At 53.8% G+C, this 57,671-nt stretch carries 53 protein-coding genes (2 of these 53 running past the window's edge); 39 read left to right on the top strand and 14 right to left on the bottom strand.

Annotated elements, in window-relative coordinates:
- The 3 genes from MMC1_RS01080 to MMC1_RS01070 form a co-directional block, all read left to right on the top strand.
- Positions 1–622: the final stretch of an intermembrane phospholipid transport YdbH family protein gene (locus MMC1_RS01080; protein WP_041640564.1), read on the top strand. The gene continues 2,690 nt to the left of window position 1, outside the view; only the last 622 of its 3,312 coding nucleotides appear in the window; its start codon lies beyond the left edge, outside the window; it ends in the stop codon at positions 620–622.
- A 165-nt stretch (positions 623–787) separates the two neighbouring features.
- Complete coding sequence (locus MMC1_RS01075) at positions 788–976, top strand: YnbE family lipoprotein (protein ID WP_011711908.1); 189 nt, start codon at positions 788–790, stop codon at positions 974–976.
- Positions 977–1,004: 28 nt separating this feature from the next.
- Entirely contained in the window at positions 1,005–1,346 is a 342-nt protein-coding gene (locus tag MMC1_RS01070) for a YdbL family probable chaperone protein (protein ID WP_011711907.1), read from the top strand.
- Positions 1,347–1,469: 123 nt separating this feature from the next.
- Here MMC1_RS01070 and MMC1_RS19400 read toward each other — a convergent pair whose 3' ends face one another.
- From MMC1_RS19400 to MMC1_RS01050, 4 genes are all read right to left on the bottom strand, one after another.
- Complete coding sequence (locus MMC1_RS19400) at positions 1,470–3,785, bottom strand: ATP-binding protein (protein WP_011711906.1); 2,316 nt, start codon at positions 3,783–3,785, stop codon at positions 1,470–1,472.
- Positions 3,766–4,794 (bottom strand): amino acid ABC transporter substrate-binding protein, encoded by a 1,029-nt coding sequence (locus MMC1_RS01060; protein WP_011711905.1) that lies wholly within the window; start codon positions 4,792–4,794, stop codon positions 3,766–3,768. Before MMC1_RS01060 ends, MMC1_RS19400 begins: the two co-directional genes overlap by 20 nt.
- 238 nt (positions 4,795–5,032) lie before the next feature.
- Complete coding sequence (locus tag MMC1_RS19395; RefSeq protein ID WP_011711904.1) at positions 5,033–6,067, bottom strand: tetratricopeptide repeat protein; 1,035 nt, start codon at positions 6,065–6,067, stop codon at positions 5,033–5,035.
- A gap of 135 nt (positions 6,068–6,202) precedes the next feature.
- Positions 6,203–7,255 carry an SEL1-like repeat protein gene (locus MMC1_RS01050; RefSeq protein WP_160162642.1) on the bottom strand — a complete coding sequence of 351 codons (1,053 nt, stop codon included), beginning with the start codon at positions 7,253–7,255 and terminating at the stop codon, positions 6,203–6,205.
- Here MMC1_RS01050 and MMC1_RS21800 point away from each other — a divergent pair.
- Positions 7,254–7,487, top strand: coding sequence for a hypothetical protein (locus tag MMC1_RS21800; protein WP_160162641.1), 234 nt, complete (start codon positions 7,254–7,256; stop codon positions 7,485–7,487). The two genes, MMC1_RS01050 and MMC1_RS21800, sit on opposite strands and share 2 nt — an antisense overlap.
- On the opposite strand, the gene MMC1_RS01045 is transcribed toward MMC1_RS21800, so the two are convergent.
- The gene (locus MMC1_RS01045) at positions 7,484–7,933 is read right to left on the bottom strand and encodes a hypothetical protein (RefSeq protein ID WP_011711902.1); all 450 of its coding nucleotides are present in this window, start codon (positions 7,931–7,933) and stop codon (positions 7,484–7,486) included. The genes MMC1_RS21800 and MMC1_RS01045 overlap by 4 nt on opposite strands.
- A gap of 164 nt (positions 7,934–8,097) precedes the next feature.
- Positions 8,098–8,397 (bottom strand): DUF29 family protein, encoded by a 300-nt coding sequence (locus MMC1_RS01040; protein ID WP_041640560.1) that lies wholly within the window; start codon positions 8,395–8,397, stop codon positions 8,098–8,100.
- Positions 8,398–9,108: 711 nt separating this feature from the next.
- On the opposite strand from MMC1_RS01040, the gene MMC1_RS01035 reads away from it, so the two are divergent.
- Positions 9,109–9,444, top strand: a complete 336-nt coding sequence (locus MMC1_RS01035) for a hypothetical protein (protein ID WP_143711321.1) — start codon at positions 9,109–9,111, stop codon at positions 9,442–9,444.
- 293 nt (positions 9,445–9,737) lie between these two features.
- Complete coding sequence (locus MMC1_RS01030) at positions 9,738–11,207, top strand: HD-GYP domain-containing protein (RefSeq protein ID WP_041640558.1); 1,470 nt, start codon at positions 9,738–9,740, stop codon at positions 11,205–11,207.
- A 28-nt stretch (positions 11,208–11,235) separates the two neighbouring features.
- On the opposite strand, the gene MMC1_RS01025 is transcribed toward MMC1_RS01030, so the two are convergent.
- Positions 11,236–12,777 carry a sigma-54-dependent Fis family transcriptional regulator gene (locus MMC1_RS01025; protein ID WP_011711898.1) on the bottom strand — a complete coding sequence of 514 codons (1,542 nt, stop codon included), beginning with the start codon at positions 12,775–12,777 and terminating at the stop codon, positions 11,236–11,238.
- A 176-nt stretch (positions 12,778–12,953) separates the two neighbouring features.
- Between MMC1_RS01025 and MMC1_RS01020 the strand changes: the two genes are divergently transcribed.
- Complete coding sequence (locus MMC1_RS01020) at positions 12,954–14,120, top strand: hypothetical protein (RefSeq protein ID WP_041640556.1); 1,167 nt, start codon at positions 12,954–12,956, stop codon at positions 14,118–14,120.
- Between the two features lie 177 nt (positions 14,121–14,297).
- Positions 14,298–14,645, top strand: coding sequence for an STAS domain-containing protein (locus tag MMC1_RS01015; RefSeq protein ID WP_011711896.1), 348 nt, complete (start codon positions 14,298–14,300; stop codon positions 14,643–14,645).
- Positions 14,646–14,739: 94 nt separating this feature from the next.
- Here MMC1_RS01015 and MMC1_RS01010 read toward each other — a convergent pair whose 3' ends face one another.
- Positions 14,740–14,925: a hypothetical protein gene (locus MMC1_RS01010; RefSeq protein ID WP_041640553.1), complete on the bottom strand. Its 186-nt coding sequence runs from the start codon at positions 14,923–14,925 to the stop codon at positions 14,740–14,742.
- A gap of 195 nt (positions 14,926–15,120) precedes the next feature.
- Here MMC1_RS01010 and MMC1_RS01005 point away from each other — a divergent pair, with 195 nt between their 5' ends.
- Positions 15,121–15,462 carry a hypothetical protein gene (locus MMC1_RS01005; RefSeq protein ID WP_011711895.1) on the top strand — a complete coding sequence of 114 codons (342 nt, stop codon included), beginning with the start codon at positions 15,121–15,123 and terminating at the stop codon, positions 15,460–15,462.
- A 175-nt stretch (positions 15,463–15,637) separates the two neighbouring features.
- Here the strand turns inward: MMC1_RS01005 and MMC1_RS01000 are convergent, their stop codons facing one another.
- From MMC1_RS01000 to MMC1_RS00990, 3 genes are all read right to left on the bottom strand, one after another.
- The gene (locus tag MMC1_RS01000; RefSeq protein WP_011711894.1) at positions 15,638–18,736 is read right to left on the bottom strand and encodes a bacteriohemerythrin; all 3,099 of its coding nucleotides are present in this window, start codon (positions 18,734–18,736) and stop codon (positions 15,638–15,640) included.
- Positions 18,737–19,109: 373 nt separating this feature from the next.
- On the bottom strand, positions 19,110–21,884 hold the full coding sequence (locus tag MMC1_RS19390; protein WP_011711893.1) for a PAS domain S-box protein: 2,775 nt from the start codon (positions 21,882–21,884) through the stop codon (positions 19,110–19,112).
- Between the two features lies 1 nt (position 21,885).
- Positions 21,886–23,121 carry an ABC transporter substrate-binding protein gene (locus tag MMC1_RS00990; RefSeq protein WP_011711892.1) on the bottom strand — a complete coding sequence of 412 codons (1,236 nt, stop codon included), beginning with the start codon at positions 23,119–23,121 and terminating at the stop codon, positions 21,886–21,888.
- Between the two features lie 311 nt (positions 23,122–23,432).
- Here MMC1_RS00990 and MMC1_RS00985 point away from each other — a divergent pair, with 311 nt between their 5' ends.
- From MMC1_RS00985 to MMC1_RS00920, 13 genes are all read left to right on the top strand, one after another.
- A complete protein-coding gene (locus MMC1_RS00985) occupies positions 23,433–23,849 on the top strand; it encodes a hypothetical protein (protein ID WP_011711891.1) in 417 nt (138 codons plus the stop codon).
- Positions 23,846–24,136: a hypothetical protein gene (locus tag MMC1_RS00980; RefSeq protein ID WP_011711890.1), complete on the top strand. Its 291-nt coding sequence runs from the start codon at positions 23,846–23,848 to the stop codon at positions 24,134–24,136. Before MMC1_RS00985 ends, MMC1_RS00980 begins: the two co-directional genes overlap by 4 nt.
- A gap of 33 nt (positions 24,137–24,169) precedes the next feature.
- On the top strand, positions 24,170–24,982 hold the full coding sequence (locus tag MMC1_RS19385) for a transglycosylase SLT domain-containing protein (protein ID WP_011711889.1): 813 nt from the start codon (positions 24,170–24,172) through the stop codon (positions 24,980–24,982).
- Positions 24,983–25,784: 802 nt separating this feature from the next.
- Positions 25,785–26,282 carry a lytic transglycosylase domain-containing protein gene (locus MMC1_RS19380; protein ID WP_011711887.1) on the top strand — a complete coding sequence of 166 codons (498 nt, stop codon included), beginning with the start codon at positions 25,785–25,787 and terminating at the stop codon, positions 26,280–26,282.
- Positions 26,279–27,910 (top strand): hypothetical protein, encoded by a 1,632-nt coding sequence (locus MMC1_RS00960; protein WP_011711886.1) that lies wholly within the window; start codon positions 26,279–26,281, stop codon positions 27,908–27,910. Before MMC1_RS19380 ends, MMC1_RS00960 begins: the two co-directional genes overlap by 4 nt.
- Positions 27,907–28,422 carry a hypothetical protein gene (locus MMC1_RS00955; RefSeq protein ID WP_011711885.1) on the top strand — a complete coding sequence of 172 codons (516 nt, stop codon included), beginning with the start codon at positions 27,907–27,909 and terminating at the stop codon, positions 28,420–28,422. Before MMC1_RS00960 ends, MMC1_RS00955 begins: the two co-directional genes overlap by 4 nt.
- A complete protein-coding gene (locus MMC1_RS00950; RefSeq protein ID WP_011711884.1) occupies positions 28,419–29,864 on the top strand; it encodes a hypothetical protein in 1,446 nt (481 codons plus the stop codon). The genes MMC1_RS00955 and MMC1_RS00950 overlap by 4 nt, the downstream gene beginning before the upstream one ends.
- Positions 29,865–30,243: 379 nt before the next feature.
- Complete coding sequence (locus MMC1_RS00945; protein WP_011711883.1) at positions 30,244–30,822, top strand: hypothetical protein; 579 nt, start codon at positions 30,244–30,246, stop codon at positions 30,820–30,822.
- Positions 30,822–31,718: a hypothetical protein gene (locus MMC1_RS00940; protein ID WP_011711882.1), complete on the top strand. Its 897-nt coding sequence runs from the start codon at positions 30,822–30,824 to the stop codon at positions 31,716–31,718. Before MMC1_RS00945 ends, MMC1_RS00940 begins: the two co-directional genes overlap by 1 nt.
- 12 nt (positions 31,719–31,730) lie before the next feature.
- Positions 31,731–32,111, top strand: coding sequence for a hypothetical protein (locus MMC1_RS00935; RefSeq protein ID WP_011711881.1), 381 nt, complete (start codon positions 31,731–31,733; stop codon positions 32,109–32,111).
- A gap of 2 nt (positions 32,112–32,113) precedes the next feature.
- The gene (locus tag MMC1_RS00930) at positions 32,114–32,704 is read left to right on the top strand and encodes a hypothetical protein (protein ID WP_011711880.1); all 591 of its coding nucleotides are present in this window, start codon (positions 32,114–32,116) and stop codon (positions 32,702–32,704) included.
- Positions 32,685–33,347, top strand: coding sequence for a hypothetical protein (locus MMC1_RS00925; protein ID WP_011711879.1), 663 nt, complete (start codon positions 32,685–32,687; stop codon positions 33,345–33,347). The genes MMC1_RS00930 and MMC1_RS00925 overlap by 20 nt, the downstream gene beginning before the upstream one ends.
- 24 nt (positions 33,348–33,371) lie before the next feature.
- Complete coding sequence (locus MMC1_RS00920) at positions 33,372–34,454, top strand: hypothetical protein (protein ID WP_011711878.1); 1,083 nt, start codon at positions 33,372–33,374, stop codon at positions 34,452–34,454.
- A 68-nt stretch (positions 34,455–34,522) separates the two neighbouring features.
- Here the strand turns inward: MMC1_RS00920 and MMC1_RS00915 are convergent, their stop codons facing one another.
- On the bottom strand, positions 34,523–35,833 hold the full coding sequence (locus MMC1_RS00915) for an ammonium transporter (RefSeq protein WP_011711877.1): 1,311 nt from the start codon (positions 35,831–35,833) through the stop codon (positions 34,523–34,525).
- Between the two features lie 341 nt (positions 35,834–36,174).
- On the opposite strand from MMC1_RS00915, the gene pheA reads away from it, so the two are divergent.
- The 5 genes from pheA (at position 36,175) to rpsA (ending at position 43,791) form a co-directional block, all read left to right on the top strand.
- Positions 36,175–37,281 carry a prephenate dehydratase gene (pheA, locus tag MMC1_RS00910; protein WP_011711876.1) on the top strand — a complete coding sequence of 369 codons (1,107 nt, stop codon included), beginning with the start codon at positions 36,175–36,177 and terminating at the stop codon, positions 37,279–37,281.
- A gap of 9 nt (positions 37,282–37,290) precedes the next feature.
- On the top strand, positions 37,291–38,184 hold the full coding sequence (locus MMC1_RS00905) for a prephenate dehydrogenase (protein WP_011711875.1): 894 nt from the start codon (positions 37,291–37,293) through the stop codon (positions 38,182–38,184).
- Positions 38,185–39,707: 1,523 nt separating this feature from the next.
- A complete protein-coding gene (aroA, locus tag MMC1_RS00895) occupies positions 39,708–41,045 on the top strand; it encodes a 3-phosphoshikimate 1-carboxyvinyltransferase (protein WP_011711874.1) in 1,338 nt (445 codons plus the stop codon).
- The gene (gene cmk, locus MMC1_RS00890; RefSeq protein ID WP_011711873.1) at positions 41,038–41,715 is read left to right on the top strand and encodes a (d)CMP kinase; all 678 of its coding nucleotides are present in this window, start codon (positions 41,038–41,040) and stop codon (positions 41,713–41,715) included. The genes aroA and cmk overlap by 8 nt, the downstream gene beginning before the upstream one ends.
- A gap of 363 nt (positions 41,716–42,078) precedes the next feature.
- Positions 42,079–43,791: a 30S ribosomal protein S1 gene (rpsA, locus tag MMC1_RS00885; RefSeq protein WP_011711872.1), complete on the top strand. Its 1,713-nt coding sequence runs from the start codon at positions 42,079–42,081 to the stop codon at positions 43,789–43,791.
- A gap of 223 nt (positions 43,792–44,014) precedes the next feature.
- Here the strand turns inward: rpsA and MMC1_RS00880 are convergent, their stop codons facing one another.
- The gene (locus MMC1_RS00880) at positions 44,015–45,184 is read right to left on the bottom strand and encodes a glycosyltransferase (protein WP_011711871.1); all 1,170 of its coding nucleotides are present in this window, start codon (positions 45,182–45,184) and stop codon (positions 44,015–44,017) included.
- 307 nt (positions 45,185–45,491) lie between these two features.
- Between MMC1_RS00880 and rpiB the strand changes: the two genes are divergently transcribed.
- The 9 genes from rpiB (at position 45,492) to larB (ending at position 54,824) form a co-directional block, all read left to right on the top strand.
- Positions 45,492–45,938, top strand: coding sequence for a ribose 5-phosphate isomerase B (gene rpiB, locus MMC1_RS00875; protein WP_011711870.1), 447 nt, complete (start codon positions 45,492–45,494; stop codon positions 45,936–45,938).
- Positions 45,939–46,005: 67 nt separating this feature from the next.
- Positions 46,006–47,274 carry a serine hydroxymethyltransferase gene (gene glyA, locus MMC1_RS00870; RefSeq protein ID WP_011711869.1) on the top strand — a complete coding sequence of 423 codons (1,269 nt, stop codon included), beginning with the start codon at positions 46,006–46,008 and terminating at the stop codon, positions 47,272–47,274.
- Positions 47,275–47,452: 178 nt separating this feature from the next.
- A complete protein-coding gene (gene ribD, locus MMC1_RS00865; RefSeq protein ID WP_011711868.1) occupies positions 47,453–48,583 on the top strand; it encodes a bifunctional diaminohydroxyphosphoribosylaminopyrimidine deaminase/5-amino-6-(5-phosphoribosylamino)uracil reductase RibD in 1,131 nt (376 codons plus the stop codon).
- 207 nt (positions 48,584–48,790) lie between these two features.
- Complete coding sequence (locus MMC1_RS00860) at positions 48,791–49,462, top strand: riboflavin synthase (protein ID WP_011711867.1); 672 nt, start codon at positions 48,791–48,793, stop codon at positions 49,460–49,462.
- Positions 49,463–49,472: 10 nt separating this feature from the next.
- On the top strand, positions 49,473–50,699 hold the full coding sequence (locus tag MMC1_RS00855) for a bifunctional 3,4-dihydroxy-2-butanone-4-phosphate synthase/GTP cyclohydrolase II (protein WP_011711866.1): 1,227 nt from the start codon (positions 49,473–49,475) through the stop codon (positions 50,697–50,699).
- Between the two features lie 18 nt (positions 50,700–50,717).
- Complete coding sequence (gene ribH / locus MMC1_RS00850; protein ID WP_011711865.1) at positions 50,718–51,188, top strand: 6,7-dimethyl-8-ribityllumazine synthase; 471 nt, start codon at positions 50,718–50,720, stop codon at positions 51,186–51,188.
- A 9-nt stretch (positions 51,189–51,197) separates the two neighbouring features.
- Entirely contained in the window at positions 51,198–51,695 is a 498-nt protein-coding gene (gene nusB, locus MMC1_RS00845; protein ID WP_011711864.1) for a transcription antitermination factor NusB, read from the top strand.
- 2 nt (positions 51,696–51,697) lie between these two features.
- A complete protein-coding gene (gene thiL / locus MMC1_RS00840) occupies positions 51,698–52,714 on the top strand; it encodes a thiamine-phosphate kinase (protein WP_011711863.1) in 1,017 nt (338 codons plus the stop codon).
- A 1,339-nt stretch (positions 52,715–54,053) separates the two neighbouring features.
- Positions 54,054–54,824 (top strand): nickel pincer cofactor biosynthesis protein LarB, encoded by a 771-nt coding sequence (gene larB, locus MMC1_RS00835; protein WP_011711862.1) that lies wholly within the window; start codon positions 54,054–54,056, stop codon positions 54,822–54,824.
- Here the strand turns inward: larB and MMC1_RS19375 are convergent.
- Positions 54,802–55,161, bottom strand: coding sequence for a hypothetical protein (locus MMC1_RS19375; protein WP_049757530.1), 360 nt, complete (start codon positions 55,159–55,161; stop codon positions 54,802–54,804). The two genes, larB and MMC1_RS19375, sit on opposite strands and share 23 nt — an antisense overlap.
- Here MMC1_RS19375 and MMC1_RS19370 point away from each other — a divergent pair.
- The 3 genes from MMC1_RS19370 to MMC1_RS00815 all read left to right on the top strand — a co-directional run.
- A complete protein-coding gene (locus tag MMC1_RS19370) occupies positions 55,160–56,092 on the top strand; it encodes a hypothetical protein (RefSeq protein ID WP_049757527.1) in 933 nt (310 codons plus the stop codon). The two genes, MMC1_RS19375 and MMC1_RS19370, sit on opposite strands and share 2 nt — an antisense overlap.
- A gap of 82 nt (positions 56,093–56,174) precedes the next feature.
- Positions 56,175–57,107 carry an NAD-dependent epimerase/dehydratase family protein gene (locus tag MMC1_RS00820; protein ID WP_011711860.1) on the top strand — a complete coding sequence of 311 codons (933 nt, stop codon included), beginning with the start codon at positions 56,175–56,177 and terminating at the stop codon, positions 57,105–57,107.
- A 28-nt stretch (positions 57,108–57,135) separates the two neighbouring features.
- A protein-coding gene (locus MMC1_RS00815) for an AsmA family protein (protein ID WP_011711859.1) crosses the window boundary here: on the top strand, positions 57,136–57,671 show its start. Its footprint extends 1,849 nt past the window's final position; the window shows 536 of its 2,385 coding nt (coding positions 1–536); the start codon lies at positions 57,136–57,138; its stop codon lies off the right edge, out of view.

The raw sequence follows: 57,671 nt of genomic DNA, 5'->3' as shown, positions 1-57,671 counted from the left end.
TGACCTGTTGGATGTTGGCCTGCCCGTGCGCAACATCGAGGCTGAATTGCTGTTGCGACCCGATGGCGTATTGGTTATCTCATGGTTAAAAATTCCCTTTGCCAACGGTTGGATCAAAGCCAACCATGCCACCTTTAACCTTAAAGATGCCCACCATGAACTGCTGCTTGAGGTGGAAAATGTGGATCTGGCTGAGATGGCCAAATTGGTCAAACTGCCGGGCTTTACCGCCACAGGTCAACTTTATGGCCGCATGCCGGTTAAAATGGTGGGGGGACGTCTTTTACTCGATCATGCCACGCTGTTTACCCATGGCGGGGGCATTATTGCCAATCAAACCCTTAGTGCAGAGGCCCTTAAAGCAGGGGGGGAGCAGCCAAGTATTGTTGCTAAAGCCATGGAAAATTTACATTACAAGCAACTAACCGTGACCATGGATGGCGATCTGGCTGGTGCCCTACAGGTCAAGGTAGCCGCCGAGGGCAAAAATCCCGATCTTTACCAGGGGCACGCGCTTATCTTAAATCTTTCCGTAGAAGGGGCTTTGGGCGATCTCTTTAACCGCGAAATGGAGGGGTTTGATATCCCAGCCATGCTCAAACGTGAAGGTATTTTACAGTAGGGCCAGCCCAATTTCTGCGCTTGCCTCTGCTGGGCAACCCACCGTCACCAGGGTATTTGTACCTAAAGGCCGTAAGCGGGCTTGAAACACGCGCAACAAGCGGTCAAACTTGTGGCACCCATGAGAGACACGATGGATCTTTAAGCGCTGGAAAAGGAGTTCACCATGCGATCCCCCCTTCTGCTTACCCTACTCCCTGTCGCCCTGCTGTTGGGCTGTTCACCGCGCGTATCGGTGGAAGCACCAGATAAACCCATTACCATTAATTTAAATGTCAAAATAGAACATGAAGTGCGCATCAAAGTGGAAAAGGATGTGGACAAATTGCTGGATCAAAGCAACGACCTATTCTAATCCTCTTCGCATAATAGGAGCTATGCACATGAAATTGACAGTCTTTCTTCGCCGTTTTGTCCCCTTTATGCTCGCGATGCTGCTCACCACTGCCCTACAGGCCAGCCCTTTGGATGAGGCCAAACAAGCAGGCTATCTTGGCGAACAGGGGGATGGCTATGTGGGTCTTGTCACCCCTTCGGCCCCCAGCAGCGCCAAACAGTTGATGCAAGAGATCAACCTGAAAAGACGCGATAAATACCGTGAAATTGCCAGTAAAAATAACATCTCCCTCCGTTCTGTAGAGGGGGTCGCAGGGCAAAAATTGATTGAGCGTGCCGATCCTGGTACCTATGTATTGTCACCCTCTGGGGGTTGGCTGCGTCGCTAAGCTTCGCGGAATATTTTTCCCCGCAATGCCACCACACCTGTTGGTGGTGTTGCGCAAGCTATGCCGGTAGCGATCGTTACCCTGCATGGCGCACAGAGCAAGGGTGGACCCCTCGCGGCGCGTTCAGGGCCGCTCTTGGGGCGGGGATAAATGCTGGGGCTGCACACGCTCCAACATATAGCGCAAATGTTGTAAATGGATGGGCTTGGTCAACACCTCGTCCATACCCGCTGTGCGACAGGCTTGCAAGCTATCTTTTAACACATCGGCGGTTAAGGCAAAGATCGGCGTTGCATGGTTAAGGCCGGTATGCGCCGCGCGGATTTTAGTGGTGGCCTGTAGGCCGTCCATAATCGGCATGCGTAGATCCATCAAAATCAGATCATAGGCCTGCTGCTGGGCCATCTCATAGGCTTGTTGACCATTGTTGGCACAATGCACCTGGTGCCCATCCTCCTGCAAAATACCTATGGCAACCTCTTGATTGATTGGATCATCCTCGGCTAATAAAATCTTTAACCCAGGCATGGCATCGGCGGCTTCCATGTGCGACTGGGCGGGCTTGGGTAGCTGCTCGATGGGCACTTGTCGCAGGGGTATCATTAAGGTGAACAGAGATCCCCCTTCTGTACGACGTTTGGCCCTTATGCTACCCCCCATGGCCTCTGCCAATTTGGCACTGATGGCCAAACCTAACCCTGTACCGCCAAAACGCCGGTTGATACTCTCATCCATCTGCTTAAAGGGTTCAAACAATCGCTCTAGGTGGGCCTCGTCAATGCCAATGCCCGTATCTGCCACGGCAAAGGCTACCCATGGGGCAGGGTCGGTTTCTCCGGTTAGAGCAACCTGTAGTGTTACTTCACCCTGTTGGGTAAATTTAATGGCGTTGCTCAGCAGATTATTAAGAATCTGACGCAGGCGGGTTTGATCCCCCCGGCAGGCTCTCGGTAGAGGCTCTTGAAGCTGGAGGTGCAGCTGCAAACCCTTCTCTTCGGCCTGGGAGTGGACAACGGCATAGAGCTCTTGCAGCATGCGCGGCAGATCGAACACCACCTCTTCGAGTACAAGCTGTTCGGTATCAATTTTGGAAAAATCCAACACATCGTTTAAAATGCCCAATAGCGCTTGGCTGGCCTGCTCGATCACCTGCGCTTTGTGGGCCACCTGCCGATCCAGCGGCATACGATTAAGCTGCCGACTGGTGCCGATAATACCGTGCAAAGGGGTACGGATTTCATGGCTCATGGTGGCTAAAAAAATACCTTTGGCGCGGTCGGCCCGCTGCGCCTGCTCCACAGCTTGGCTAAGGGCCTGCTCAGCCTCAGCCCGTTTATACACAAACAGCGCAAACGCTCGTGCCATACGGCTGATCTCGTCCTCGCCCGTTGCGACAATGGGCACACTTTTACCTTGCGCGTGGCTGGACATGGTGTCGTGTAGAGCAGCAAACCGTCCCAGCACATCACGCAACAGGTAACGTACTAATAAATACAGTATAATTAAAGATATCAAGGTTAATGTCACAACGATGATGATGCTCCAGCGCATCATGCTCTGCTGCTGCCGTGCTTGGTTGTTTACCTGTTGACGATAGGCGTCATAGAGCGCCTGGGTGGTTTCAGCAAATTGGGTGATATAGCGGCGGTTTTCTACCATGACCCCCTGACGCTGCCGATCCGCCAGTAACCACTGGGGAATCTGCGCCAAATAGTTTTGCACCATGCTGTTTAGGGTTTCTAGCATGGGCTGCCACTGTTCCCGCTGTTGGGGATAGTGTTCCAATTTCTCCCTCAGATTGGCAAGGGCATGGTCTACTTGGGCTTTACGTTTTTCAAATAAGACCTCATGACGGGCTTCACCGGCCCATAACAGGTGGCCGATTAATACACGATCTTGACTCTGCGGGTAATGGCCCAGGGAGGGTTGATCAAGAAGGGTGCTTTGCAGCTGCGTATAGTGCTGCATTATCTGTTGTATCTTGTGACTTTTAGCGTTCTGCAAGGCCAAAATACGTCCCTGTAACCTGTAGAGCTGCCGTACCGAATCACCCAACGATTGATAGACCTGCTCGACCCGATGGACCAATCCTGCTTGCCTGCCCGCCGTACGCAGGGTCAATGTAAGTTGCTGAAACAGGGTTAGTTGGTTCTCCAATAGCTCATTCTGGACTTCCAAACTTTGGCGATCAGCCGCCAACAACAAGGTGTCGGCGATATGGCCCACCCGCTCGCTCTGTCGATTAAGATCTGCCGCAATCAGTAGCTGTACCTGATCATGTTGCCATGTCTGCTGAAAACCCCACTGAAATTTATACAGGGCTAACAGCGCCAACAGACTCATGACCAGTACCAACAGCACTAACAGAGCGATACTGCGCCTAAGACGACGGGCGATGGTATAGCCTAAAAGATGCTTTTTAACGGAAGGGGGGAGCATAGAACAGTCCCCCACGGGACCAAGGGCGGTTAAGCAATCTTGGCATCTGCAAGCTAGATTGCGCCCCCAAATGACGTGCAAACAGCTCCCCGTAGTTACCAACGGCCTCAATCATGCGCCGCGCCCAGCCACGGGAAAGCCCTACAAACTGGCCGGGATCATCTTCTGATCCCAAAAGACGTTGCACCTCGGGATCACTGAGGCGCTCACGATTTTGTTTTAAGGCGTCGCGGGAGACACCCTTTTCATCTGCAACCAGCAGGGCCTGTACCACCATGCGCACGATACGCTGCCAACGCTCATCATCGGCCCGTACCATGGGCGCCAAGGGTTCACGGGATAGCGTTTCAGCAAAGACCACATAGTCTTGATCATTGCTGGCAGTGGTTTTTAAATTGGCCGTCAAAGCGATACGGTCATCGGTTATAAGATCACAACGGTGTTCGAGAAAGGCGGTGATGATACCTTGCTGATTTAGGGCTAAGTAGTTAAAATTTAGATTATTGCGTTGAGCATATTCCTGCAAGTTAGCGTGGGATGTCGAGTTGGGCTCCACACACACCGTGGCCTGATTGGCCTGCGCCAAGGTGTGCCAACGGGTATCTTTACGGGTCGCGATCGCTTGACCATCATAGAGATAGATTGCCGGAAAACGCACTTGGTATTGATACTCCCGCGAAAGGGTCCATGTGGTGTTGGACATAACCACATCCACCTGCAACTCGGTTAGCGCCTTAAAGCGGGTCGCGGGGGTCACTTGTATAAAATGGACGGCACGTGCATCATCCAGCACCGCCACCGCTAAAGCTCGGCACCAATCGGCAAAAAAACCATGCCATGCACCATCCGGCTGCTGCTGGGAAAAAGCAGGCGTACCTGTCATAACCCCGCAGTTCAGCAGACCCCGCGCACGCACCTTATCCAAGGTATCAGAGGCTGGCGCAGCTTGGGCGGGCGCACCAACCACCACCAACAACAGGACGCCCACTATCCAGACCAATCGTATCACGGAGATTCCTTGATCACGGTAATTGACCTATTACTGAGACGGTCGTGGATCTAACTTATCAGACTTTCAGGCATTATCATATATTCAGGTTATACTATTGTCAAAATAACTGATTTATCGAATAAAATGTTTGCCTTACCCGTCTATATGATAATCATAAAGTTGTTGTTATGCGTCAAAAAAGGGGGGCATATCCATTATCATGGTTATGCCCCCCTTGCTTAGCAAAGTATGTTTTTTATTGGCTCAAGCTGGTCTGGAGACGCTCCAACCGCTTGCTGTCACCGTAACCCTTTTTCAGGATCTCTTCGGCCCGGTTTAGGTAGTTACGGGCTTTTTTCCAATGTTTTAAACCAATGTCCCGATCCACCAAATCCATATAACCATCGGCAATACGGGCGATACCCTCCTGTGCGGAACCATTGCGGCTATCGACCTTGAGCACCTCTTGAAATTGATCATAGGCGTTTTGGTTGGCAGGGGTCGTAAAGAACCTTTTTTTCAGATACTCCATACCACGGCTGAGGCTGGCTAAGATAACCTTGCCCGAGGCTTGACGCTGTGCGGCGATCACCGACCGACCGGCACCCCGTACATCACCATAGCTCTCAATCCAACGTTGGATTGACGCTTCAGCCTGCACCAACTCATCATCACTTAACCGTCGCCCCAAAATGGTCCGCAATTTTTCGGCCTCATCCATACCATTGCGGGCGGCTAAATCCAGCCACATAAAGCTCTCAACATAGTTGATCGGTGCGCGATTTTGCTGAAAATACATCACCCCCAAATTAAATTGAGCCAACGGGAAATTTTGGTTGGCGGCCCGTGTAAACCATTTGAGTGGGGCATCTTTATCTTGATCGGGACCACGCTGCTTAAAATACATCAACCCCAGATTATATTGAGAGAGGGGATGCCCCTGGCGGGCCGATTTTTGAAACCAATCAAAAGCCGCTTGGTCATCCTGCTCTGTACCCTTGCCGGTAAGATACATGTTCGCCAAATGAAACTGCGCGGCCGCATGCCCCGCCGTGGCCGAGGTATAGAACCAACTGTAGGCTCCATTGAGATCCTGCGGCACCCCTTTACCCTCGGCTAAAATCAACCCCCATCGATATTGCGCTTCGTGATCGCCATCCTGAGCACGGGTTTTTAACCCTTGCAGCTCCACAGGTAATGCCTCTGCTGAAGGCGTTTGTGCCTCCGCAAGGGCCGCTCCAAACAGCAGCAGGGTGATCATCAAAGGGATTGTTAATATACGCAATAACATGGCGTTCTCACCGTTTGTGGAGTCCACGGGGGGATGTTTACAACTCTGCACCCATAACTAAGCTTACTATTTTTAGCTATTTTATAGGCTTTTTGCTAGGGATGGCTGTGTTTTACCACCAATCAGTGACCACATTTATCGACCCTTATCGCTTAACCACTGGGCCGCTTGCGCCCGCGCTTGGGCAATTTGTGCCCCTTTTAACTGCATGGCGACCTGTTCCCGCGCGGCATCAGCCCCCTTATAGTGCTGCTGCCATGCCAGATGAAACCATTGATAGGCCGCGATAAGATCCTGTTTTACCCCACTTCCCATGCTGTAACGCACCCCCAGATTATACATGGCCGTGGCGCTTCCCCCTTGGGCCGCTTGGGTATAGAGAGCCACCGCCTGCTGCTCATCCCGGGGGGCCCCGACCCCATGGGCCAACAGATAACCCAAGTTTACCGCCCCTCGGGTGTCTCCCTGGGCCGCTGCCTTGCGGTACCAATCCACCGCCACGGCGACATCGCGTACACCACCGCGCCCCTCTTCCCACATGAGTGCTAAGCGAAATTGGGCCTCGGCATGCCCCCCTTGGGCGGCCTGCTCATACCAATGCCGGGCCATGGCCCCATCGGCCTGCACCCCTTTACCCTGCTCCAACATCTGGCCCAGCGCCAGCGCAGCCAGCAACGATCCACTCCGGGCTGCCCGCTCATACCATTGGGCCGCCTGCGCACCATCCCTGGGGATGCCCTCCCCCCGCGCCAGATGGTCGCCCAGATAGTATTGAGCCCGCCCGTCACCCAGCTCCGCCGCTTGGCGAAAGAGCTGCACGGCCTGACGGGCATCACGCTTAACCCCTAAGCCGGCACGATATTTTAGCGCCAAGGCAATCATCGCCTTAGGCTCACCCTGGGCGGCGGCCAACCGGTACCAATAAACCGCCCCCTCCTCATCCACCGCCCGCCCCAATCCCTGGCTGAGCAGATAACCATACAGGCTTTGGGCCAGCCCATCCCCACCACGCGCCGCCTTTTCCAACCAATACCCAGCCCGTTTGGGATCTTTCTCCACCCCACCCTCACCTTCCAGGTAGAACTGGCCCAGCATACGTTGCGCCTCTACATGGCCACCCACCGCCGCACTCTGCACTTCCTGCCACGGTAAAGCGGCCCCATACAGACCACGTGGTATGCACAGCATGAGGATCAACATCCAGCGATACATCGCTACCCTTTCCTGTAGAGCATGCTTAAACCCACCACCCCAGCGTACCCGTTGGCCCTACGTACCCCCTTTTTTTACCACACTATTGCAGGGTTTGGCACTGTTGCAGGGTTTGGCACTGTTGCAGGGTTTGGGCATCTTTGCACTTGGCCCCGCAGCCATACCCTGCCACATTGAGCGGCTTGTTGCGCGGGTTATCTCCCGTTAAGCCATGGCATAACGGGCTTTCTGGGCCTGTGCGGCTTGGGCGGTTTCGGCATCATAGGCTTGACCGGCCCATAACATATCGTAGGCGATCTCCTCATTACCGTTTTCACACAGCTCCAACACCTTGGCAAACAAGGGTTGAAACGTTTCGCTACGGTGCGAAGACTCATGCTCGGCATAGGAACGCCAAAAGGTGATGATCAACGCCTCCCGCCCCTGTAGTGGCGAGACCACGGCCTGCCCCACATCACTGCCCTCATTGGAGATTTTGCCACTGTTCATGGTTACCATACCCCCTACAAAACCGGTGGTGCTATGGTAGGTTTTCACATTCTCACACAGCTCCGCCACCCGCTCTTGCAGATCATCGGCACTGTATTGAGGCTTTAATAAAACCCGATTAATGGTGATGACACCATCATGGGGAAAGTTGGGAATCAACGTCATGGTTGTTTCTCCTAAGCGATAACACCTTGGCTGGGTGTCAGTGAGTCTCTATATTAGCATTGAGTAATATAGTACCATAATAGTTCCCTATAAGCCCCCTACACACAAAAGGGGACCTTGGTTAAGGTCCCCTTTTGTCGATCCACTGGTGCTGCTGGGTGGTACTATTCGTTGGGCCAAAAATAGGGATCGACCAGATCATCCACACTGTACGGGCAGCTATCGGGCACCTGTGTCCTGGCTTCTCGTGCAATGGCGGGTTTGAGCTGTCGATAAACCGCATTGAGATCCAAACGATCCATCAAATCGGATTCATTTTCTTGCAGCGTTGATTCCATCTGGTTACGTAAGTTACTGATGGCCAATCGCCACATTAAACTGCGCTTTTCCGGTTGGTGTTCCCAACGCATCAAGCAACCCATTAGGGTTGTCACCTGCTGGTTTATATGACCTTGTGTATGCATGGTTCATCTCCATGTGAACATCGCATCCTCTACTTTTAAGTGGCAACACCCCACGGGCAACCGTGAGCGTTACGCTGAAAGCACAGGATGCGACTGCAATTCGCCAGAAACAATAAACAGTCCCCTGACGGATTCAAAGGTGTGGCCTAACACGCCCAGCGGTTGGGTCGCGTAGGTCCATCGGCCCTGCTTGTACCCATCACGGTGGGCAGACGAGCAGTGACACTCTCACTCCTTGCCTCCCATAGTCCAATTTCTCTGCCAACTTTGTGCTATGCTCTAAAATTCATTCTTATCCATTTGAAATAATAATTAAAAAATATCACTCTAAACTGAGCTATCCCACCATCAGGTCGGGTCGTATGCCCCTCCCCCCCCGGGATAGGTGGAAAAAATCGTCTCCCCCAGGGGGTAAAATAGGCCACCTTGAGCAGTTCCTCGCTGCCTATGTAAACAAATATTTACAGACAACGAATGATAACACTGGTTCAAATACCCCATGAAAACCCAAGCTTTGGCGCATGCTCTCCTTAACTGTATAGGATTGTTTACAGTATGCATGTGGATTAAACAGGGTCAAAATTCTGTCTCTGTCATGATATCTCCATGTTTACGTTTGATATTTGTAATATTGACGGGATTGGCCTCCCCCTTGCGGTAGTCAAGGGTGTGGGTCGCCTACAGCGCACCACCAAACCAAGGAGCCAACCCATGTTCAGACAGTTATGGCACCAAGCTCGGCAAACGATCGCGCAAGGCTGCTGTGTGTGGCATGCGCTGGTTATGGCTCTGGCGGTGATGGTGTTGGGACAGGGTACGCCAGCTGTGTCAGCCCCCCCTCAGCCGTTGGCAACACAGCGGGCTCTCTACGCAACCACCCTTGTATCCCGCTTATATGACCCTATGCTGAGCCAACGGGGCGTGGTAGGCGAAGGGCGTTGGCATCATCGTAACCCCTCCTTATATGGAGAGGCACAGCGGCGGGATGTTCCCCGACACACCCCGCCCCTCTACACAGGTGTGGAACCTGCTAACCGGCATCGCTAGTCATCCCACTTGGGCAGCGGCTACCCCCCATGTGGGTAAACCGTCTAGCGTTGTTGCGTGACCGCAACGACCCACCCCTATCCCACCCAAGCCGCATCTTTAAAAATAAGCGGTACGGTGTCAGCAAGGTGTTCGCACACACAAGGGTTTTTGTCCGCAAAGAAACAAGGTGGGGCCATCCCACCTTTTTTCTATGGCGGGTATGAAAGGGTCTGCCCTCTATGGATAGGTCATGGCATACTACAACCGATACACCCTACTCTCGACCCAAACAGAGGTTATCTATCCCCGCCATGACCGCTGCACTGCATAGCCAACGCCCCGCTGCGGAAAAGGCTTATCGGTTGGATGATACCCTACACCATGCCAAACTGGTGCTTACCCGCGATGTGGTATTGGACGGCATCACCTATCTAACCGCCGGCTCTGACTTAGAGTCTCGCACCATTGTTCGTCTGCTCAACCTGGGCATTGATCAGGTCTACGCCCAACCCAGAATTGCCGAGCGCATTAAACAGTGTGCCTCGCGCTTGGATGCCATGTTTGACGCCACCCGTGCGGTGATTTTTGCCGAAGGGGTAAAATCGACCCGTGATGCCCTGGAGCTGCTCAAACGCAAGGGGCGGCTTGATCTGCAACCCTTTAAGGAACAGATCGGCAGTTTGCTCGAAGAGATCATGGATCATTACACAGAATTTGCTGCCGAAAGCATCAAAGAGCTCAGTGAACATGATGAACCCACCGTGGTGCATGGGGTAGAGACCGCCCTGCTCTGTGTCGAGCTGGCCAAGGGTCTACAATGGCCCAAAGAGCGTCTGATTCAAGCTGGACTGGCGGGTATGCTGCACGATGTGGGTAAAGCGGCGGTGAGTAAAGAGATTCTCTCCCATCAAGGCCCCCTTACCGATCTGCAACGGCAAGAGGTCGAACGCCATGCCCTGATTGGCTACCTCATGCTCAGCAATAATGAGCAGTTACACGATCTACCGGCGTTCTGTGCGGGAGCCCACCATGAGAGCTTTCAAAGCGGTATGCCGGGTTACGGCATTCTTAGTGATTTTAGCGAGCTGCAAGGGGACCCCCGGCAACGCTACACCCCCCAGGAACAAGCCCTGGCGCAGTTGGTCTGTATTGCTGATGTCTATTCGGCCCTGCGCCAGGGATATACCCTAAAAGGACCGGTCTCACCCCTGGAGACCCTCATTGAGATGAACCGTATGGCCGCGAGCGGGCGGTTTAATCCGGAGTTTTATCGGGTATGGTATACCACCTTCAAGCGCCAACACCGGTTGCTGTTGCAAAAGGGTTTGATGATCGCTATGCCCCCCCAGTTAGAAGGGGCGCTGCACCGAGCCGATGGTACCCCCTTTGTGCTCCCCCAGCATGAAGCACGCATTAGTTTTGAGGAGATTGGGCGCTTGCAAATTTTGCCCAAACTGCTGGCCATAGGCTGCAAACTACCGGAGCTCAAGCGACACAACGGCATAACCTGCCACCTATTGGAACGGGCAGGGGTGGCCCTGGATACCGCGCAACTGCAAGAGATGGGCATCACCCTGCACAAGCCCGTGCATTATAACCTGGTGTTGGTGGATACCGACCATGTGGAACAGATACAGTGTTTGGTGATAAAGCAGGGTGATAGCCTCAAGGATCTGCATCTGGCTGTTGGCCATAAACGTTTGGATAACATCCAACAACAGCTTTTGGAACTCCGCAACCTACCCATTGATTTTAAACCACTTATCGGCTGCCCCGTTTAACCCTATACCGCCGACCCTACCGCCCTGTTTAGGTGGTCTGATCCAACTGTTCATAATAACGCAGTCGCTTAAGCAGCCATTGGCGGGTAATGCCCAACTGTTGGGCCGCATGGGTACGGTTATGGTTATGTTGCTGTAGGGCTGTCTCAATCAGGTGTCGCTCAAACAGCACCATCTGTTGCGCCATAGGGAGATGGGGATGCAGGGGAAAAACCGCCGCCGTTGGGGTCAATAGTGAGCCTGACAGCGGCAGAGTCGAACTCTCCAACGCAGGGGGCACCGGGCTACTGTGGCGCAGCTCAGGAGAACAAGCGGCTAAGCCGATGGATGCCCCATCTGGCGTAAGGGCCACCAAACGTTCCATCTCGCGGCGCAACTGGCGCACATTGCCGGGCCAATGGTAGCGCTCAAAGCGTTCGGCAACCTCTGGATTTAAACCAGGAACCTTTTTGCCAAAGCGCTGGTTAATATCCCGCAAAAAGGCCCGCGCCAGGGGTAAAATCTCCTCTCTTCGCTCCCGCAAGGGGGGAATGTGAATATCCACCGCAAACAATCGATAAAAGAGATCTTCGCGAAACCGCCCCGCCGCCACCTCTTGCCGAATATCCTTATTGGTGGCACTGATCACCCGAAAATGGTAAGGCACGCTCTTCTGCCCACCAAGACGTTGCCCCTCTTGCTCTTGTAAAGCGCGCAGAAATTTTGGTTGAATGGAGAGGGGCAAATCGGCAATTTCATCCAAAAACAGAACCCCCCCATTGGCTGCCTCAAAATGGCCTTTTCGGCTACCTACAGCACCGGTAAAGGCCCCCTTTTCGTAGCCAAAAAATTCACTCTCCGCCAGGGATTCTGGAATGGCCGCACAGTTAACCGCCACAAAGGGTTGCTCTCCCTCGGTGCTGTTATCATGGATATAGCGGGAGACCACCTCTTTACCCGTGCCATTTTCCCCGCTGATAAAGACATTCACCGGCACCGCACTTAGGGTATTGGCCAAGGTAAACACCTCGCGCATGACCGCACTTTCGGCGACCACCCCAACACTGCGGATGGTCACATCCACCGGCGGCGGGGGCTGGCTGGGCTGCCCCGGCTGGGTAACCAACGCGCCAGTAACCAACAGGTTATCCAGTGCCTGACACAAATTTTCAGCACCGGGTTCCAAACGGGTCAAATCCGCCGCCGTAAACTGTGCCTGCTCGCCAAAACGCAACAGCTCAATCACCCCCAATACCCGCCGCCTGACCCGGCTGACCAGCGGCATACAGAGACGTGCTTGGTGTCCTGGTTGACGGGTAATTAAGGCTTGATGGCTCTCGATACAAGCAGGGATGGTACTGCCGCTCTCCAATGTTATGGGCTCTCCATGCAGGGGGTTGGCAAGCATGCGATACCACTGGTTTGCTTCCAACAGATAGAGCTGCACCGCATCACAATGCATCGCGCGGGGCAGACTCTCCAGATAGAAACTGGTGAGCATGGTATAGTCATGCCGCTCCCCTGCGGCTGGTCGTTGTTCCAGCTCTGCTTCCAGTTGGAGAAGTCCCTCTAAAAACTCGGCATCATCCATGGGCTTGACCCTGTTGACGGTTTGCTCGGGTCTTTATCTTACGGGTTTATGGAGGGCTGGGTAAAGCATGGGGTTTGACCCCACCCGCTGCTTCGTGGTAGGGATGCTCGTAGGGTATGTGCGATTACCCGTCTATCCATACAGAGCCCGCGTGCTTTGGGGCAGAAAGATTTTCCATGTTACGTGTCGTGTTACGCTATACACTGCTGCTGTTGGTGATGGTGGTTGCCCTGTTACTCTATATGGCCCAAAGCCCTTTTCCCGATGGTGTGCTCAGGGTAGCCTTGGATGCTCCCATGGATAACTACAGCCGTCCCATGACAAGCCTATGGCAAAAAAACCGCTATTTTGCTTGGCGCAGCAGTCAGGGCATGCTGTTTATCGGACAACGCCAGCAAGATGGACAGTTTGAAGCCACCCAACTGGGGGATACCCTACCCCATCAGCGTCAACCGATCTTGCATGTGGTGCAATCTGGCCCCCACGCTGGGATCGTCGTGGTGGCCTATCACGATGCTCAGGGCCATCTATTGGTGCAACAGACCCGACGTCCCGCCGATACCCGCGCTTGGAACCCACCCCAATTGGTGGTGGATGAAGAGGTGACCCACATCAACCTTTTAGAAAACCCCGCAGGAGAGTTGCTGCTTGTCTACCAACAACCACTGGGGGAACAGAACCAGATCTTTATACGTTTTTCCCATGATGGCGGTCGCCAATGGGGCAGTGCCACCCTGCTGGCACACCATAGCGGAACCCAAAAAGATCAACTGCTGGTCGCGGGCACACCTTTAGCGTCAGGCTACCAGATCAGCCTATTTATGCTACAACCCCAAGCAGCGGCCCAGTCGCTACACCTGCTGCAAGGGGTGATCCCCACCGGCAGCCGTAGCTGGCAACCGATAGAAAACAAACCTTTAACAAAGATATTGGCCACTCAACCCAACACCCACTATACCCTGCAAGATCTGCGGGTTAATGGTGCGTGGTTACGCTTGTTGTGGCGAGATGACACCCTGGGTGTGGGTCACTGGTTGGGTTGGCACCAAGGCGAGGTACATCTGCATAATCTTGGCGCCGTTGCCGCTGCGCCCTGTGGCATGACACTGCCCCAAAATCCCTTGGAGGTTACCCTGTTACGGAAGGCGCAAGTGCAGCAAATCTCACTACAGGATAACACCATGCAGGTGGTGCATGTGGCCCCCGCTCAATTGGGCAAGGGGTGCCACATGTATGGCATCCCGGATGGGGAGGATTTGGATCTGCTGCTTTCCCACCAGGCGGCACCCAATCGCCCATCTGCCTTGCTGGGGCTCTCTTGGCGACGGTTGGAACAGCCTTAGGGGGTTTACCACGCCATAGATCTACCCTGTTTGAGCGTGTCACTTTTCAAGCCGCCCATCAGGATTGATCCAATCACCCCAAATTACGCGCCCAGAACACCGGTTTGCATCCTACGATTAAGCTGCCATAATGGGGGAAACAACGCTTTTTAGATAACCATGGAGGGGAGGGTTTACATGTTAACCCTGCACAAAGAGGTTCAAGAAGGGGTGGTGATCCTGATATTGGAGGGGCGCTTTGATGTCAGCAGCATTGAAACCTTTCAAGAAGCCTACGCCGATCAACCCCCTGGCACCATCTTTAAGATCCACCTAGATAAAGTAACCTACATAGACAGCGCCGCCTTTGGACTGTTCCACGCCCTAAAACAGCATTTAGGCAATCTGGGACGGGTGATGCTCTATAATCCTTCCGACGAAGTGACCCATGCCATTCAGGTCCTTGGCGCGCATCGTTCCTTTGAGATTATGCGGTTTACAACCCACAAGCCACTTATGCATCACGGCGATGATGACGGTTTTTAAAGGCAGCCCGTTATCTGTCCAGGGTGGTGCCACGCTGAATAACCCACTGCTAGAAAGCTTACGCAGAGGCATCTAACGGTATGTCGCTGCCCTTTTATTCTTCTTTCTTTTGGGGTGGCTGCGCACTGGGTGGGGTTAACTCCGTGTAACGCTGTTGACACCCTTTGCAAATATAGAATGGACGATAGTTTTTAAAACCACTGGGGGTGTTGATCCAGCCACAATAGGGACAGGAGCGTATATCCGCACCTTGAATCTCCAGATCAAAATTGTGTTCCATAGGATGCTCTTTCATACATTGTAGGCAATAACAAGCCCGTAGTGTGCCCAATAACCCACGATAATGCTACCGCAATCGGTTAACCCTTTGCTTTGGTACATAACGGTTTAATTGACAGGACGGTTGATTTGGTCATAATGGATTATACTGTTCCATGTATATATCGACCATTGCTGCGGGGTAACGGGGGTAGTTATGCATAAATTTACATTGGCCAAATTTTTAGCGCGTCACGCCTTGATTGGCTTTTTCATGTCCGCCATATTGGTAACCGCCATGGTTTATTGGGATTTTCAACATATGGGAACCCTCATTCTAAGCTCAGCGGCACCCGCTTTGGTGTTGGGCGTACTGACCTTTTTTGTGGGTCTAACCCTGGCCAGCGCCCAAATGGCCATTGCGGTTATGCTGCTGGCCGAGCCCGAGGATAATGGCACAAGAGGCAAATTTATCGGTCTGGTGGTTGACTGGCTTACCCCACCCCGCCCCATGGTGCCGGTGCCGGTTAAGGCCAATCGACACCCCCCACAACGCTGAAGATTGCGCGAGCCCGGATAGATCACGCTCAGCAACCCCTTGCTGTTGTCGTTTATGGATTGGTAAACCAACCACCAACCCCGTCTACACACAACCGTTTGGGTTGTTTTCCCACTAAAAAGCCCCCATGTTGATCCCATGGGGGCTTTTTTTATCCTGTGCCGTCACTCGGGGGTTAGATGATCCCTTTGCTCCTGAAATGGTCAGAATATTCATGGTCTGTCCGCATAATATGGTCCAGGAACTCACCTTTTAGGAACGTTAACACCTCTTCTGTAATGTGCGACTCCTCTTGTAGCATACGGCGATTATAATCCGCCACCTGATCCTCCAGTTTGGTATGCTGGGCTTTGTGCGCCTGCACACCGGGGTAGTTTGACTCGGTCATCATCTTTTCTTCACGGCGGAAGTGGATCAGGGTGTAATCCGTCAGTGCCCGTAAGACACGCTCAAGTGCTGTTTTGCTTTGACCGGCCCGATGAGCCAATTCCAGGCGGTTGATATAACTTACCAAACGCCGGTGATCTTGATCGAAAATCTGTACACCCACACTCATATTGGGTTTCCATACTACCGCGATAGGTTCGGCATCGACCTCTGGCCCAACAAAAATGGCATCCAAATTTTCAAACAGATTGATCCGGTAGGCATTAAAATCAGCAAACAGCTTGTTGGCCTGTTCCAGATTGCCGGCATTGCTGGCCTTTACCACCTCTTTAGCCAGCTCATGGATGCGCTCATGCACTTTGACGGCCTCTTGCCACACGGGGGTTTGTCCAAATTGCTCTTGTCCCTCACGGTCCATCCACTTACCCAACTCGCAATGATGGGCATCGGTCACCTCCTCCGCACGCATGGCGGTGCGCCGCATAATGACGTGGCTCAAACGGGTTAACCAGTTAAGATGCGCTTTTTTAACCCCTTCAACATCAAAGGGAGCCTCGCCCCAGTTCAGCGCAATCATGGTGGTATTTAGATTTTCCGTGCTGTTGCTAACCATATCAACCAAGGTGCCAAATTGTAGTACAGAGGCCTCCATATAGCGGGATAGATCCTTTACCTCGCTCATGTTTTGTTCCACATTCGTGACCCCGGTAGAGACCTCCTGGGCCACGAGGAATAGCTGTTCAATCTGCTGTTTGGCCCGTTCACTGGCCGCCGTCACTTCATGGGTTGCGTGGGCCGATGCCGCCGCCGAGTTGGCAATACGCTCGACCCCTCCCGCCGCCATGCTGGCAGATTGTGCGACCTCGGTAGCTGCTGAGGCCAACTCTCCGGCCATGCCACTGGTGGTGTTTGAAGCCTCACGTACCGCCTCGACAGAGTGGTTGATTTCTGTAATGGCCAATGTTTGCATGGCCACCGCTTCAGCAATTTCCATATTGGCGCTGTTGATGTTCTGAACGATCTGCTCCACATCACCAGTGGCATCGTAGACAACGCGGGTCTGTTTTTGGATGGCATTAATCTGGTCGGCAATGCTTTGGGTTGCACTGGAGGTCTGGGTAGCCAGCTCTTTGACCTCATTTGCCACCACAGCAAAACCTTTACCGGCTTCACCTGCCCCGGCGGCCTCAATGGCAGCATTGAGCGCCAGCATGTTGGTTTGCTCGGCAATGGCGTTAATCAGCTCCACCACTTTGCCAATCTCCTTGGTGTAACCAGAGAGGTGCTCAATGGCTTCACGGGTTTCATCCGACTGCTGACTGGCCCGGTCCGATTCGCTGCGGGCATGCTGGCAGCGCTGAGCCACCCCACCCAAGGCGTGGCGCAACTCTTCCACCGCCGTATTGACACTGACCATGGATTGGCTAACCTGCTCAATATTGCGCTGCATACCCCCTACGTTCATGGACATTTGCTCAGCGGCGGCCGCCATGGTGGTTACGTTACTGGATACGGATTCTGCATCGTTCGCTACTTCATCCATGCTATGAGCCAAATCACCAGATTGCAGCGCAATGTTATCCATGTAGGTGTTGGTCTCTTTGACCGCTTGATGGATTTTAGCGACCACTTCAACTTGGTGTTGCGTCTCTTCATCCGTCTGGTTGGCCCTGCTGCGAATGGCCGTGGCATCTTCCGTTAATACCGTCTTTACCTCACCCAACTGCCGTACGGCGGCGGTTAAGCTTTCAGCTTGTAGAGAGACCCGTCGCAGTGTCGAGGCAAGGCTGTGTACCATCTTGTTAAAGTTGCCACCGATAGCACCCAACTCATCGGGTTTAGTGGCGATGGCCAAGCGACGGGTTACATCGCCCCCCGTTATACCGCCAATCTCTTCGGCAATGTGAAAAATGCGCTTAACAAACCGCGCAATCAACAGGGCATAAGCCAATCCAGCGAACAACATTAAGATAAGAATAATCACGATCAGTCGGGTGATCATCTGTTGCTGATTGGCCAGCACCTTGCGATGGTCCAATTGGTAGACGGCAACCCCCACTGGGGCACCGGAGAAATCACGGATGGAATGGTAAGCCAAAGTGTGCTGTTTATGCGCGCGCTTTTGGTCACTCTGCATGGCCGATAATAACGCCTCGGGTTCAACCAGATCGGCAAGAAACCCCTTCGTTGAACCGGTATAGACAAATTTACCGGCCCGCTTAGGATTGGATTTCTCCAATTTTTTTGCAATGGACAGGTAACGGTCATGCAGCAAAATGGCCAGCTCTTCGGTGGCCAACACCTTGGATTTTTTCATAACCTCTGCCATAGGCAGCAGAGTTTCTAGGGACCCAACCTGCACACCGGCATCGTTCATAATGGGGGCTATCCCCCTAAGCACAAAGCCACCGCGCCCAATTTCAATGCCTTTTAGCGGTTTACCCTGCACATTGATCTGCTGCACCGTATTGCGAAAACTGGAGAGGTCATCTCCACCGGTACCATTCCATATGCGCAAAAATGAGCGTACAGGGGGCAGGTGAAAATGCACCCGGAACTGTTTCATCCCGGTTATCTGCTCCACCGTCTTTTTAATGGGCGCCATATGCTCAGCAAGCAACTTGCGCGCGGCCGCTTCGTCACTGGTCTGTAATGTGTAAGCCTCTTTAACCTGGGGAAGATTGGCGATGATAGCCGATGCCAACAGTGCAGTATTACTCATACGCTCAATATTTTGATCAACAGAGACCATCTTAGCGGAGATCTGTTCGTCGAGTAGAATATGCGTGTTTTGTTGCAATGCCGTACTTGAGACCTGTAAAACCACCAGTGCAGTGACGACCAATAAAAGGATTACTGGCGTGATTAGTTTGGTCTTTAGCTTCATCTTTGTCTCCAGATATCCATCTAGATGCTTTTCTTAACATTTTCAATAGGCGTTCTTTATGCTAAACTTATATTTAGCAAGAACGCGAATTATACCCATTTACTTGTTGGTTAGGTTTCTATTGAGAGAATAACCCCAATTTGTGTAGAAAACAAATATATTTCTATGATGTTATACTATTAACACGCGTCATCTTAAAATCGTTAGGCTTTTTTGTAAGTCTTTCCACATAGAGCGGATAATTTGCTTAGAGGATTCTGCTTTTTTGGTGTGATCTCTTGCAGACATATCGTATTAAATCATAATATTACGATTTTTTGGCAGGCACGCCACAAGAAGCATCAAGGTGTTCTTCATCACCGTGTTAAAGGGATTATGGCATGGGAGAAGACGAGATCTCTTCGCTATAAAACGCAAAACGGCCACGGGTCAAACCCTTGGTACGGTAAAGGGCCGTATTACTGTTTCTCGCGAGCTCGGGATAAACCGTACCGTCTGCGGGACTGACCGCAATACCAATGGTGCAACCGATTGAAAGATTATGATCGCGAATGAGGAAAGATTCGTCAAAAAGATGAAGTATTGTTTCGGCAAGCTGCGCCAATTCAGTACGGGTGCGGCTATGGGGTAGAATAATCGCAAATTTATCCCCGACCAAATGCGCCACCGTATCACTGGGGGGTAAGTGCCGACGCAGACGTTTACCAACCTCCACCAGTAACAGATCCCCCACATCGTGACCTATGTTGATGTTAACCTGTTTAAAATGGTCCAAATCAATAAAAAAAAGCCCTATACGTTCTTGCTTATGAGCTGCGACCGCCAAGATATGCTCTAAACGATCCTGAAACAGGATACGGTTAGGCAGCTTGGTTAAAGGATCGTAGAAAACGTTCTGTTTGGATCGTTCGATTTCACCCCTTTGTTTGGTAATATCCAAGAAAATACCCACATAGTGGCTTACCTGACCGTAAAGATTGTGTAACGCATTGATGGTCAGCCATTTGGGGAAAAGCTCACCATTTTTACGACGATCCCACATCTCCCCTTCCCAATGGCCTGTCTGTTGCAGAAGGTGCCACAGCTGCTGATAAAAGGTTGGATCGTGACGCCCTGATTGAGTGATGGCTGGACTCTGACCAATCACCTCTCCCCTACTGTAACCGGTGATTTCTTCATAGGCAGGATTGATATCGGTTATGATACCTTGGGCATCGGTGATAACAATGGCCTCGCTGGTACACTCAATAATCTGTTTGGCTAACTGTAGACTATCCTCAGCTTTTTTCCGCTCAGTAATATCCTGCACGGTACCTGAAACCCGAATGGGTTTACGGTTTTGATCATAGGTGACCTCTCCCAGCATCACCACGGAACGCAGATCACCATTGGCACGGCGTAGTCGAGCTTCCATTTCAAAAGGGATCTCTGGATTGGCGAGTGCGCGTGTAACCATCTGCTCTAAAGATTTCATATCCTGTGGGTGCGTACGGCTTAAAATATCTTCAAAAGTTGGTTCAAAGCTTTGCAGCGGTTCGCCAAAAATACGAAATGTCTCATCCGACCAGTGCATGCGGCCATTTTCGAGTTCCCATTGCCAACTACCTAGGTGAGCGATCGCTTGGGCATGGGCCAGATTTGCTTGGTTACGCAGCAGGGCCTGCTGAAAGCTTTTGAGCTCGGTAATATCCATACCTACCACCAAAAACCCGCGCCGGTTATTACTTTCCACATCCCACACCTGGGTTATGGAGAGACGCACTGGAAAGGTCGTACCATCTTGACGGCGGTAGCGCCATTCGCGCTCGTCCGTCCTATTTTGAGCGGCTCGGGAAAAGAGCGTCTGTAGGGGTATGCTCAAATTTTGCGTATCACCCTCTGTCACGGGTAGGTGGCGATGCTGTAGTTCCATGGGGTCATGAAAGGCATCCAGTGTTAAGCGGTAGATGACCTCATGGTCCGCATAACCCAGCTTATGTTGAGCCGCTTTGTTAAATTTAATCACGGTGCCCGCTGCATCAGTGGCGATAATCATGGCATCCGCGCTTTCTAAAATGGCCTCTTGTAAATCGTTGAGCAAACGCAATTCAGCCGCCGTACGGGTACGCTCTTGCAGCTCTATTTGCAACGCTTGCGTACGCTCATTGACTAAGCTTTCCAAGTGACGGCGGGTTGCGGTGATCTCCTTATGCATATGGTCAAATTTTTCCCCCAGTTGGATGATTTCTACAATGGTGGTACCCATTTTGGTCCCCATGGGCGGGGCCGGATCATCCCCTTTGGTGACGGCATCAACTTGGCGTGAAAGTGCCATCAGTGGTCTAACCAGCCGCTTTTGCCCCCAGTAGTAGAGGGTCACACTCAAGAGTAAAAGCAGCAAGATACCCACTATCAAGGTCTCTCTAAAGAGTTTAGAGCGGGCTTTGATAAGGGGTTTTTGGTCCATGACCAGTTCAATGGTCAGACCCAATTCACCCAAGATTTTACGGCTACTATAGCCATTTTCCATCTGCCCCTGACTGAACAACAGCCGATTACCTTGCCACAGACGAATGCCATCATGGTTAAAATGGCCCTGCTGGGCGGTGAGGGGAGAAATGTGTTGCAGGGGTATGCGCACGGCCAGGGCCCCTTCGATACTGGCTTGCCAACGAACGGGGGTAATTAACCAGAGCTGATGATCTCCATTGAGGTGATCACCCTCCAGATATTGTATTTGGGTCTGCTTACCCCCTAATACAGCTCGCACGGCCGTTGGGGCTGGCTGCTCATCGCCCACCGTCTGGTGGAGTATCTGACCTTGATAATCCATGAGGATGAGTGGAAACGATTCCCCAATTAAACGGGAATTTTGTAGCCAGTCGATGGTGTTAAGCAGACTGGTTTCAGGTTGCAATACCCCTTGTATGGTTAAGGGATTGGCAGCCATATCTGCCAGTACGGTGAGGCGGCTCTGGATATACTGGCGCAACTGTTGGGCTAAGCGGTTAAGATGCAGCTCGTGCAGGTGTTGCAACTGTTGTTCAAAGTTGCGGTCCATCCCCTGGGCCAGCATGGTACCCAGTAGCAAGGCCACCACCAAGAGTGCCATGCCGATCACCAAACCAAACCGTTTGGAAAGAGAGAGGCGATAGGGAGGGCATTCCATGTTAGGGTTCCTGCTGAATCTGGACATTACCTAGCACATCAAAGGTCGCCATGGTGAAGTCGTGGATATGCAGCGCTTCATGATCATCCGAAGTGTCTGATTTAGGAGGTGAAAAAGGCATATGATAAGTTTTAATCAACCCCTGCACGGGGGTTTGCAGATGCTCAAGGGCATGGTGCAAAAGTAGACGATCCTGTTTAACATCGCCACTTAGCTGTACCTGATCGGCGGCGGCCAGTAGGATGCGGGTTAAGTCATAGGCATGTTTAAACCCTGCGGGTGGGCGAATATGCTGAGGGGTTTTGATGGCATCGGGAAAAAGCCGCATGGCGCGCGCCAACACCTGCTTAGCATGCTCAGAGAGCATCCCATTGAGAAAGCTAAAGCGGGTTTGTACATACTCCAGATCAAGCACCTTGAGCACATTTTCCCCCACTTTTTGAGAAAAACTGCCTGCACTTACGCCCCAGTGGCTTTGTATAGGGCGCCGACGTTGGGGTTCCAATTCGGCCATAGCCGTAGCAAAGGTGATGGATTCTGCCGGGTTGACCACCAGCAGCACGGCATCGGCCCCCATGGAGGCGGCTTGACGCAAAATAATTTTAGCGGCCGCTTTAGAGATGCCCCAGTTGGACCAGATAACCGGCAGTTCCTCCATACCATATTCGTTGGCTTTTTTGCTCATATTTTGGTGGTTGAAGCGACCCCAACTGGTATCTTCTGCGATGAGCACTAATTTTTTAAACCCGCGTTTTGTCAGAGCATGATGCACAATCACTTGGCCAGCCACAGCGTCATCGATAGAGAGGCGAAAGATCCAGTTGGGGGCCAAGCTGCGGGTGATGGGGCCAGCGGCAGCCCAGGGATTGAGGGTCAGGATTGCATGATCGTTGATAAATTTTTTATTGGCCAACAACGGGGGAGAGTGCAATCCGCTATAGACCAACAGGGCCCGTGCATCATCGAGAAAGATCTGTTGATTGCGTAGGTGCCGCCGGTTATTGCCCCGATGGTTGGCACGTACAATTTTGACAGGGTGACCTGCGATGGTGTTGTTGCGTTCGTCTAGGGCGGTACGGATGCCCCACTCAATGGCTTGACTGGAAGGATTGGCTCCGCTCCAATCGGCATCCATATAGATGTGATAGGGGGCAAGGGGAGCGGCCATAGCGGCAGGGTTATACAGCAGCAACAGTATAAAGAGCGAACACCAACCCGCCTTGGCAAAGCGATACATTACACCTCTCCCTAACCGGCCTGCTTACGATCCAGCCGTCTTAGTGTACATGGATTATGCGGTGTCGCGTAAAGTTTTTATCTCTTTTTATGGCCTTTACAGGGTGTAGATGTTTGCCTGTTGTAAGGGATTGCTCGGTAGGGTGAGGTTTTTTTATGGGGTTGTATCATGCTGATGGTGCACTATTTTTGCAGATTTATTCTCTGAAACGATGCCCTTGATGATGGGGTAGGGAAAAAAAGGGTTCTAGCCTTTTCGTACTCTGAGGCAACGGCGGTAGAGACTGCCTTAGCGCAGAAGGAGCCAAAGGCATGGACAACCACACTACCAACAACGCGATGACGGAGATTGCTTTGGCGTTGGCCATGGGATTTTTTAGCATCATGGTATTGGCGATGGTCTCTATGGGCGGTGGCGTAGGTTCTGCCAACAAGATTGCTGGGGCGGTTATGGCAGCCTCGGACAATGCACAAACACCCAAGGCCGTGGTGGAGGTACAGGAGCAGGATCGTATGATTCTGTATTACAACGGTCACTTTTTTGATCAGAACATGCACCAGGTTAAGCCTGAGACGCTGCCCCAAGGGGGGCGCACGATTTTGGCTCTAGCACCAGAGACATCCATGACCCAGGCATTAAAGCTAAGGGGTCTGTTTGGTCAACGTGATGTGATTGTTTCGACACTGGACACACGTTGGATACGCGCTTTACAGGAGAAAACACCATGAAAAAACTTATGTTAACTATTGCTATGGCTGCTGCGATGGGTGCGATGATGGTCCCTGTTAAGCAGGCAGAAGCGGCGAGTATTTACTTTGTCAACAACTATGGTAATGACAAGCAGAGTCGTTGGGAAGGCAAACATAACCGGCATAATCAGATGATTCAACGTTCGGTGCGTCATTCATTGGTGGAGAGCACGCGGAACCCGATGTGGCGTGATGCGGTGGTCAAGATTGTGCGGGAGCGTGGTTCGATTTCGCGGGTGGTGGTGATCTTACCGCAGGGTTTTTGAGTTTGGTTGGGTTGCTGAGGGAGGGTGGTTGTTATGAAGATGCGACGGGGTGGTCATCTCCTTATGCGGGGGGTTGTAGTGGCGGGTATGGCATTGGTTGTGGTTATGCCCATACGGGGTCAGGCGGCCACCCGTCAGGAGGTTAAGGAGATGGTGGTACAGGAGGCGATGCGCCAGGATGTACCGTCGACGTTAGCGTTAGCGGTTGCCAAGGTGGGCTCTGATTTTCAGGGGTTGGCGCAGAGCAAGCAGGATGCGCAGGGTGTGATGCAGTTACCGCCCAATTTGGTTGAGCGTTTGATGGTACGTGTGACGGATTTGAGTCAGGATCAGTTGCAGCGACCGCAGGTCAACATACGTTATGGTGTGACCTATTTAAAATTATTGCTCAAGCAGTATGGGGAGAATTGGGAGAAGGCGTTATTGCACTATTTAAGTGGTGAGCGGCCAGATCGTGTTTCTGGTGGGATGGTGTTGGAGAAGGAGCAGGAGACTGTTTTGAGCATGCTGCGTTGGGAGAAGCGGTATCGGGATCAGATGTCGGTTTGGCAGGCTGCGACGGGGGTTGAGGTTGAGAAGTTGACGGAGCAGGTTAGTGTGTTAAGTCGTGATTTGCGGGCGGCTCGTGAGCAGAGTCGGGTTGAGGATGAGGATTGGTATGCACCACCGCCGTCTATGCGGGGGCGTCGTGGTCCGCCGGGGCATCGGCATGGTTTTAGGGGGCGGGGGTCTCATCCGCATCCGCCACCGCCGCCGCATTGGCGGGGGGGGGCTGCTGGGGATGCTGCGGATTTTTGGTATGGATCGGGTTTGAAGGGTGGGCGAGCTGGGATGCAGTGGAATTAGATTAGGGGGAACGTTGCACGGGCTGGCATGGTAGAGGGTCTATGCAAGGGGTGATGAATGCCTTTATGCCTAGGGAGTCCCATTATTAAAAGGGATTGGGGGGTCTGGGGGGTCTGGGGGGAAGCTCTGCTTGCCCGCCCAGCGGGTGCAGGGCAGCGCCCAGTGGGGTTCGGGGCGAAGCCCTGAGATCTTTTGACTTTTTTAATCTTTTGATCTTTTGTAAAGCCCCGTACCGATGGAGCAAGGGTGCAGGGGTTTTTTTTAAGAGAGCAGGGGTTTTGTGGGGGCGCGGTACGGGGCGTAGGGTAGCGATGTCACGCGCCAGCGTGGCGGGCGGTTGGGCACACGGGCGCTGGGGGAAACCACCCACGGGCCATGGGCGCTGGGGGAAACCACCCACGGGCCATGGGCGCTGGGGGAAACCACCCACGGGCCATGGGCGCTGGGGGAAACCACCCACGGGCCATGGGCGCTGGGGGAAACCACCCACGGGCCATGGGCGCTGGGGGAAACCACCCACGGGCCATGGGCGCTGGGGGAAACCACCCACGGGCCATGGGCGCTGGGGGAAACCACCCACGGGCCATGGGCGCTGGGGTATCCCTGAGCCCCCCCCGCTGCAAACCGGGCCCCCGTGTTGGGCGACATCTATGCTTGTTTACTCCAAGCCTACCCATGGCAGGGTTTGTTTAAAGCACCAACGTACGCCAGTGGGGGTGTCTCTGTTATGGCGCTCTGTTTTTGGCCCTTGCACCATGCACGGTGGCGGATCTCCCCCCACCCAACCCGAGGAGCCCTATCCATGATCCGGTCACTCCTTATCCTTATTTGCTTGATGTTTAGCTTCAGCCAGCCTCTATTAGCCAGCCCTAAACAACAGCGCCAACAGATTCAACAATTGATTATTGAAGAGGCCAAAAACCTGAACATCCCCATCTCTTTGGCCTTGGCGGTGGCTCATGTCGAGTCCTATTTTGATCCCCAGGTTGAGAGTCACAAGGGGGCTTGTGGTGTTATGCAGATTATGCCTGCTACCGCCATGGGGGAGTATGGCATACCCAAAAACATGCTTTGGAACCCTAAGATTAATGTGCGCCTTGGCCTACACTTTCTACAACGTCTCTTACAACGCTATAAGGGACGTGTTAATCTGGCGTTATCCTATTACAATGGGGGTTCCCGGGTTGGGGATTTGCCCCACGCGCATATTATTCCTGCAACCCGACCCTATGTTGCCAAAGTTCGCCATTGGCAAAAACAGTATCAATATAAACTCTACCATGGGTTGGATCTGTTATGAATCAAGGCTGGGCGTCGGAACGTATGCTGCTGCAAGAGGGCATTAGCGATCACCTGCTGGGTTTGTTGAGCATGGTGGCCGAAACCGAACAAGATGGCGATATTAAATTTCCCCCCCAAACCTGTCATGAACTGCAACGCATGTTGGTGTGTCGTACCTATGCACAAAGCATGATTGAACTGTGCTACCTGCTCCGCGCGGGCCACGCTTGTGGGGATCATGTCACCCTATTTTGGGAGGTGGGTGCCGCTCGCAGCCAGCGTTTTCGGCATTATTTTAATGAGCGTCTGCCCGCCCAACAGGTCACGGCTGAAAGCAGCGGTGTGGTGATTGCCGATCAACAGGACCGTTTTACCGTCCACTACAGCCGCATGCCGCTGCTGGCGGCCCTCTGGGAGTTTCTATTCAGTGCGCTGGATTATGCCCAGTTGGATGAGAGCATCACCACCATGCTCATGCACCATGGCGATAGCCGCCAAGCCACCAGCCAATGCGCCAACCAGCTGGCTCGATTGCTTTACGCTTTTTTAAAAGATCACCTGCCCGAAGCCCAACAACAGCGCAAGTTTCGACGTATTACCCAATTTATTCAAAACTATACCAATAACCATACCTTCGCCCCCGATGCGTTGGATAACTCGGCCATTTTGCAATTTTGGCAACAGTTCTCCCTTGGCCATGACGAAGATGGCGGCGACTTTAAGAAATTTGAAACCGTCTATCACGACTTTCTCAACTATCGTCGCGCCTTGCGGGCGGCCATCCACCAACAAGCCCTGATGCATACCCATGTGTTGGGTACCGACCGTGATGCCGGAGAGTGGGAACCCGATAGCGAACAGAGCGCCGCACTGTGGGAAACCCTGCGCGAGCTTGACGAGGAGGCCTCTCCCCTGCACCACCTTAACACCCCCCCCTGTGACGAGATTAAATTTTTTAACAATCGTGAACAAAACCTGCTCAAACGCATTGTGGAAGGCAACCGCGACGCCAACGATTTGGCCCTCTCGCTGCTGCGCTGTGAGCTGTTTGGTCACACACAAGCCTGCATTGTGCAGGCCCTGCGCCAAAAGGTAGAAGGGGCCGATCTGCTGAAAACCATTGCAGAGATAAACACCCCCAGCTATCGCCAACACCAGCAGAGCATGCAAGATATTGCACACCATCTAACGCGGGTACAATACGCCTCCCTCCACCTTCTTTTATACCATCAAGAGGCCGAATCCATTCGCTTGATCCTAAATTTGTACCCTGATCTTGATCTATCTAAAGGTAGAGAACACCACACCGAATCCGTAGGGGATGAAGGGTCTATGGACGGCGTTGCCCAACTCCGTTCTATCTTGGAACAACAAGGTGTGTGGCAGAGTGTGCAGAGAGAGGCCGCCCGTGCCTATAAAGGTATTGCGCGGCAAGGCTTTCGCGATAACGAAATGGATAGCCCCACCATCTGCGCAGGTCACGCCCAAGCCGCGCCCTTGTTGGAACAGATGGATAAGCTGCTGAGCCGGTTTTTGACCACACTGCACCATCTCTTCCCCGATGAGAATGAAGCTGACACCCTGTTTGCAGCAGACCGTGCGGCATTTACCCGGCAGTTCCGCCGGATGTATGGAGGAGAGTCATGAAACAATCTGCGCGGGATGCCACCACAGCCACCCTCTTTACGGCTTTAAGCCAATTGGATACCCTGCGTCAACCACGGGACGAACATGTCGAACGCCCCATTGGCTATACGCAGTTGATGCAATATATTCAAGGGGATGGACCAACATCCCTTGCGGTTGTGCGCGCTTTGAAAGCGGATGCCAAACTCAAAGCCAGCTATCATCAGCTTTTACAGCGGCGCGCTATGTGCTATTTTCCTGCGGTGGTTGCCGCCAGTAGCGGTGAGATTAACGAACGTCAAACCGATGGCTGGAAAATTCGCTGGAAAACCTCCCGCGCAGACGCTAACCAGATCTATCTGTTGATTGAATTAAAACCCCATATGGAGCGCACCCCCACCAAACTAACGGTGGAAGAAGAGCGCATTACCCTGCCGGAACCGGTTAATGGCACCATTCAACTGCTGGTGGAGGCCAACTGTGCCATTATGCAGGGGTTACGTAACAAAGATAGCAAGGTCTACCTGCATTGAGCATTCGGGTTATCATCGCCACCACTGAGGGGCCGGTTACGGTTCAGCGTATTACGCTGGAAGATCCCGATTTACAGTCTGTGGTGTGTCTTAACGGCACCACCCGCGCTCTGCCCATTAGCGGTGATTATGACGCCTTTGTACGCCCCCCCACCGGGATGATCCAAGATGATTTTACCCAAGCGGCCTACCGCTTAGACCTTTCCGACACCATTGATCAAGGGTTTAGCTGGCAACTGGGCGCCTATGCCGCGCATCTACTGTTTTACCATGAAGAGCTGGCGCAACGGGATGAACCGGCCCAAGCGGTGTGGTGGCTTACCGGTCAGGTAGACCGCGATCATACCGTGCGTGGGGTGGAGCATGTTGCGGAAAAATTTCAAGAATCCGCCCTGCTGTTTCGGGCCTTAGTGGCTCAAGGCATACCGATTCATCTTTTTCTACCCACCGCCAACCAAGCCGACATTGACCTTGACTTGCTGGATGAATTGGCCTCGCCAGACCTTATCCAGATCACCACCCTGGAACAGGTGGAGCAACTCCCCAATCCGGGTAAACGGATCGCCGCAGCCGCTAGCCTACCCTTAACATTGGGTACCCCACCTCGTCTGCCCGTTCACGCCCCGGTGTTGACCCAGCCACAAGCCAAGGCAACACCCTGGCTTAAAGGGTTGCTGGTGGTGCAGCTTATGGTCTTTGCAGGGTTGATCTGGTTTGCTTGGCAGCAGGGGTTGCCCAGTTGGGTGGTGTGGGCGAAATCCCAGGATTATGCACACCGCCTACAGTTGCAAGCGGCGCTGACAACAAACCAATGTGATGTCTGTCAGCGACTGTTCCATCTCTATATGGATCGTCAGGGGGGCATTCAACCCATTGATCCGCCCCAACTTAGCTTAGAACGCATTGTGATCCAAGCACCGGATAGCGTACGGGGTTGTCGAGAGATGGACCATCCCCCTCCCGGCCAGGCAGTGCAACCCCAGGTCTCCGTGCTGGCCGCACAGGATGAGACCCTACCCATCCTGATGGCCAATCGTCATCTGTGTCAGTTTAAATTCCGCGTGGTTAATGGTGAGGAGACGGTCCATACACGTCTATGGGTGATCGCCAAAAGCGACCTACCCCGCTCGCGTAACCAAACCGATGAAGAGGGCAGCCGCTTTTGGAAAATGGAGCGTGCCCTTGACGCCGAAGAGACGCTGCTTTGGAATAGCCCTCGGGTGGGTCCATGGATTCGCACCCCCTTAAATTATCAGGTACTGATTTTAGCCGCGCGTACCCCCTTGGAGAGCGCCACCACTTGGCTTAAAGAGAGTCGCCGTCAAGCGCGTGCAGCCGGTCAGACCTGGGATTGGCACACCGCTCAACAGCAGTTGGCCAAACTGGGTGTACACCTGATGCAGGTCAACCAGCCCCTACACCCCATGGCACGCCAGTTATAAAAGTACTACACCGCCCAACAGACGTCATGACACGCCCTTTGTGGGAACATGAGCCCACCACAACCCACTCGCAGCCCTACCCCGTTCTCTTGTGTCCCTTCCATTACGCCTATCTCTCAATAACCTGCCACTCCCTTCGCATGAATTATTTATCTTTATATTTTATATCTTTACAACTCCATAATCACCCTCACCCACACCAGCATCGATGGGAATATACCCGCTGTTAAAGGGTATACGCCAAAAAAAACCCCCTCCCCCTTACCTACTCCCGTTTGAACAAGTTATTGACCTATTCCTTGGATAGGGATTGTCTGGCATTCCAGTTCTATGGCCCTGCTCGTGTTGTACGGGTTTGGTGTGTTAAGGAGAAGAAACCATGTCTAAAACTGTTTCACCTCTCTCTTTTGGGCGGGCCGTGGCACTGCTGCTGGCACTGACCGGATTAAGCGGCTGTGCCAGTCCCGGCCTGCCCATGGGTACCCTCTCTCCCACCGAAGGGGTGGGCTTTCGGGAGTCTCGTTTTGCCGCACTTGAGGCGCTGCAAAATTACCGTCAGTGCAAACAAGAGGCTCTGACGATGGATCGCGAAGCCCGCAGCTCGGGTCAAGCAGCCCGCTATTTGGCCAGTGCCCGTCTGTTTGAACAGTGCGAAACCCGCTTGCCTCCTGGTTCTGCGGATGTGGCAACCGAAGAGCGTATGCGCGCCTATGCCGTGGGTATTTTGGACTATATCAAGGCCGGTGATCTGGAACAGGCACATGTGAATCTGGATAAATTCCGCCGCACCTTTAAGGATCAGGATCTCTATCTTAAGGGAGGCGCCTCTTTTGTGGATTCCATGGAGATTTTACTGCGTCGCACTGATCCAGACCAGTTTCCCCGTTACAGCTTGCTCAACGTTGACAGCACTTTGAAAGATGAGATGCGTCGACTCAACCACTGGAGCCACAACTGATGAACAGCCTACGCAGATGCAAACCGGTTACGTTGGGTACCCTGTTGCTGATGGCGGCGCTGATGGGTCACGCACAAGCCGCCTCGGATCAAGATACCGCTCAATGGCGCCCACAGATTTCGGAGAAGCTGATACGCCTACCCCCCAACATGATGAACAACGCCCTGGAGCGGGACTATGCCGACTCTGGGTTGGCGATGGCCATTAGCGATGTGGGTGCCCAGGTGGGGCTAAAGCGGCAAACCCTGACCGATTTAAAACAGGCGGTACAGAAGGCCGATGGAGATCTCAAGGTTGAGATGCAACATCAATATCTGGCCGAAAAACGCCAGTTTGTCACCTTGATGCAGCAACATTTGGATCTACGCAAAAAGCGCCAGCAGATTAAGCTCGACACCTATCAACGGCTTATGCAGCAGTTACGCACCGCTAAAGAGAGCACCCCTAAAGAGGTGACAGAGCTGCAAACCAAACAAGAAAATCTGCAAAAGCGGTTCGAACGGTCGGTCTCAAAGGTAGATATGAAAATCTTTGGCACCCCAGATGGGGAGAGTATGCCAAGCCGCTACAACACCGTTTATCAAGCCAACCAACAGGCGATGCACAAATTGTTGGCCGCGCTGGAGGCTCACCCCATGAACCGTGAGCTGGATAATCACGCCTTGGAGCCGGAGAGCAAACAAGATTTTTTGCGTAATCTCATGGTCGAGAGTGAAAAAGAGATGGCGTTGGTCAGTCAGGAACGCACCATCCTCGGTTATATGGCCAAGATGGTTGCCCTAGATGCCCTCTCCCTCTCTGAAAAGGTGCAAGATCCAGATTTGTTGGACAGCGATGTGCCAGCCGATGCGCAGATTACCACCTCGGTGGATCTGTTTGTCAGTGACGAAAAATAAGGGAGCCGAACCATGACCATCCAACAGACGTTAGCCGCCATGGCTTTATTGCTGGTCAGCACCACCGCCCAAGGGGGAACCCTGGATAATCTGGAGCGGGAGCGGGCCATTTTGATTGGAACCCTGCTTTCACCCGAGATCACCTATGCGGAGCGGGAGACCAAGGTCAACCACTCTACCCGCCGTTTGGTGGATCTGGAACGCATGGTCTGGCGGGATAGCAATTTGGCCAAAGAGGGGGGCCCCAGTGTCAAAAAGGCACTGGATAACTTTGACCTCACCTTTTTGGTGCACGCCTCTATTGAGAAAGATCGTCTGGTGGTGGATCACTGGTTGGAACAGCTTGGCCTGACCAGCACCACACTCTCAACGGCCCGTATGGGAAGGCGCTGATCATGGCCCTCCCCGCCCCCTTACAGCAGGGATCCGCTGCCTTGAGTTACCTGTTAGGTGGGGTGGCACTGGCTCTGGCGCTTGCTACTTTAGCCACCTCATTACAGGTTACGGACATCATTGCATGGCTTAAACAGGTTTTTGGCGTCACCTTTCTGGTGCTTATGTCCATCCTGCTGGTGATTGCCCTAACCGCTTGGATACACGTATGGCGCAGTGCCGCCACCCCAGAGAGCGATGGGGTGTGGTTAGAGAGCGGCATGCAAGCCGCCAATGGCGTCACCACGCTGGCCCTTACCTACACGCTGTTGGGTATTAGCCTAGGGATCGGCTCATTGGCCGATCAAGCCCTGACCCCCGAGACGGTGCAATCCATTGTCGGTGAGCTCACCGCCCATTTTAGTTTGGCCTTTATGACCACGGTGGTGGGGTTGCCCTTATCGGCTGTATTACGGGCCATGTTGATGGTTAGCCATGCCCACAATGTCGCCTGCTGGCAACACCTGGCGGTTATGTCGCAGCCCCAACCCCTTACGGCCATCCTGATGGATGCGGATGAGGAGGAGAAACATCATGAAATACCTGCTGTTTAACGTGGTCGTAGGGGCGGCGCTGCTCTATCTTTTTGCCGGACCCAGTAACTTACCCTCTTTGCCCTCCAAGCCAACGGCGCAGCTCCCCCACGATCTTGATCGCGTGGCAGACCGTATGATCAAAAACCTGGATCAACGGTTACAAGAGAATCTTATACAGCGGCCGCAAACCCAGCCAGCCGTTGAGAAGCGCCAACCGAAAAGTGTACCGACCCCGCCAAACCTGGAGCGGGAAGCTTCGCAATTGGCCGAACCTAGCGCGCCGTTGGCGGTGTCACCCCAAGTGACACCCGTCAGCCCACCTTTACCGGAACAGCCTGCGCCGCCCCTGTTTAAAGCGGCACCAGCGGCCCGTGCCATCGCGACCAAACCCCAAGTCGATCCCCCGTCCCAGACGGAACCCCCAGCCCGCGTGGCTGTGGCGTTGGAGCCTGCCGTCATGCAACGGCGGGCGGAGGTTCTGGCCGGTACCGGGGTGGTAATTCCCCCTGAAATGATTGTGGAGCACCACACCACACCCAATAAGGTGGCGGTTAAATTAGCGGAGGGTGAATCTTTGATGTCCCCTCACAACCGCCGTCGGGAACTACGCGCTTTAGCCAACGATATGGAGAGCCTCTATATCGATATATTGACCCAATAGGCACGTGCAAAGGGAGCTGCTATCATGGCCCGCCCATCTTGGTACAAATATGCGAGCTCCCTTACTTCTCTACTCATTGCCACGTTGCTGATGGTACAACTTTGGAGCCGCTCGGAACAGCTCGAACCCATACCATGGTTGCCCCCTGAGGTTTCGCAAGAGGCTCAACCCAGCCTGCCGCTACAAGTGGTCCAACTACCAGCGCCACCGGTGCAGACGGCAGCCACAGCCCAGCTGCCCACACCAACCGCCGCGCCTACGCTGCCGCAGCAGAGCACCGCCGCGCACCCTCCAATGCCGCCCCTCAAGCCAGAGACAAACCCGGTGGCCCATCCGCTCTTACCCACCGCCATGCTTAACCCCGTTACACCCGTACAAACCATTAAACCGCTCAAGCCCAGCCCGCTGGCCCCGCTGGAGGTTACCGTACAAGCCATGCCGCAGTCCTCACCCTCAGCAGCCCCTTTAGAGATACCCGCTGAGGCACGGCACGCCTTAAAACCGCACCCCAAGCCGGTCACGCAAGAGGCCATGCCGAGGGTTACACCAGAAACCACGCTACAACCGGCCAATCCCACCCCTCAACCCACCGAGGTACAGGTTCAACAAGGGCGGGTGCTGCTTAAACTGCTGGAGCACGGTAAAGGTCCCTCGATAACCTTGCGCTGGCCCAACCAACAGCGGCAAACCCTCTATCGACATATGGTGCAGTGTCGGGGCATGCGCAGTGGTGTCATGGATGCTCAACAGCACATTTTTATGCCAGGGGGTACCCCTGGGGTGGCTTGGTCGATTAATCGGGATCGTTACAGTGGGTTTATGCGCTTAACCAATCAAGTGGAAAACCAGGAACGCCTGCAACTTCAGGAGATCCGCCATTACCATGGGCTGGAGAGCGCCACCACCCCCATACGGCTGTTTCCACGTCGCTTCGATGCGGCGTTACTCGGGGGTTTGCAACACTTGATTGGCCCGACCTACGGCACGGCGCGCAGCATTGAAGCCAACTATCGCTTGCAACAAGGCCGCTTATGGGTTGAGGCGATTAAGGTGGATGGTGGGGCTGTAGCGGGTCAGATTGATTTGAACCTGCACCCTTGTTTGTAGGGGGTAGTAAGGGTAGAAGGTCCATGCAGAGGGGCTGCATGGACCTCTCATTTTATCCTTGAACAGACTTAGAGGTTATAACCCCGTTCGTCATGGTCGACCAAATCAAGGCCCTCGGTCTCTTGATCCCTGCTCACCCGCAGTTGCATCACTTGAGCCAACCCTTTAAAGATTAGCCAAGTGACCACGGCGGTATAGAGCGCCGTCACCCCCACCGCCACCCCTTGGGTGGCAAGTTGCGGTAAAATTTGCGCATTGGAAGCCAAGCCATGGCCCCCAAATAGCGGAGCGGCAAATAGGGCCGTCATGAGTGTACCGATCATACCGCCCACGCCGTGTACGGGAAAGACATCCAGGGAGTCATCTATTTTCCAACGCTGTTTCACCATCATGGTGGCCAGATAGCAGACCACACCAGCAATGAGGCCGATTGCAAAGCCCCCAAAGGGGCTAATGTAACCAGAGGCTGGGGTTACGGTGCCCAAACCAGCCACCATGCCGGTGACAATACCCAATACGCTGGGTTTGCCATGGCGCATCCACTCCATACCCATCCAGGCCAGCGACCCTGCGGCGGCCCCCATGTGGGTCGCCAAAATCGCCCACCCTGCTGAACCATCGGCGGTGAGGGCCGAACCCCCATTAAAACCGAACCAGCCCACCCAAAGCATGGCAGCCCCGGCGTAGGTCATGGTTAGGTTATGGGGAAACATGACGGTTTTTTGAAAACCGTTGCGCGGCCCCAATACCAGGGCCGCCACCAAAGCGGCCACCCCGGCGGTGATGTGTACCACCACACCCCCGGCAAAATCCATCACCCCGGCAGCTTGCATCCAACCGCCACCCCAGACCCAATGACACACTGGAATGTAGACCAACAATAGCCATAGCGCTGTAAAGGGCAGGATGACGGCAAATCGAATGCGTTCGGCAAAACCACCGATCACCAACGCTGGGGTAATAATGGCAAAGGTCATTTGAAAGGCGGCAAACACCCCTTCGGGCAGGCTACCCTTGACGGTATTGTGGGCAACACCTGCAAAAAAGGCTTTTTGCAGTGAACCGATGACACCATTGAGGGGCCCCCCATGCTCAAAGGCCAGACTGTAACCCCCGGCCAACCAGAGCACCGAGACCAAACAGGCGATGGCAAAACACTGCATAAGGATGGAGAGAATGTTTTTAGAGCGCACCAAGCCGCCATAAAACAGGGCCAAGCCGGGCAGGGTCATAAAGAGCACCAAGGCGGTGGTGGTTAAGATCCAGGCGGTATCGGCTTTATCCAACCCCTGTTCGGCGGCCCAAGCCCACGTGGGCGTGATTAAAAGTAGGGCAAATAGAGCGCCGCCCTTAAGGAGATGTGATGAGAAACGCATCATTCTCTTTCCTATGCTGTTTTTTGTGGGTAAGAAGCCTGATATTTAATCACACACCGCCTCAAAAATCGACCCGCTTTTTTTGGTTTTCTCATTGGCTTGTTAATTTTTAATCATGCGTGCGCATTAATTTTTTGCAATTGGCTTTGCAAGACCAATACGACTGTTTTTTATGCACAGGGATCGCTTGGCTGGGCATGATTGAGTGGGGGCGGGTTGTGGAGATTTTAAGGTTGGTAAGGGGTGTATCTTGGCAGGGGTTCCTTGATCCTTTTCAATTTTGGTTATGATTGGCTATCATGGGCCGTTTCTTCTGTCTCAACTGAACAAGTAATGGACCTGCCATGTCCCATGATCCGATAGATCTTAACCCTTCCACATTGGTGGAGCTGCGTGATGGTATTGATGCCATTGATGATCGCATCCATGATCTGCTGATGAAGCGGGCTGAGCTGGTGATGCGGGTGGGGGAGCTTAAGGGCAAGGGGCCGGCGGGTACGCCTTTTTATCGGCCGGAGCGGGAGGCGCAGATCCATCGTCGTTTGGAGGGGCGGCATGGGGGGCCGTTGCCGGTGGAGGCGGTGCATCGGATTTTTCGCGAGATTATTTCGGCTTCGTTAAATTTGGAGAAGCAGCTTTCGGTGGCCTATTTGGGGCCGGAGGCGACTTTTACGCACGAGGCGGCGTTGAAGCAGTTTGGGTCGGCTTTTACGATGTTTTCGACCCGTACGATTACCGAGGTGTTTCACGAGGTAGAGATTGGTCGCGCCAATTTTGGGGTGGTTCCGGTGGAGAATTCGCTGGAGGGGGTGGTGATTCATACATTGGATCGTTTTGTGCGGTCGCCTTTGAATATATGTGGTGAGGTTTTGATGCCGGTGGAGCTTAATTTACTGGCTCGGGGTGGGGTATTGGGTGAGGTACGGGTCATTTACGGTCATTTTAGTGCGTTGGATCAGTGTGCGCAGTGGCTTAGCCACTATTTACCGCAGGTTAAGCGGGTGGAGGTTGCTTCGACGGCGGAGGCGGCGGAGCGGGCTCGGCGGGAGGAGGGGGCGGGGGCGATTTGTGGTCCTTTTGCGGCCAATCGTTATGGATTGGTGGTGATCGCGGAGCATATTGAGGATCAGGCGCGGTTGGAGAATCGTTTTTTGGTGGTGGGTCGGGAGAGTCCGGCCCCTTCGGGTGCGGACAAGACGAGCATTATGGTTTCATTTTTGGATGATCCTGGTTTTTTGCATCGCATTCTTGGGGTCTTTGCGGAGCGAGGCATTAATTTAAGCCGCATTGAGTCGCGGCCTACGCAGGAGCGGGCGTGGGATTATCTTTTTTTTATTGATATGGAGGGGCATCGTCAAGATGAGGGGGTATCTGCTGCGTTGGAGGCGCTGGGGGCGTTATCTGGGGTATCGGTAAAGATTCTTGGCTCATATCCACAACACGCGCTGTAGGAGCGGCTCATGTCTGTTTTGATAAAGCGGCTGACCTTGATTGGGGTTGGGTTGATTGGGGCATCTTTGGCGCAGGCGTTACGCAAGCGTGATTTGGTGGGTGAGATTGTGGGGGTGGATCGGCGTCGGGCGTCGCTGGATTATGCGTTGGAGCAGGGTATTATTGATCGTGTTGAGACGCATGCGGCGCGGGGTGTTGAGGGGGCGACGTTGGTATTGATTGCGACACCGGTTTCGACGATTGTGTCGATGGTGGAGGATTGTGTTGCGGGTTTGGGTAGGGGTGTGGTGGTTACGGATGTGGGTTCGGTGAAGGGGCGCATTGTGGAGCGGTGTGAGGCGTTGATGCCGGAGGGGTGTGCGTTTGTGGGGGGGCATCCTATTGCGGGGCGGGAGCATTCTGGGGTTGAGGCGGCGTTGGCATCGTTATTTGATGGGGCGCGAACGATTTTGACACCGAGTTCGGTTACGCCGCGTTGGGCGTTGGAGTTGGTGACGGAGATGTGGGAGTCGGTGGGTGCGACGGTTGAGAGCATGGAGCCGCATTGGCATGATCAGGTTTTGGCGGCGACGAGTCATTTACCGCATTTGATGGCGTATAATGTGGTGAACACCTTATCGGATTTGGAGGATCATTTACGCACGGAGGTTTTTCGGTATGCGGCGAGTGGTTTTCGGGATTTTACGCGCATTGCGTCGTCGGATCCGACCATGTGGCGGGACATATGTTTAGAGAACAAGGATGCGATTCTTTCCATTTTGGGACGTTTTAAGAGTGATTTGGAGAAGTTGACCAAGCGGGTTGAGGAAGAGGATGCGGATGGATTGTATGGTATATTTGCGCGTTCTAAGGATACCCGTGCGAGGATTTTGCAGGAGAACAAAATTTTGCGTGGGGAGTAGTTAGCACGGGCGGTTATGGTAGAGGGCATATTTGAGTGATCTTGAATGCTTTTATGCCCAGGGAGTTCCATTATTAAAAGGGATTGGGGGGTCTGGGGGGAAGCTCTGCTTGCCCGCCCAGCGGGTGCAGGGCGGCGCCCTGCCGGGTCTGGGCAGCGCCCAGTGGGGTTCGGGGCGAAGCCCTGAGATCTTTTGACTTTTTTAATCTTTTGTAAAGCCCCGTACCGATGGAGCAAGGGTGCAGGGATTTTTTTAAGCGAGCAGGGGTTTTGTAGGGGTGCGGTACGGGGCGTAGGGTAGCGATGTCACGCGCCAGCGTGGCGGGCGGTTGGGCACATGGGCGCTGGGGGGGAAGCCGCGCACGGGCCGATGTGGTAGAGGGCATATTTGAGTGATCTTGAATGCTTTTATGCCCAGGGAGTTCCATTATTAAAAGGGATTGGGGGGTCTGGGGGGAAGCTCTGCTTGCCCGCCCAGCGGGTGCAGGGCGGCGCCCTGCCGGGTCTGGGCGGCGCCCAGTGGGGTTCGGGGCGAAGCCCTGAGATCTTTTGACTTTTTTAATCTTTTGATCTTTTGTAAAGCCCCGTACCGATGGAGCAAGGGTGCAGGGATTTTTTTAAGAGAGCAGGGGTTTTGTAGGGGAGCGGTACGGGGCGTAGGGTAGCGATGTCACGCGCCAGCGTGGCGGGCGGTTGGGCACATGGTGGCTGGAGTAAAAACCTGGGCACACAGCCGCTGGGGGGGAACCTGGGCACACAGCCGCTGGGGGAGTAAAACCGATACATCCCCCAACCACAGCTCAGACCTAACCCCCGCTGGGGCATTGGGCATCCCCTCTGGGCGATCCCTTGAAAAAAGCCTCAAGGGACCCCCCAGAGGGGATTAAAAGGCTGGCTCGCTGGTCGCTTACAGGCCAAAAAAACGGCCTGTAAGCTCCCCTAGCGAAGGGCGAGCCTAAAAGCAAAAAAATCAAAAGATCAAAAGCAAAACCCTGGGGAGAGACAGAGAACTTCTCCCCCCAGACCCCCCTCTAACCTTTTTTTAAGCATAAAAAAATCATACCGTTTTGTGCCAAGCCTGGGGAGAGACAGAGAACTTCTCCCCCCAGACCCCCCTCTAACCTTTTTTTAAGCATAAAAAAATCATACCGTTTTGTGCCAAGCCTGGGGAAAACGCAAAAAAGTCAAAAGATCAAAAGCAAAACCCTGGGGAGAAACAGAGAACTTCTCCCCCCAGACCCCCCTCTAACCTTTTTTTAAGCATAAAAACCCTAACCTTTTACCATTACATTATGTGCATATCCTGTTGATATTTATATTTATTAAATGAAAATCCTGGTGAAAACAGCAAAGAATTTTCCCCCCAGCCCCCCCTTAAAACCTTTTCTTCATCGTCAAAACCATGAAATATGCGGTATCCGGGTGACCACAAAACCCTGGAGAAAAATGACCAATACCCCGATAATTTAATCCATTTCTTCACTAACCCGATCGTAAGATCTTTAAGATACAAAGGCATCTTATATGTCCAGCACCCATCCCGGACGCACCATCCGTAGCGGCGCCACGCAAAACCTCTCCGGCACCATCCGCCCCGCCGCCGATAAATCCATCTCCCACCGCTCCGTGATCTTTGGCGCCCTGGCCGAAGGCGAAACCCACGTTAAAGGCATGCTGGAAGGCGAAGATGTGCTGCGTACCATCACCGCCTTTCGTACCATGGGTATCTCTATCGAACGCTGCAACGAAGGTGAATACCGCATCCAAGGCCAAGGACTCGACGGCCTAAAAGAACCCGATGACGTGCTGGATATGGGTAACTCCGGTACCGCCATGCGCCTGCTGTGCGGCCTGCTGGCCAGCCAACCCTTTCACTCTATCCTCACCGGCGATCACTCCCTACGCAGCCGCCCCATGGGCCGCGTAGTGCAACCCCTAACCAAAATGGGCGCTCGCATCCGTGGCCGCGACGGTGGCCGCCTGGCCCCCCTCGCCATCGAAGGCACTGAACTGGTACCCATTACCTACAATAGCCCCATCGCCTCGGCCCAAGTGAAGTCCGCCATTATCCTGGCCGGACTCAATACCGCCGGCGAAACCACCATCATTGAACCCGCCGTCAGCCGCGACCACACCGAACGTATGCTCATCGCCTTCGGTGCCGAAGTGACCCGCGATGGCAACCAAGTGACCATCGAAGGCTGGCCCAACCTGCAAGGCCAAGAGATCGAAGTGCCCGCCGATATCTCCGCCGCCGCCTTCCCCATGGTGGCCGCCCTTATCACCCCAGGATCTGATATTATCCTGGAAAATGTGGGTATGAACCCAACCCGTACCGGTATTCTCGACCTGCTCCTGGCTATGGGCGGCAATATCCAACGCCTCAACGAACGGGAAGTTGGCGGCGAACCCGTGGCCGACCTACAGGTGCGCTACTCCCAACTCCAAGGCATCGAGATAGACCCCACCGTGGTGCCCCGTGCCATTGATGAGTTCCCCGTGTTTTTTGTAGCCGCCGCCCTCGCCCAAGGCCAAACCCTGGTGCAAGGCGCCGAAGAGCTGCGCGTTAAAGAGAGCGACCGCATCACCGCCATGGCCAACGGTCTTAAAGCCCTAGGTGCCATCATAGAAGAACGCCCCGATGGCGCACTTATTACCGGAAATCCCGACGGTCTGGCCGGTGGGGCCAGCGTAGACTCCTTTACCGACCACCGTATCGCCATGAGCCTGCTGGTGGCCGGCCTGCGCTGTAAAGAGTCCGTATTGGTGCAACGCTGCGATAATATCAATACCTCCTTTCCCAGCTTTTCCCAATTAATGAACAGTCTTGGTTTTCAATTGGAGGATGTCAGCCATGGCTGAACGCCTGCGCATCGCCGTCGATGGCCCCGCCGGTGCCGGTAAAGGTACCGTCTGCCGGGCCGTGGCCAGACGTTACCAATGGGCCTATCTGGATACCGGGGCCATTTACCGGGCCGTGGCCTTACATGCCCTAAATAGCGAGAATTTTGAGGAAACTTCGCTGGCTCAATGGGCCGCTCAGATGGATTTTCGCTTTGAAGTCGATGCCCAAGGTGATGCCCACGCCTTTTTAGAAGGGACCGAAGTCACCAACAAGCTACGGGACGAACAGGTAGGCGAAACCGCCTCCCAGGTCGCGGCCATGCCCGCCGTGCGTACCGCCCTGCTGGATTTTCAACGCAACTACGGTAGCCCCCAAAGCGTCATCCTAGACGGGCGCGATGTGGGCACCGTCGTCCTGCCCGATGCCGACCTGAAAATATATTTGACCGCCTCGCTACAAGCCCGCGCCCAAAGACGTACTTTGGAGTTGCAAGGTAAAGGTGAATCTGTTAGTATGGATCGGATAAAGAGTCGCATAGAAGAACGGGATGCCAGGGATCAAAGCCGGGCTACCGCACCTTTGGCGGCTGCGCCCGATGCCCAAACCGTCGATACCACCTACCTAAGCCAAACGGAAAGTATCGAGACGGTGGCGCGGCTGGTCGCTTCGTTACTGGAAAAGCCGTAACGAAGCCCAAACGAAAAAACCCAGCCCCCGTGGCATACATAGTTGACCTCTCTGGGTATTCTGGATGGGCTTTTGCCCATCAAGCGTGGCACAGATTGGTCAATATCCCAACGGTGTGAATCCCCTCTCTTTTTGGCTTGGTTTTGGGCCGAGGGCGTGTCGTGTAGGGATTGTTTTTAAGCCGAATCATCTGAATGGTGCCGTCCGCACTGAACAGAGGGTTCGGTTTTCGTTGTCTATGAACAGACCGAATGTCAACCCTGGCAGGTTGTCTTTTGGTATTGCTGTTTTAGCCCCCTTGGCATGGGCCAATTGGGCTGGGATCAACCCTAACCGTTTTTTGTATCCGTGAGGTAACCAGTCGTGACTGACGATCTAATTCTTGATGATATTGCCGATGAAGATTTTGAAGCTCTGTTGGAAGAGTCCTTCAGTAAAGGTGTGGGCCGTGAGGGCTCCGTCGTTACCGGGACCATCATCCAGCGGGAAGGTGATGAGTTCATCATCGATGTAGGCTTGAAGTCTGAAGGACGCCTCACGATCCGTGAATTTTATGATGCCGATGGTCAGTTGACCATTGGTGTGGGCGACAGTGTGGATGTGTTTGTGGAGCGCTGCGAAGACCAAAATGGTCTGGCTGTGCTGAGCCGTGAAAAAGCCAAACGCGAAGAGGCATGGGTGCTTCTGGAAGAGGCTTTCAACGATGGCAAAACCGTCGATGGTCGCATCATGGGCAAGGTCAAGGGTGGTTACACCGTGGATCTGGGCGGTCTGGCCGCTTTCCTACCTGGTTCCCAGGTGGATGTGCGTCCCGTTCACGACATCTCCCGTCTGCAAGAAGAGACCCAGCCTTTCGATATTCTCAAAATGGATCGTCGTCGTGGCAATATTGTTGTCTCCCGTCGTACCGTTATCGAGAAGCATCGTGAAAATGCTCGCTCCGCACTGCTGGAGACACTGCACGAAGGTATGGTGCTCGACGGTATTGTTAAGAACATCACCGACTACGGCGCGTTCGTGGATCTGGGTGGTCTTGACGGTCTGCTACACATCACCGACATGTCCTGGAAACGTGTTAAACATCCTTCCGCCGTGGTCAATGTTGGCGATACCGTGACGGTGCAGGTTATCAAGTTTAATTCCGACACGCAGCGTATCTCCCTGGGTATGAAGCAACTGCTGATTGATCCCTGGGAAGGCATTGGGGCCAAATATCCCGCCGGTGCCAAGTTTAGCGGTCATGTCACCAACATCACCGATTACGGCTCGTTTGTTGAGCTGGAGCCCGGCGTTGAGGGTCTGGCCCACGTCTCTGAACTGACCTGGACCAAGAAAAACATTCACCCCTCCAAAATTCTGGAAGTTAACCAGATTGTTGAAGTGATGGTGCTGGATGTGGACGCCGACCGTCGCCGTATCTCCCTGGGTATCAAACAGTGCCAAGAGAACCCCTGGGAAGCCTTTGCCACCAGCCACCCCGTGGGTGCCATGGTTAAAGGCGAGATCAAAAATATCACCGAGTTTGGCCTGTTCGTGGGTCTGGAGGGTGACATTGATGGTCTGGTACACCTCTCTGACATCACCTGGGACACCAATGCTGGTGAAGAGGTGCTGAAAGATTTCCAGAAGGGCCAAGAAGTTGAAGCCATGGTGCTCTCCCTGGATCCCGATAAGGAGCGTATCTCCTTGGGTCTGAAGCAAGCCCAACCCGATGCTTGGGGTCAGTGGGTAGATGCCAATCCCAAGGGTAACGTTGTGATGGGTAAGGTTAAAGAGGTCCTGAGCTCCGGCGTGCTGGTGCAACTGGCCGACGAAGTGGATGGTCACATCCGCAAGGCGGAGTTCTCTCAGGATGACCGTGAGGGTACCAACCTGACACTGGAGACCGAAGTTGAGTGTCGTGTGATGCAGGTTGACCGTCAGAAGCGCAAAATCTCCCTCTCCATCAAAGCGATGGAAGTGCAGCAAGAGCGCGATGCCATTAAAGAGTATGCCAGTGATAGCAGCAGTGCCGCCACCAGCAGCTTGGGTGAGGCGCTCAGCCAAGCGCTGGAAAAGGCCAATGCCGCTGAATAAGCTATGCTCCTGCATATCTGAATAAAAAAAGGCCCATCCTAACCGATGGGCCTTTTTTCAAGGGGTCTCATATGGGCCAACAAAGGCGCCAATCAGCGTGTCATTGCTGGGGCATACGGTTACGCCTCCGGGCTCTTCGCCCCAGAGCCCACGAGGGACTTTGCCCTACGACCCCACCAGAGGCCGCGACCCTGGAGCCGCATCAACCCCCCAAACGCAACCTTCATTGGCCATAGCGATTAAAGCGGTTGATAACCTGCTCCACCCGATTGACCCAACTGTATGGCCTTACTTGGTGCAGAGCCGCCGCCCCCAGTGCCTGCCGCCTTGGTGCATCGGCCAGCAACGCATCCATGGCTGCGGCCAACGCCTCGCCATCATCTGGTGGAACCAGTAGGCCGTTTTTCCCATTCTCAAGTACCTCCCGCAAAATGGGGAAATCCGATGCAATAATGGGCCGACCGGCCGCCATGTATTCAAACAGTTTTAGAGGCGACATCCACTCGGTGGTGGTACAAGCGTTGCCGTAGGGCATGACCAGAACATCCCCTGCCCATAGATAGAGCGGCACCCGTTCATTGGCCACAAAGCCTTCAAAGCGTACGTTTTCCAGCCCCATCTGCGCGGCACGATGCTGCCAGCGCTCCATATCCTTGGCATAACCACCAACAATTAAAAACAGCACCTTGGGTTGCTTGAGTGCCGCACTCAGCAGGGTATCAATGCCGCGTCCCTCGTAGAGGTGCCCCACATAGGTCGCGATGCTCTGATTAAGGGGCAGGCCCAACTGCTGTCGTGCTTCGGCAAGGGTTAGGGCCGGTTCAAAGCGTTCCAAATCCACCCCATCGGGCAGCACCATGATTTTATCGGCGGGCACGCCAAAGGCACGATACCTCTCAGCCAAAGGTTCGGAGATGGTGGTCAAGGCCACTAAATTTGGATGGTCGGCCAGACTCAGCATGGCGTCAGCCTCTTCATTTCGACCAGGTGGGCTGTGGGTTTCCACCACGGTAGGGATACCCAATTTCAGCGTGTATGCCAGCAGGGGATAGGTGCGGGTATAGACCAGATCAACCCGTTTGCGCTTACAACGCCAAGCGGCCAATTGAAAATAGAGCTCACGCAGCCAACGATATTGCGACTGCTCTAAACGGCGCAGGGGATAGGGGATTAGGGTAAAGGGGTGGGTTAGTCCATAAAAGGCCGCCATATTTTCAACGGTTAGGCGGTTGCGATTATGCCACCAGACATTGGTAATAAATTCAAATTGCTCCACGCACTGGGACCAAGCCTGTCCATTTTTAAGCATCTGCATGGCATGGGCCCGTCGATTATCCGGCAGGTCGATGCTGTTGACATAGGCCACGGAAAGAGGGTGTTTGGTAGGCGGCATGGTATTATGACCCTCATTAAAGAAAATGAACCCCAAAGCCATGAGGGTAGCATGTTTGCCCGAGCGGGGGCACGGCCAGCGATGGATCAGCGGCCAAAATGTGCGTCCGCAACATTTTGTACGGAGGGCTCTTGAGCTTCCTGTGTTTTGGTCTTTAAAATCATCTCAGCCCATCACCGTGCCTAAGTTATCCCATTGAAAGATGGTGTAAATCGTTCACGTATGTGATTGTCGATGTTATCTTGGGCTTTTTTCGCTATAATGTGCGGTCTGCAAAACATCTCCTTAACCACGGAGCAGCCTTAACATGCGCATTTTTTTTGCCTGCGACCATGGCGCCAGCGAGCTGAAACAGCACCTTATGGCGTACTTGGCCAAACGGGATCGTGTCGAGCTGGTGGACCTGGGCTGTGATGGAACGACCTCGGTAGACTACCCCGATTATGCCGCTACCCTGTGTAAAGCGGTGCTGGCCAGTGCTGGCGATCGTGGCGTGCTGTTGTGCGGTACCGGCATCGGGATCTCCATTGCCGCCAACCGCTTTGCCGGTATTCGCGCGGCACTCTGCCATGATGCCTACACCGCCCGTCTGTGCCGTGAACATAATGACGCCAACGTGTTGGTGCTGGGTGGTCGTACCACCGGTCCTGCGGTGGCCGAAGAGATGCTCGACCTCTGGCTGGATACCCCCTATGCCGGGGGACGCCATCAGCGCCGACTGGACAAAATTGAATCCAACGCCCGTGAGGTATAAAAACCGGGTTTTACATAGCATACTCAAAACCAACATGCCCTACGTTGTGGGAAGGACCTGATCCATCATGAATACTGCCGACCTGAAAAGCTTCGATCCTGAAGTGCAATCCGCCATTGATGAGGAACTGGGGCGTCAGCGCCATCAGATCGAACTGATCGCTTCGGAAAATATTGTCAGCCCGGCGGTGATGGCCGCTCAGGGCAGCGTCATGACCAATAAGTATGCCGAAGGCTACCCCGCCAAACGCTATTATGGCGGTTGTGAGTTTGTGGATAAGGTGGAGGTACTGGCCATCGAACGGGCCAAGCAGCTCTTTGGTTGCGCCTACGCCAACGTTCAACCCCACTCCGGTTCCCAGGCCAACATGGCAGCCTTTATGGCCATTGCCCCGGCGGGTTCCACCATCCTGGGCATGTCGCTGGCCCATGGTGGACATTTGACCCACGGTGCCAAGGTTAACTTTTCCGGCCAGATCTACAATGCGGTGCAGTATGGCTTGAATGGAGAGTCTGAGCGCATCGACTTTGATCAGGTGCAAGCCTTGGCCATGGAGCATAAACCCGCCATTATCGTTGCGGGTGCCTCGGCCTACAGCCGTATCATTGATTTTGCCAAATTTCGTGAAATCTGCGATGCCGTGGGTGCCAAACTGGTGGTGGATATGGCGCACTTTGCCGGTTTAGTGGCCACCGGCGAACACCCCAGCCCCTTCCCCCATGCCGATATTGTGACCACCACCACCCATAAGACCCTGCGCGGTCCCCGTGGCGGTATGATTTTAACCAACGATGAAGAGCTGGCGAAAAAGATCAACTCCAAGATCTTCCCCGGTATTCAGGGTGGCCCGTTGATGCATGTGATTGCCGCTAAAGCGGTGGCTTTTAAAGAGGCGCTCTCACCTGAATTTAAGATCTACACTCAACAGGTGCGTAAAAATGCTGTCGCCTTGGCTGAGGTATTGGTGGAGGGGGGACTGCGTATCGTCTCCGGCGGGACAGACAACCATCTTATGTTGGTGGATCTTACCAGCCGCGATATCACCGGCAAAGATACGGAACATGCGTTGGAGCGGGCAGGTCTAACCTGTAATAAAAACGCCATCCCCAACGATCCACGCAGTCCTTTCATCACCTCGGGTGTACGCCTTGGTACCCCCGCTGCGACCACCCGTGGATTTGATGAAGAGGCCTTTCGTGCGGTGGGTCGCCTGATCGTGCGGGTGGTGGATGCGGTAGCAGCCAGCGGCGGTGCGGGAGATCCGGCCATTGAGGCTGAGGTGCATAAAGAAGTGGATGCTTTGTGCCAAAAATTCCCAATCTACGCAGACATTTAACAGGGATCTTCATCACATAAGGCGGCGCATTTGGTCTGTTGAATTGGGCTAAATGCGTCCCCTACCCTGAGCCATTCATGGGGTGCTGGGCTGCTGGTTGTATGGATGCCTAGCCATATCTTACCACCGCTTTGTATCATTCCGGTTCCAATATCGCCACCGTCTGAGGGTAGAGATCATGGCCAAACCCGATGCTGGTAAAGATCGCGCCTATATGGACCACGCCTTACGTTTGGCCGCACGCGGCCTAGGGCGCACACGACCCAACCCTACCGTGGGCTGTGTGATTGTAAAAGAGGATCGCATCATCGGCAGAGGGTGGCACCGCAAGGCTGGCGGCCCCCATGCTGAGGTTGAGGCTCTGCGTATGGCCGGCGAGGCGGCCCGTGGGGCTACCGCTTATGTGACCCTGGAACCATGCAGTCATCATGGCCGCACACCACCCTGCTGTGAAGGGCTGATTAAAGCAGGCATTCGGCGGGTGGTGGCTGCCATGGAAGATCCGAATCCGCTGGTCTCTGGTCAGGGTTTTCAACGCTTGAAACAGGCGGGGGTGGTGGTGCAGGTAGGGGTGCGGGAAGAAGCCGCCCAGATGTTGATCCGTCCGTTTATTACCCGTATTTTGCACAATCGACCCATGGTTACGCTGAAATCGGCGGCCTCTCTGGATGGTAAAACCGCTACCCGCGAGCGCCATAGCCAGTGGATTACTGGCGAAGCTGCCCGTAAACGAGGCCACCGTTTGCGCGATACCCATGATGTGATTTTAACCGGCATTCAAACCGTGCTGGCGGATGATCCACGACTTACCTGCCGGTTAAAGGGGGGACGGGATCCAATCCGGGTTGTGGTGGACAGCAGCTTAAAACTTTCTGAAAATGCGGGGGTTATCAATCCTGACTCCACCGCGCCGGTATGGGTGGCCACCACCTTACGGGCTCCAGAGGAGAAGCGTGCGCTGTTTGCTTTGCTGCCCGGCGTTGAGGTGATCATGTGCGCCGAGGATGATACAGGACGGGTAGATCTTTACGATCTGATGGAAAAATTGGCGAAGCGCGAGATTACCAGCGTGTTGGCTGAGGCTGGTGGTGTATTATCCGGTGCTTTATTGGACAAAAGGCTGGTGGACCGGATTGCGCTGTTCATGGCCCCGATGTTGATTGGTGGACGTGAGGCGTCGGGTATATTGGATAGCTTGGGGGCGGCTAAATTGACGGAAGCACCGCGATTGGACCATGTTACCCTGACCTCGCTGGATGGGGATCTGTTGGTTGAGGGCTGCGTGGTGTATGGTGCCACCGAAGGCTAAGGGGGAGGATGCCCAACTGAGCCATATTTGGCGGCGGGTTTGGTGGGGTTTTCTTTCTATTTTATCCTCATTTGGAGGATAATCGCGGCGATGGGTCGTGTTGAACGGTTCTTTTTATAGATTTACCTTGCATGGTTGTTGCCGTTGTAGGGTGGATGATCCACGATCTGGGGCATGGATAGCCTGTTTCAATGGAGAGCGCGAACCATGTTTACAGGATTAATTGAGACGGTTGGTCAGGTGGCGGCGCTGAGAAAGGGTCATGGTGAGTGGCAACTTTCTGTGCAGAGTGATCTGCCCATGGCTGAGGTTAAGTTGGGGGACTCTATTGCGGTAAGTGGTGCCTGTTTGACGGTGACGCAGATGGCGGGTCGTCAGTTTACGGTGGAAGTTTCTCAGGAGTCTGTTGCCAAAACCACGTTTGCTGCCCTACAGGTGGGTGCTGCGGTTAATCTGGAACGCGCCCTGCGCATGGGGGGGCGTCTGGACGGGCATTTGGTGCAGGGCCATGTGGACGCGGTGGGGTGGTTGGAGTCGCAGCAGCCCCGTGGCGGTTCGATGGAACTTTGGTTCCGTGTGCCGGGAGAGATTGGGCGCTATATTATACCCAAGGGCTCTATAGCCATTGACGGGATTAGCTTAACGGTCAATCAGGTTGCCGATGGTGAGGATGCCACACGGTTTTCGATCAATGTTATTCCGCTGACACAGCGCAAGACCACCTTGGGCGGGCTTGCGGTGGGCGGTCGGGTGAATGTAGAGACAGATCTCTTGGGTCGTTATGTTGAGCGGCTCTTACGTCGGGGTGGCAACTGCGCGGTTAAGGGTAGCGACCACGGCATCACGGAAGCGTTCTTAAAAGAGCGCGGATTTGCTTAAAGACGGTACTATGTCCGATTTCAATTCCATTACGGAAATACTGGAAGATTTTCGCCAAGGTAAGATGGTTATCTTGGTTGATGATGAGAACCGTGAAAATGAGGGCGACCTGATTGTTGCGGCGGAGTTTTGCGACGCGCCAGCGGTTAACTTTATGACCAAGCATGGTCGGGGTTTGATTTGCCTCTCCCTGACGCAGGCACGGGTCGAGAAGCTACAACTGCCTTTAATGGTGGTGGATAATGACGCCAAGTTTAAGACCGCCTTTACGGTCTCCATTGAGGCTAAGGTAGGGGTTACGACGGGCATTTCGGCGCAGGATCGGGCGCGTACCATTGAGGCCGCCATTGCGGACACCAGCGGCCCGGAGGATATATCGCGTCCGGGTCATGTTTTTCCACTGGTGGCTAAGGATGGTGGGGTTTTGGTGCGGGCTGGTCACACAGAGGCTTCGGTGGATTTGGCACGGCTGAGTGGTTTAAAGCCGGCGGCGGTGATTTGCGAGATTTTGAAGGATGACGGCACCATGGCGCGGGTGCCGGATTTGATTCCGTTGGCCAAGCAGATGGGGATCAAACTGGGGACCATTGCGGATTTGATTGCCTATCGTCGTCAGACTGAACAATTGGTGCATCGTGCGGTGGAGACACGGCTACCGAGTGCCTATGGTGGTGAGTGGAAATTGGTGGCCTATACCAATGATGTGGATCAACACCAGCATGTGGCGTTGGTTAAGGGCAATGTGGATGATGGTTCGCCGGTGTTGGTACGGGTGCATTCGGAGTGTTTGACGGGGGATATGTTTGGTTCGTTGCGGTGTGATTGTGGTCCCCAGTTACAGGCGGCGATGGAGCAGATTGGTCAAGAGGGGCGGGGTGTGATTGTCTATCTGCGGCAGGAGGGGCGCGGTATTGGATTGATCAACAAGATGCATGCTTACAATTTGCAGGATGAGGGGCAGGATACGGTTGAGGCCAACGAGGCTTTGGGTTTTTCTGCGGATTTGCGGGATTATGGTATTGGTGCGCAGATTTTGAAGGATCTGGGTGTAACCCATATGAAATTGATGACCAACAATCCGAAAAAGATTGTGGGTTTGACAGGATATGGTCTGGATGTGGTGGATCGGGTTCCGTTGGAGATTAAATCGGGCATGACCAACGAGCGCTATTTACGGGCCAAGAAGCACAAGTTGGGGCATATGCTACGGCAGTTCCCGGAATCCAACGAATCTTAACGACGAGAAGGAGAGGACATGGGCGATATTATTGAGCTGGAGGGTCATCTGACCGTTGATGGCAAGAAGTTCTGCCTGCTTTTGTCCCGTTTTAACAGCTTTATTACCGAGCGTTTGTTGGAAGGGGCGATTGATTGCATTGTGCGTCATGGTGGCAAGCGTGAGGATATTACGGTTGCGCGGGTACCGGGTGCCTTTGAGCTACCGTTGGTGGCGCAGAAGGCGGCTAAGAGTGGCAAATATGATGGTATTGTCTGTTTGGGTGCGGTAATACGTGGTTCGACGCCTCATTTTGATTATGTTTCGTCGGAGGTAACGAAGGGAGTTGCTTCGATTAGTTTGGCCTATGATATGCCCATTGGTTTTGGTGTTTTGACCACGGATACGGTGGAGCAAGCCATTGATCGGGCGGGGACCAAGGCGGGCAACAAGGGTTGGGAAGCGACCATTTCTGTTATTGAGATGATCAATCTTCTGGATGGTATGTAAGGATCGGGAATGGCGCATAAATCGGACAAGTCGGGCAAATCCCGCAACACCATGCGTCGGGGTGGACGCAGCAAATCTCGTGAGATTGCCTTACAGGTATTGTATGGCTGTGAGATTGCCCATGATCCGGTGGGGCCAGCGCTACGGAATATGCTGGAGGATCCGCATTCGGAGGGGATGGATCAGGATTATTTTAGCCAGCTGACGTTGGGGGTTGAGGCCGAGCGGGAGGTTTTGGATAGCTGGATTGGGCGTGCGGGTGCGGCTTGGTCGATGGATCGTTTTTCGGTGGTGGACCATAATATTTTACGGTTGGGTATTTATGAGTTACTCAAGCAGCCGGAGGTACCGCATCGGGTGATCCTTAACGAGGCGATTGAGTTATCCAAGCGTTTTGGTGGGGAGGAGTCCAGCCGTTTTGTTAACGGTGTGATGGACAAGGTCGCCAATTTGGTACGTGAAGAAGATGCTGCGCCTATGCGGGTGTGGGATACACAGGAGTCCTAGAGATGGGTGATAAGAGCGTTGCCAATCTGGGTGAGTTTGGGGTGATTCAGCATATTTTTGCGCCGATTCAGTCTAAGCAGGGGGAGGGTGTACAGCTTGGTATTGGGGATGATGCGGCCTGTTTGGTGGTACCGCGCACGCAGGATTTATTAGCGACCACGGACACGATGGTTGAGGGGATACATTTTAGCAGTGATGCGGATCCTTATTTATTGGGTCAGAAGGCGTTAGCGGTTAATCTTTCGGACATTGCGGCGATGGGTGGATTACCTCGTTGGTATTTGCTGTCGATGGCGGTACCTAATCGCACTTCGCAGAGTTGGTTGGAGGAGTTTGCGCGTGGGGTTAAGGCGGCTTCGGAGATGTTTCACGTGGCATTGGTTGGTGGGGACACGGTCCGTTCGAATGCGAAGATTGTGATTACGGTACAGATGTTGGGTTTGATTGGTCAGCATCGTGCGGTGGCGCGTTCGGGGGCGCAGGTTGGGGATCGTCTTTATCTTTCTGGCACGTTGGGGGATTCGGCGTTTGGTTTGGCGCATTTATTGGGTAAGTTGCCTGCTATGTTGGCGGATGATGTGAGTTATTTAAGTCGTCGTCATCATTTACCAGAGCCACGTATTCAGTTAGGCATGGCGTTACAGGATGCGGCGTTGGCGCATGCGTGTATTGATGTATCGGATGGTTTGCTTGCGGATTTGCAGCATATTTGTGAGGCGTCTCAGGTTAGTGCGGTGGTGGATGTGGAGAAGTTACCGTTTTCGGAGTCGGCGCAGCGTGTGATTGCTCAGTATGGGCGTAGTGCGTTGGAGTTGGCGTTAACGGGTGGTGAGGATTATGAGTTATTATTTGCCATATCGCCTGGGGCGGCGGATCAGGTAGAGAAGATTGTGCATCAGGTTGGGGTTTCGTTGGTTGAGATTGGTGAGGTTGTGGGGGTTGGGGAGCGGCCTGGGGTTGTGGTGCGTCAGGGTGGGGAGGTATTGAGTATTGCGCAGAGTGGTTGGACGCATTTTTAGAGCGTGGGTATGGTAGGGGGGTGTGTATTCGAGTGATCTTGAATGCCTTTATGCCCAGGGAGTCTCATTATTAAAAGGGATTGGGGGGTCTGGGGGGAAGCTCTGCTTGCCCACCCAGCGGGTGCAGGGCGGCGCCCTGCCGGGTCTGGGCAGCGCCCAGTGGGGTTCGGGGCGAAGCCCTGAGATCTTTTGATCTTTTGTAAAGCCCCGTACCGATGGAGCAAGGGTGCAGGGATTTTTTTAAGCGAGCAGGGGTTTTATAGGGGAGCGGTACGGGGCGTAGGGTAGCGATGTCACGCGCCAGCGTGGCGGGCGGTTGGGCACATGGGCGCTGGGGGGGGAAGCCGCGCACGGGCCGATGTGGTAGAGGGCATATTTGAGTGATCTTGAATGCCTTTATGCCCAGGGAGTCCCATTATTAAAAGGGATTGGGGGGTCTGGGGGGAAGCTCTGCTTGCCCACCCAGCGGGTGCAGGGCGGCGCCCTGCCGGGTCTGGGCAGCGCCCAGTGGGGTTCGGGGCGAAGCCCTGAGATCTTTTGACTTTTTTAATCTTTTGATCTTTTGTAAAGCCCCGTACCGATGGAGCAAGGGTGCAGGGATTTTTTTAAGCGAGCAGGGGTTTTGTAGGGGAGCGGTACGGGGCGTAGGGTAGCGATGTCACGCGCCAGCGTGGCGGGCGGTTGGGCACATGGTGGCTGGAGTAAAAACCTGGGCACACAGCCGCTGGGGGGGAACCTGGGCACACAGCCGCTGGGGGAGTAAAACCGATACATCCCCCAACCACAGCTCAGACCTAACCCCCGCTGGGGCATTGGGCATCCCCTCTGGGCGATCCCTTGAAAAAAGCCTCAAGGGACCCCCCAGAGGGGATTAAAAGGCTGGCTCGCTGGTCGCTTACAGGCCAAAAAAACGGCCTGTAAGCTCCCCTAGCGAAGGGCGAGCCTAAAAGCAAAAAAGTCAAAAGATCAAAAGCAAAACCCTGGGGAGAGACAGAGAACTTCTCCCCCCAGACCCCCCTCTAACCTTTTTTTAAGCATAAAAAAATCATACCGTTTTGTGCCAAGCCTGGGGAAAACGCAAAAAAGTCAAACGATCAAAAGCTAAACCCTGGGGGAAGACAGAGAACTTCTCCCCCCAGACCCCCCTCTAACCTTTTTTTAATCTTTTAAAAGCCATACCATTGGGTGCGTAAGCAGGGGGAAAACGCAAAAAAGTCAAACGATCAAAAGCTAAACCCTGGGGAAAGACAAAGAACTTCTCCCCCCAGACCCCCCCTAACCTTTTTTTAATCGTAAATTACACGATAAATTCAACACCACCCCAAAGATCTGAAATACTATGTCCCCTAACCAATTAAAAAATATGCTCGAACAGGTCGCTAACGGTACCCTAACCGTGCAAAACGCCCTGAGCCAACTCAAACACTTTCCCACAGATACCATCCAACAACAGGGACAAACCATCGCCCAATTGGATACCCACCGCGAACTGCGTCATGGCTTTCCAGAAGTTATCCTCGCCCAAGGGAAAAAATTTGCACACCTCAACGCCATCACCAGCCGCGCCCTCAACCATAAACGTAACCTGCTCATTACCCGTATCGGGAAAAAACGGGCCGCAAAATTACTAGCCAATCACCCCCAACTAACCCACCACCCCCTGCCCCGCTGTGTCACCTGGCAACCCACAGCCAATCAACCCAATATCGGCCTGGTCGCCGTGCTCTGCGCCGGAACCAGTGACCTCGCCGTCGCCGAAGAAGCCGCCCTCACCGCCCGCATGCTGGGTGCCCAAGTCGAAACCCACTACGACGCCGGAGTGGCCGGGCTACACCGTCTGCTCGCCGCCTCCACATTGCTGCAAACCGCACGGGTCTTTATCGTCGTGGCCGGTATGGAAGGTGCCCTGCCCTCCGTGGTCGGCGGACTGGTCGACCGCCCCGTCATCGCCGTGCCTACCTCCCAAGGATACGGCGCCTCCCTAGGCGGTATCGCCGCCCTGCTGGGTATGCTCAATAGCTGCGCCTCCAATGTCACCACCGTTAATATTGATAACGGCTTCGGCGCAGGCTACGTGGCCGCCCTCATTAACCGAACATCCATGCCATAAAAAATGAGGCTGCAAACAAGCCACTTACGCCATATTTTACCCAAGCAACAACCATCCTAATCCTGAGACCCACCTCTAAAGCCAAAGCATCGGTTTTTACCAAACACCACACACAATCGGGTAAAAGCAGGAAAAAATGGGGAGTGTGGGTTGACTTCCGCTTGAGGGTGGCATTCAATGATTTTTGTATGGGTCCGGTTGCTTTTTTGATAGCACCGACGGAACCACCCTCTGGGTGAAACAGACAGCGCATTTTCCAGTACAAATGCGCCGTACAACAATCAAGGGGACGCAACATGGAACCGTTAGCTTGGATCGGAATCGCATTGGGCACCATGGCCGTGTGGTTCCTTTGGGAACGCGGTGCCAATAAGCCTTCAGCACCACCTCCACCACCGCCGCAACCAAGACGGGAGAACCCCAAACAGACCGTCCTGCCACCCGAGCCCAAACCCGAGCCCAAACCTAAAGCGGCACCCGCCACGGTGACGGTTGAGGCCGTTGCAGAACCCGATATAGAACCCATACCAGCCTCTCCCCCGGTCGCTGAACCCTGCGTGACACCCACCGCCGAAGCTGTCCCCGAAAAAGAGGCACCACCACCCATAACCCCCACCAAACCCTTGGTGGAAAAAACCGTTGAACCCGTGACCGAACCCTTGGTGGAAAAAACCGTTGAACCCGTGACCGAACCCATATCCGTTGCTCAACCAAAGTCCAGAGCCAACGATCAAAAAAATGCTCTTTCTGAAGCAAAAGAGTTGATGCTGCCCATACTGTCAGACAAATACGACAAGAGCTACCAGGGTAAAAACCCCCTAGATGAAAACGTTGAATCCCGTATGAACCCCGCTCAACAGATCTGTAGCTGTGCGGATTTTGTACAAAACAGAAAAGATTATCCGCTGGGGGATATCCGTCGGGTGTGCGCCTGTCAAGCGCTTAAACTGACCCAAATTCGGGCCAAATCCTGTTACGAACCCCTCGTTTGGTGCGCCATTATCGGGGGTAAACAGAGAGATTTAAGCCACTTTTACCAGACTGATCTGCTGGGGGACCCTGCCGGTATCGGCTTTATTCCGGGTGGCTCGGTGGTGGCTCTACATACCCGCGCACCAAAACGAGGCGATGACCAAGGTCACGCGACCGGTGACTATAAGGTGTTTGAATATGATTTGAGTAGCCGTGAATGGCTGGAACCTGCACCGCCAATACACCTTGCCGAGGTTGCGCAACCCATGTTAGACGACCTGTTTAATACACATTAAGGGCAGTACACTTTTTCATAAGCCCCCTTGTACCCTAAGGGCCACAAAGGGGCTTTTTACATGGGTAGGATTATTCACTCTTATGGCAACTTACTTGATTACCGGTGGATGTGGTTTTATCGGATCTCATCTGGCGGATGCCCTGCTGGCCCGGGGTGATGGCGTACGAATTTTAGATGATCTCTCCACCGGTAAACGGGAGAATGTGCAGGGGACCTGTGAGATAATCCTCGGTGATGTGGCCGACAGCCAAACCGTTCGGCAGGCTATGCAAGGGGTAGATGGCTGTTTTCATCTGGCCGCAGTGGCTTCGGTGGCGCGCTCCAATGAAGATTGGGTAGGCACCCACCGCATTAACCAAACCGGCTCGGTTAATGTGTTTGATGCCGCGCGACACGCCAAAGATGGGCAACCCGTACCGGTGGTGTACGCCTCTTCGGCGGCAACCTATGGCGCGTGCCAAACACTGCCTATTCACGAAGATGCCCCCCGTAACCCCCTAACCGCTTATGGCGCCGATAAGCTGGGTTCGGAACTGCACGCGGTGGTCGCCAGTGGTGTGCATGGTGTGCCGACCTGCGGTTTTCGTTTTTTTAATGTGTATGGCCCCAGGCAAGATCCCAGCTCCCCTTACTCTGGCGTGATCTCCATTTTTACCAACCGCATGCGGGTTGGTCAGGATGTCACCATCTTTGGTGATGGCGGACAGACTCGGGATTTTGTCTATGTGGCCGATGTGGTGGCGCATCTGCTGGCAGGTATGGACCGTGCGACGGGTGAGGCTAAGGTTTACAATGTCTGCACCGGTCGAGAAATCACCCTTTTGCAACTTGCCCTGATGATTCGGTCACTGCTTGATAGCAAGATTGCCATTCACCATGGAGAGCCCCGCGCGGGGGATATTCGTGAATCGTTGGGGGATCCCCGTCGCGCAACCGCTGAATTAGGGGTTCGTGCTGAGATTACGTTGGAAGATGGACTTAAACGGCTGCTGGATAGCTTAAAAAACGGTTAAAAAATCCTCCATTTTTGGGAGAGTGTTGATGAAAAAGCTGTTAATTGCGCTTATATCACTGATCGTCTTGGTTATTGTGGTTTTGGTGGCAATCCCTCTGTTTGTGGACCCCAATGAACACAAACCCTTGATTGCAGAAAAAGTACACGAAGCAACGGGGCGGACATTAAGTTTAAATGGAAATTTGCACCTCTCCTTATTTCCCTGGGCAGGTGTTACGATTGAAGCGGCTGAATTGGGCAACCCTGCGGATATCGGGGTTGGTCAAGCCATGGTCAAACTCAACAAGGTTGATGTACGGGTTAAGCTGATGCCCCTGCTCTCCAAGCAGGTGGTGGTGGACCGTATTATTATTGATGGCCTAGAGGCTCACCTTATCCGGGATAAACACGGTAAAGACAACTGGAGCGATTTAAGCGGTGGTGGCAAGGGTGCCCAAACCGATACCGCAGCGCCCCAGGCCGGTGGTACCAACCAAGAGAAAGCCGCTGGCTCCAGCCCCTTGGCGGGTTTAAGTCTGGGTGGCGTAGAGATTAGCAATGCCAAGGTGAGCTTTCGGGATGA

The organism is Magnetococcus marinus MC-1, assembly GCF_000014865.1.
Lineage (GTDB): Bacteria > Pseudomonadota > Magnetococcia > Magnetococcales > Magnetococcaceae > Magnetococcus > Magnetococcus marinus.
Note: the sequence above shows the minus strand (reverse complement) of the source record. Positions and strands in the feature narration are given on the sequence as shown.

What these genes read in the sequence shown, in the direction of transcription:
- MMC1_RS01075 (WP_011711908.1), top strand. Translation starts at nt 788, where the DNA reads ATGCGATCCCCCCTTCTGCTTACCCTACTCCCTGTCGCCCTGCTGTTG.
- MMC1_RS01070 (WP_011711907.1), top strand. Translation starts at nt 1,005, where the DNA reads ATGAAATTGACAGTCTTTCTTCGCCGTTTTGTCCCCTTTATGCTCGCG.
- MMC1_RS19400 (WP_011711906.1), bottom strand. Translation starts at nt 3,785, where the DNA reads ATGCTCCCCCCTTCCGTTAAAAAGCATCTTTTAGGCTATACCATCGCC.
- MMC1_RS19395 (WP_011711904.1), bottom strand. Translation starts at nt 6,067, where the DNA reads ATGTTATTGCGTATATTAACAATCCCTTTGATGATCACCCTGCTGCTG.
- MMC1_RS21800 (WP_160162641.1), top strand. Translation starts at nt 7,254, where the DNA reads ATGAGGATCAACATCCAGCGATACATCGCTACCCTTTCCTGTAGAGCA.
- MMC1_RS01050 (WP_160162642.1), bottom strand. Translation starts at nt 7,255, where the DNA reads ATGCTGTGCATACCACGTGGTCTGTATGGGGCCGCTTTACCGTGGCAG.
- MMC1_RS01045 (WP_011711902.1), bottom strand. Translation starts at nt 7,933, where the DNA reads ATGACGTTGATTCCCAACTTTCCCCATGATGGTGTCATCACCATTAAT.
- MMC1_RS01040 (WP_041640560.1), bottom strand. Translation starts at nt 8,397, where the DNA reads ATGCATACACAAGGTCATATAAACCAGCAGGTGACAACCCTAATGGGT.
- MMC1_RS01035 (WP_143711321.1), top strand. Translation starts at nt 9,109, where the DNA reads ATGTTCAGACAGTTATGGCACCAAGCTCGGCAAACGATCGCGCAAGGC.
- MMC1_RS01030 (WP_041640558.1), top strand. Translation starts at nt 9,738, where the DNA reads ATGACCGCTGCACTGCATAGCCAACGCCCCGCTGCGGAAAAGGCTTAT.
- MMC1_RS01025 (WP_011711898.1), bottom strand. Translation starts at nt 12,777, where the DNA reads ATGGATGATGCCGAGTTTTTAGAGGGACTTCTCCAACTGGAAGCAGAG.
- MMC1_RS01020 (WP_041640556.1), top strand. Translation starts at nt 12,954, where the DNA reads ATGTTACGTGTCGTGTTACGCTATACACTGCTGCTGTTGGTGATGGTG.
- MMC1_RS01015 (WP_011711896.1), top strand. Translation starts at nt 14,298, where the DNA reads ATGTTAACCCTGCACAAAGAGGTTCAAGAAGGGGTGGTGATCCTGATA.
- MMC1_RS01010 (WP_041640553.1), bottom strand. Translation starts at nt 14,925, where the DNA reads ATGGAACACAATTTTGATCTGGAGATTCAAGGTGCGGATATACGCTCC.
- MMC1_RS01005 (WP_011711895.1), top strand. Translation starts at nt 15,121, where the DNA reads ATGCATAAATTTACATTGGCCAAATTTTTAGCGCGTCACGCCTTGATT.
- MMC1_RS01000 (WP_011711894.1), bottom strand. Translation starts at nt 18,736, where the DNA reads ATGAAGCTAAAGACCAAACTAATCACGCCAGTAATCCTTTTATTGGTC.
- MMC1_RS19390 (WP_011711893.1), bottom strand. Translation starts at nt 21,884, where the DNA reads ATGGAATGCCCTCCCTATCGCCTCTCTCTTTCCAAACGGTTTGGTTTG.
- MMC1_RS00990 (WP_011711892.1), bottom strand. Translation starts at nt 23,121, where the DNA reads ATGTATCGCTTTGCCAAGGCGGGTTGGTGTTCGCTCTTTATACTGTTG.
- MMC1_RS00985 (WP_011711891.1), top strand. Translation starts at nt 23,433, where the DNA reads ATGGACAACCACACTACCAACAACGCGATGACGGAGATTGCTTTGGCG.
- MMC1_RS00980 (WP_011711890.1), top strand. Translation starts at nt 23,846, where the DNA reads ATGAAAAAACTTATGTTAACTATTGCTATGGCTGCTGCGATGGGTGCG.
- MMC1_RS19385 (WP_011711889.1), top strand. Translation starts at nt 24,170, where the DNA reads ATGAAGATGCGACGGGGTGGTCATCTCCTTATGCGGGGGGTTGTAGTG.
- MMC1_RS19380 (WP_011711887.1), top strand. Translation starts at nt 25,785, where the DNA reads ATGATCCGGTCACTCCTTATCCTTATTTGCTTGATGTTTAGCTTCAGC.
- MMC1_RS00960 (WP_011711886.1), top strand. Translation starts at nt 26,279, where the DNA reads ATGAATCAAGGCTGGGCGTCGGAACGTATGCTGCTGCAAGAGGGCATT.
- MMC1_RS00955 (WP_011711885.1), top strand. Translation starts at nt 27,907, where the DNA reads ATGAAACAATCTGCGCGGGATGCCACCACAGCCACCCTCTTTACGGCT.
- MMC1_RS00945 (WP_011711883.1), top strand. Translation starts at nt 30,244, where the DNA reads ATGTCTAAAACTGTTTCACCTCTCTCTTTTGGGCGGGCCGTGGCACTG.
- MMC1_RS00940 (WP_011711882.1), top strand. Translation starts at nt 30,822, where the DNA reads ATGAACAGCCTACGCAGATGCAAACCGGTTACGTTGGGTACCCTGTTG.
- MMC1_RS00935 (WP_011711881.1), top strand. Translation starts at nt 31,731, where the DNA reads ATGACCATCCAACAGACGTTAGCCGCCATGGCTTTATTGCTGGTCAGC.
- MMC1_RS00930 (WP_011711880.1), top strand. Translation starts at nt 32,114, where the DNA reads ATGGCCCTCCCCGCCCCCTTACAGCAGGGATCCGCTGCCTTGAGTTAC.
- MMC1_RS00925 (WP_011711879.1), top strand. Translation starts at nt 32,685, where the DNA reads ATGAAATACCTGCTGTTTAACGTGGTCGTAGGGGCGGCGCTGCTCTAT.
- MMC1_RS00920 (WP_011711878.1), top strand. Translation starts at nt 33,372, where the DNA reads ATGGCCCGCCCATCTTGGTACAAATATGCGAGCTCCCTTACTTCTCTA.
- MMC1_RS00915 (WP_011711877.1), bottom strand. Translation starts at nt 35,833, where the DNA reads ATGATGCGTTTCTCATCACATCTCCTTAAGGGCGGCGCTCTATTTGCC.
- pheA (WP_011711876.1), top strand. Translation starts at nt 36,175, where the DNA reads ATGTCCCATGATCCGATAGATCTTAACCCTTCCACATTGGTGGAGCTG.
- MMC1_RS00905 (WP_011711875.1), top strand. Translation starts at nt 37,291, where the DNA reads ATGTCTGTTTTGATAAAGCGGCTGACCTTGATTGGGGTTGGGTTGATT.
- aroA (WP_011711874.1), top strand. Translation starts at nt 39,708, where the DNA reads ATGTCCAGCACCCATCCCGGACGCACCATCCGTAGCGGCGCCACGCAA.
- cmk (WP_011711873.1), top strand. Translation starts at nt 41,038, where the DNA reads ATGGCTGAACGCCTGCGCATCGCCGTCGATGGCCCCGCCGGTGCCGGT.
- MMC1_RS00880 (WP_011711871.1), bottom strand. Translation starts at nt 45,184, where the DNA reads ATGCCGCCTACCAAACACCCTCTTTCCGTGGCCTATGTCAACAGCATC.
- rpiB (WP_011711870.1), top strand. Translation starts at nt 45,492, where the DNA reads ATGCGCATTTTTTTTGCCTGCGACCATGGCGCCAGCGAGCTGAAACAG.
- glyA (WP_011711869.1), top strand. Translation starts at nt 46,006, where the DNA reads ATGAATACTGCCGACCTGAAAAGCTTCGATCCTGAAGTGCAATCCGCC.
- ribD (WP_011711868.1), top strand. Translation starts at nt 47,453, where the DNA reads ATGGCCAAACCCGATGCTGGTAAAGATCGCGCCTATATGGACCACGCC.
- MMC1_RS00860 (WP_011711867.1), top strand. Translation starts at nt 48,791, where the DNA reads ATGTTTACAGGATTAATTGAGACGGTTGGTCAGGTGGCGGCGCTGAGA.
- MMC1_RS00855 (WP_011711866.1), top strand. Translation starts at nt 49,473, where the DNA reads ATGTCCGATTTCAATTCCATTACGGAAATACTGGAAGATTTTCGCCAA.
- ribH (WP_011711865.1), top strand. Translation starts at nt 50,718, where the DNA reads ATGGGCGATATTATTGAGCTGGAGGGTCATCTGACCGTTGATGGCAAG.
- nusB (WP_011711864.1), top strand. Translation starts at nt 51,198, where the DNA reads ATGGCGCATAAATCGGACAAGTCGGGCAAATCCCGCAACACCATGCGT.
- thiL (WP_011711863.1), top strand. Translation starts at nt 51,698, where the DNA reads ATGGGTGATAAGAGCGTTGCCAATCTGGGTGAGTTTGGGGTGATTCAG.
- larB (WP_011711862.1), top strand. Translation starts at nt 54,054, where the DNA reads ATGTCCCCTAACCAATTAAAAAATATGCTCGAACAGGTCGCTAACGGT.
- MMC1_RS19370 (WP_049757527.1), top strand. Translation starts at nt 55,160, where the DNA reads ATGGCCGTGTGGTTCCTTTGGGAACGCGGTGCCAATAAGCCTTCAGCA.
- MMC1_RS19375 (WP_049757530.1), bottom strand. Translation starts at nt 55,161, where the DNA reads ATGGTGCCCAATGCGATTCCGATCCAAGCTAACGGTTCCATGTTGCGT.
- MMC1_RS00820 (WP_011711860.1), top strand. Translation starts at nt 56,175, where the DNA reads ATGGCAACTTACTTGATTACCGGTGGATGTGGTTTTATCGGATCTCAT.